Origin of the sequence: Cloacibacterium normanense (assembly GCF_002943105.1) — a bacterium.
GTDB lineage: Bacteria > Bacteroidota > Bacteroidia > Flavobacteriales > Weeksellaceae > Cloacibacterium.
Genome location: NZ_PTPZ01000006.1, coordinates 1 through 57671 on the forward strand (window position 1 = coordinate 1; position 57671 = coordinate 57671).

The window sequence follows — 57671 nt, forward strand, 5'->3', positions numbered from 1 at the left end:
AAAAATGAAAGGTATGATTCTATAAGAATCTTAGCGAGTAATCCTTTTTCATTCTTAGAAGGTGCATCATCAGGTTGGTTTATTCCTGAACAATATGGCATTACACCTTCAGAATTATTCTGTAAATCTGAATTTACAAGAGAGCATCTTTCTAATTTTGAAAATCTAACTACTGGAACTACTTTCTATCCTCCTGCACATTATCCTGCACATTTTATCAATGGAGCATACTACAATATTAAAGGAGATTTTTATCAAAGTTATGAAATGGATGAAGATGGTAATATAAAAGAAGTAGTTAGTAAAGATGTAATGAAAGTTGATTTCCCAATAAATAATAATGTAAAATCTTTAGGATTTAGTAATGCTAACACATTAGTGATAACTCTCCCTCAAGAAAGCGTTTGGGTAGAATTAGAATTAAATAGTTATTTACAAGATGGTGTAAGAATTGAGTGTAAAAAAATCATTTTAGATGATTTGTCGGGAAATATTTTACACGAAGAAGTAATAGCGCCTGATAAAACTTTATATACTAGGGCAGAAATTCTCAATAAAAAAATAGTTATAGAAAGTCCTAAAAATGCAAATGGAGAGTATGATTTAAGTAAAGCATTTTCTAAAATTGAGATTACCCCACAAAGTTCAAGTTTAACTACTATTGAACTTATAAAAGCAGAAATGAATCAAATTGTAGAACGTGCTAATCTTAATACAAATGGAGAAATCGCAGGAGCTGATTTAGATAGATATGAATTTTTAGATAATGAACTAAAAAAATTAAAAGATAAACTATGTGTTAATATTAATTCTGTAAATATAAACGTATCACAAGCAAAATTTGCATCTATACAAGGAATTAATACTTCTAATTGTACTGAATTAGAGTTTTCTGCATGGGGCTATGGTTATAAAGGTGGTGCTCAAACGTTAATTGGAAACCCAAGATTAATTAACACTCAGGCTGAGTTAAACCTTTTATATTCATCTTTTATAACTGAAAATGGAGACTCATATTTTACTCCTCAAATTGATTTTACAAATAGATCTGTCTTATTGTTAGATAGCGCAATGATATATCTTTATGATCCATCAGTAATTTCATCAAATCAAATCACAATTAATCTGAATAAGCTTATTAGAAGAGCTGATGGAGCTATAGATGTCTGTTACGATTATTCATATGATTATCTTTTAAATGAAATGCCTCTAGAAGGAATTCCTACTAGAATTTATGTCTTTGAAACTGAAAAAATAGAAGATGGATCATTGCTATTAAGAAATTATGATTGTAATTGTATAGGTAATTCAGATTCTTTGTGTAAGGAAATGATTCCTCAGCTTTTAGAGTATGGCAGAAATTCAAGCCAAAATGCAATTATTAAAATTATTAATTCAAAAGAAGAATATTATAGTGATTATGACATATATGGAAATTTACAGTATAATGTAAAATATTTTGACATTGATCCCGAAACTTTTTTTGATAATAATTCAATTATTTTGATTAATGATGTCTTATTAAGTGTTTTAGAAACTAATAAACCGAATTTTACCAAAGTAATTTTTAGTAGGGAATCCATTGACTCACTTAATGGTACATTAAATATTTGTTATGATAAAAATACTGACGGCAGTGAAGATGGATATTATCTTTTAGCGATTAATAAAATCAATATCCCTGTAAATTTTGTTTTAAATCAAAAGTGTAGTTGCAATGATAGCCCACCACCTACAGAAACCTGTAGAAACTTACCATTTAGAAATCTCATATTTAATTTAGATTGCAGACATGAAAATTATTTTGCTAAAGTAATTAATAATCAATCGGAGTTTAATTTAGAATATGGAGTGCCAGTAGCAGGCCCTACAATTGATTTCAGCAGTAAATCGGTTATTCTCATCAGTTTTGGTATTCATATATCAGGAGAGCCTAAATATTTTGTTAATAAAGTTGTAAAAACTGATGGTAAAGTTAATGTTTGTTATACAAATGTGAGAGATTGTAACTATGAATCAGAGCAAGTAGAAATGTTGAGCTACCCATATATTTTGCTTGAAACTGATAAATTACCAGATGATTTTCCTATTGAATTAAATACAAATTGTAATTGTTCTGACACCAATAACATAGTTTATAATATTTGTGATTTTGCCGATGTTATTCATGAAGAACTATTAAGTAATATTAATTACAATCTATCTTTTGATGATAACAGAGAACATTTTGATTATTTCATGTTAAGGATATCAGAATATGATGAATTGACTGATAATTTATATGTAATTATGGATAAATTTGATTGGTCTTCTCAATGGGATGATTCCTTCGGATCAACTCTTGAAACCGCATTATTCTCAATAAAAGGTTTTGTTAATGCACTTAAATCTTTAGGATGTTGTATTAAAGACGAATCTCAATATAGTTGTCACACATATTTGCAATATGTAAAATGGAAAACATTAGAAGATTACGAATATAATATAACCATACCTGGTATTGACGCTGTAAAAGAAGATAATATGCAAGCAATAGATGCGCAAACTAAAATTGTACAGCCAATATGGAGACCAAATACTAAGTATTATATTAGATTTAAAGTAAGAGATGAAGTGGATAATAGTAAAGATCCTAATTCTGGTATATTCAACTATTATTATGGATTTAGAACGGTAGGTCCAGTTGGACATTTTCATAAAAAACATAAAGAATATTTACTAGATGAAACCAAAAAAGATTTGAATATAAATGATCCTAATAGATATAAAAAACCGGAAGAATTTACGATTACTTCTTTAGCTCCATACATAGATTATAGAAGATCTTATCCTAATGCAGATGGTAATATTCTTAATGCAAAACCATTATTCTATGGAAATGAGCAATGTAAAATCAATATTTATTTTGACAGACCTTTTGCATATCATATGCTTAAAAAATGGGAAAAATATGGAGATTTACCTGAGTATAAAGGCGCAATGAATATTGTTATTAAAGATCCCGTATCCGAAGACATAATCCCTTATCCTTTACCAGTAGAGTTAATTAATTTGGGAGAAATACCTAGACCATTAGATGATGGGAATTGGAAAGATGATAATGATCCGAGAATGCCGCTTCAATTCAAAATTTTGAAAAAATTCATTGAATCTCAGGTTAAAAATAATCCAAATGTAAACTGCACTTTCCATACAGGAAATCCAATAGCACCTAAATCACCTAAAGCATATTCTTATGAAGTAAAACTTACAAATCTAAAACCAAGTAAGCTATATACCGCAATGGTATATAATGCATTTGATGATAATGCAGATAATGAATTTAACGCACAAGTAGATTCTAGCGGAAATATAATTTATGAAGAGAATCAATTAGTACATCAGTATGTTTTTGCCACATCTAGATATGCAAATTTTAGAAATCAAGTAATGAGTTACTGGTTAGAAAATAAAGATGAAAATGGTGTTGTAATTAGTAGAAAACAAGCGGTATTCAATATAGATTTAGATCTTACAGATAGTCAGGTTAATAACGCTTATACTTTGGTTTCTGGTAGTAGCAATACACAAACAGAAATTCTTGCTAAACAATATATTGATGAATTTGATAGAGTTTTAGAAGGAGTTTTAGGTATGAAACCACTAGATCCACCTACTTGTACAGACTTTGTTACCATTAGAAATAAAAATGGTGAAGCGATTGCAATATTAATAAGAAATCCTGAACCATTTAACGATCCTAAAATTTCTAGAGAAGATATTGCTAATACAATACAAGTAATGAGAAACGGTACAGAGAATATCAAGTTTAAAAAATTATTCTCCAAAGATTATTCTCAGGTACTTATAATGCATAAAACTAAAGTGATTGAGGAAAAATCTCTTGTATTTAAGTTCCTTTATAAAACTTGGAATCCAGAAAATAGAGAGTATGAAATAAATATAACTGATACAAATAGTACAGTGGTTACAGATTCTATTATTATCAACAATTAAAAAATTAAAAGGATGTCATTTATTAAAAGATATAACAAGTCTAGCAATTATAAATATCTTTATTCTTGCAAATTTTTTGAACTTCCTTCTTATCCTGGAGGAGATGGTGGTGAAAACAGAATTTTTTCAATAGGAAATATTTCTGGAAATGGTTTAATAACATGCTCAAATGAGAATGGAGATATATTGTGGGAGAAAAGTTATTCTATTCAGAACTTTGGAGGGTTAACATTCCATAAAATAATCCAAAAAATAGTTCCAAATTATATTGGTGACCAATATTACTATTTTGTTTTGGGTTCAGTTTCTGGCATGTCTTATTCAAATAAATATATATTTAGTATAAATCCTAATAACGGGAATATTATATGGTGTAAACAAATAGGTAGTATAGATACTACAGAACATGTTTTTATTTCTGCAAATAAAACAGATGTTGCTTCATTTTTCTTATGCACTTCTGATAAAAATCAACAAGACTTTAGACAAACTATTGTATCAGAAATTTCAGTAGACGGTAACATGATTAATCAAAAATTACTAAATGATAGTAGTTTGATTATAAATGATTTTCAAGCATATGATGAAGGAGTAGTTTTAGGAGGTAGAATATTATATCAAAATCAAGAATTTGATACTTCAGTTGGAATAATTATTAATCTTAATACTGCATTAAGTATTACTGACTCATTTATACTGAATCCAACACAGATGAGTATTAGTAATAGTACTATTCATTCTGTTAAGTTTAGGAATAATATGTATATTGCATCTGGATATTCTGGTAGTACAAATAACCTGTTTACATTTATATCCAATATAGGTGCCCAACAATATAAACTAAATACTTTAGCAAATTCTTCTGGTAGATCTTCACAAATAGAATATAATGAGTTAAATCAGCAAATATATCTTTTGTCTAAAACAAGTGATGAAAGTATTATATCTCTTATTGATGAAAATGGTGTAGGTAATATCTTATGGAATAAAAGAATAATCTTTAGTGACAATAGTTCAAAAATTTTATCATTAAGTTTTAATGATTATGAACAGTCTATTATGGCTGTTGGAGAAGATTATATCTCCAGCATAATTATAAACACATCTTCTGACTTTAATTCGTGTAAAACAGTAGAAATAAGTAATAATGATTTTTATGAAGATAGAATAGATGTTTTAGGTTATGGTTTAGATATACTAAATTCTTCAATGAACCTATCAAGTATATTAGCTAACACCACATCTATCTTGGATGAAACGCAGCAAGATCTTTGTGTAGGAAATACTTCAGAATGTCCTATTAATTTAGCATTAGTAATTGATGAATCAGGTTCTATTTCTTCTACGGAAGCAGCAGAAATTAAAAACGGATTATTAAGTTTTATAAATAACCAACTTAATGGAAATATAACACTCTCATTGATCGGAATGTCTAATTCTGATTCGGGAATTAGAACAGATCATATTTTGAGTAAAAACATTAAGGATTTTAAAATTAATTTTGAAAACTGGATTAATCAGTATAGAAATAGAAATGTAAATAGTGAATCAGATTATTGGAATTCAGGACTTGAAGAAGTAAAAAAATTACCAATACAAGATTTGGTTGTTATTATTACTGACGGGTGTCAAGTAAATCAAATAAGCACATTAAAAAGTAATTATCAATTTGTTAACTCTAATTCACATATTTTCGTATATGGCATTTCTCAACTAAATAATTCTTATTATTATAACGGCTCTGAATTTACATATAATTTAGGCGAAGCTTTACAAGTTTATCTTAGTAGAAATTCTATAATTAAGACAAACACTAACAATATATTATCATCAGATTATTTGCCACTACAAAACTTTCAAGATTTGGGAAGTGCATTAAATGAATTAGCAAATGAACTAAATATTGCACAAGTAGGTTGTATTGCAAATTTAGAAATAGTAGAGAATCATCTTACAATACCAACACTTTTTAATGGAATAACTATTAATGGAAATGCAGGAAGAATTTCAATTAAAAATAAAAGTAGAATTCCATATAAATTAGCTAAAAACAGTAAAATCCACAAATCTAACGAAATAGGAGGCCTTATTTTTACTATCGATAGTGATGTAGATATAAATATTTTACCTCAAGAAGTAAAGGAAATAAATATAAGGATAACAGGAACTCCTAATTATGCTAAATCATACTCAGAGTTAATTTATATTAATGATAGTATTAAAAATCCAAGTAGTTTTAAAATACAATTCGAAGTTAGACAGATAATTGACCCTAATGATCCAAAGACAAAACTCCAATCTCCAGAGTTTTTTATGCAGGCGGTAGGTTCTAATGGTGTAACTGAAACGAAAGGCGTGCATTTAAGATGGGAGTTTGGAGATGAATTTGGAGAAAATCATATTCCAAAAGGTAATTTAGCGACATCTACAAATTTTTATAATAGGCCAAATGATTTTGTAAACGTTTATAGGGCTCCATATAATAAAGTTCAGTATATAATTGATTTTAGTAAAACGCCAGATTTTGTAAACCCATTAAAATATTATTGGATTTATAAATATGCTGATAATAGGAGCGTTTATGTATATTTCAAAAATAAAACTTTATTCAGAAATGCTTTGTCGCAAGTTTCACCTCAAACAAATCCTCTAGGATTTATCCAAGCATATGGTGGTATAATTGAAGTTGAAAATAAAGTAGATTTATTTTTTGGTGCGGAACTTGAGATTTCTAATAAAAATGAGAATTCTAGTTTACAATTAGAAGGTCTTTCTTTAGCAAAAAGGGACACTTATAATAGTAAAGTTTTATCTTATAGAAAATTATATAAATCAACAGATTTAAATACAGTTCCTTCTTTACGAATTGAAAATGGTAGAAGTTTGAGATTTAGAGTGAAGGATTGTCAAGTAAGCAAAATCAGTTTTGAATATTATAAAGATTTTATTTCTAATTCTAATTCTATAGGATGGAGTAGAATAGGGAGCTATTCTCTTTCTTTAGATGATAATTTAGTTTTTTCAAGATTAGAACCTAATACTAGTGATAATCGTGTACATGGAAGATGGAAAAAATACAATGATGACCACTATGTAAATATCAATAATTATAAACATAAATGGAATGTAGATCCATCTGTAGAAGCTAATTCATGGGAAAGATCTATAAAGAAAACAGTTGAAAAATATATTGAGTTAAGTGAGATTAAACCTAAAGCAAAAGAAGTTTTCAATTTTAATCAAGTAGAACCAAATGCTCAAAATGATGACGAAGGTGGCTACCAATCATATCCTGATGAAAATAGTGAGGTTTCAAATTTAGATTTACTGAAGTTGGCAGCATTAGATTTTCATGTTGCTAGAATGTTAGGCATGGGAACTATGGATATTAATCCGAATATTTTTGATGGGCAATATGTTTATATTGCTGAATATGATAAAAAAGAAAACCTTGCTAGTGCCAAAATATCAGGAGATGAGCTTACGGTAAAACAGTTGTCTATGTCTCTTCCAGTTTCTGTAAGTGAAGAAAGAAAACCTCTGTCAGTAGATATTTCAGAAATAAAATTTGGGTTACCAGCAGAAAATCCAGAAAAGTCTGATTTGTATGATGAAAATGGCTATACAAAAGATGGTAAAAAAAGAGTGATAAGTATTTATGCAAAAGAATCGTTCAAGTATGAAGTATATCCTCCATTTTTTGATTCATTTAAAGAATTTGATGCCAGTAAATTTACAGTCCCAATTTATGCTGGGCTAGAACATAGACACTATGTAAATGCTCAAAATCCAATTATTTGGCAATCTCCAGAATTATCACATGATTCTGAGTATTTTATATATGGTAGTGAAACAATAGGTGAAACCTTACCAATACTTCTTGCCGAAGAAAATAAGGCTTTATATGTTCATTTTCATAATTTAAAAGGTAAATATTTTTATGCAAGTTATGGTATAGATTGGTTCTCTAGAGCTTCTGATGTACCTAACAATCCATCATCTGAACAGGTTAAAGTAGTAATAACTGATTTAAAGCCAGCAAACACACTTTTGCCTCCAACTGGTATAAATTGTCAATTAATAAAAGAGGAAAATCCTTTAATGTTTACATCTGTAAGTGAACAAGATAGATTGAAAACTATTCCTGAAAGCTCTGATAATACATTAGTTCGATTATTATTTGATTATAATGCAGAACAAGATATAAAAATATATAATGTAGATTCAGAAAATGAGCCCGTTTTTCCTGATAACGAAGAAGTATTTGCGGATCAAATAGAAATTTTTTATAGAAGTTCAACTCCTAAAAGTATTACAGCAAAAGTAACATCTTTAACTGATTTACCTAATAATTTATTACTGATGCAAGTTTCAACCAATAGTTATACTATGGCTAGTACAGGAGAGGTTTATGAGTCAAAATATCCTAGTGGTACTAGTGCTACAAATTTCGTTGGTGGAATTTTCTTGATGAATCAACAAGCATATGTAATTGATAGTATAGAAGCAGGAACTAAAAATCTTAAATTTAATATATACAAAAAAGAAGCAAGTGATTTATTGCTTTCTGGTAAATACTCTGATTTAAGTGCTACATCACTAAAAAATAAATTGCTTTTAGAAATTACTCAGTTTACTAATGCAAGTAATACAGTTATAAGTGACGGAATGTTTGTGGCAACAGAAAATATGCAAACTCCTTCAAATTGGGGAATTAAAAATCCGAATCAACTAAAAGTGAAGCTAGGAAATGCAGATTGGGTAGTAAATAAAGAATTAATAACAATAACTTCTGAAGATGGCAATACCCAAAAATTTATTGAGAAAACAAGAGGTTTTTGGAAAGAGGCTATAGTTACCGAATTTATGGAAGATCATGCATTAATAAATGATGAAGGTAAGTATATTGATGAGGATGGAGCTATTGTATCTAATCCTGTTGTTAAAAAAATTCACAAAGGAATTTATAAAATTGAATTCAATAATTTTAAACTTCCTCAACATGAGCAATTTAGCTCTAATGCTAAATCTGTAGAATGGTTTAATGGTTTTGTTAGATTATTCAAGATATCAGATATTAATAATGATGGTAAATATATAGCACCAAGAACTTCACTTAAAGTTTTCAAAACAGAGAATATTGGTGATTCTACTAAGGATCTTATATTGTATGTAATTGATGAGAACTTTAAATTTGACTATAAAACAGGAACTGTACTTAATCCAAATCTAAACAGAGAATTTTTATTAGGAAATAATGTGTTAATTAATTACTATCCTTCTTATAGAGTTTACCTATACAGTGATATAAGTAATGATTTAACGAAATCTAAAGTTTATGGAGATAAAGATGTGAATTATTCTATTTTTGGTTTGAGATCTATAGATACTTTATATAAGGATAATAACAATCTTTATTATGCATCTAGATTCTGTCCACCTTCTATTTTATTAGCGCAAAAAACCATTGTTCCACAAAGACCAAAACAGCCAAAAGGTGCATTGTACACTACGAGACCAGATTTTTATGGTAAGGCTACCTATACATTCCAAGTAGAGTTTGAGGATAATCCATTTGCAGTTCAATTCTATAGAGCAGATGATAATACCTTATTAAATGCTTTATATAATACAGAAACTATAGAATATATTAATCGTGAACTTGAAATGCGAGGCGGGAAAAATGAAATTGCTTTTGCAGAAAGATGGCAAGATTTTTTAAATTATTCTGAGGATAAAATGGAATATGAACCACTACCTCATTTAGGAAAATGGGGTTGGGCATTGCCTCAGCCAGATAACAAAGAACTATTTGATAATATTAATTATTTTATTAAACAACATAATAGTTTCTACAAATTAACAGAAAGCGATAATAGGCTTTTAACAGAAGAAGATTATGGTGTATTGCCTTTTGATTCTGAAATTATTAAAATTATTTCAGGAATATTGGATAAACCAATATTCTTTAGAGATTTTGTAAAAGAGTATTTATATAGTGCATTTTTGCCATTAACAGAAGTGCCAGTAGTTTATGATCAAATTTATGGGGGAGATTATGTTCCTACTAATAAAAAACAAAATTTAAGAGATAAAGATGGAGTATTATTAAAGCCAAACAGCACACAAAAAGATGCTAATGGTTTTGTTATAAAAGCTGCAGGTGATGAATTTGAAATGGCTCCAATGATGAAAGGAATTAGTGATAAAAAAGTGTCATTTACAGATTTTACTATAGACGCTACTACTGACAGTTTTTATTTTTATGTTGCAAGAGAGATTGGCTCTGCAATGAAGTTTGGTGAATTTAGTCCAGTTATAGGTCCAGTAAAAGTAGTAGATGCTAATGCTCCAGAAGCGCCCAAAATTAATTCTGCTTTACCAGTCTTGGGTAACAGTGTTTTAGGAATTACCCCAAAAATAAAAATTGAAATTCATGCATATCCTGACGTTCAAAAAATCAAGAGAGTTAATTTATATAGAACAACAGAGAGAATAAATGCACAAGCTATTATGCATATGGATTTAGTGAAAACAATTGATATTTCTAATTTTTCCTTAGAAGATTCTAATATTTGGACTATTTATGATGAATTTGATAGTTTTGACAAAGTACCTTATGGAGAAGCTATTTATTATAGAATAACAGTAGAAAAACGTATCGAATATGCAAAAGCCGACTATGTTTCTGGAGGCGAAAATCCTGAATTAGTTATTGATTATGTTCCTTCTCAACCATCTAAAATAATTTCTACCCTAATAGTTGAAAGCCAAAATCCAGAGTCTCCAACTCCTAAATTTGTTACAGATGAAGTTTTGGAAAATGCATCAAGTATTAATTATGGAGGATTAACATGGGGGCATACTTTATATAGAGGAAAATATCATGTGTACAAAATGTCTGCACAAGGAAATTGGAGTGAAATTGCTAAACTAGAAATTAACCCTAGTAATCCTAATCAATTTACTCTTTATAGATTAGAAAATGGAAACTGGAATAAAATAGAAGATTTACAAGCTAAAAGTAATGAAATATTTATTACATTAAGTCAATTAAATTTATTGCCATTAACAATTAAAGACTCTCAAGGTAATAGTATATATCACCACTTTAAAGTTATAGCAGAAAATAATTCTAATATGTTAAGTTCACAAGAAAATATACTTACAATATTTAATAATGATAATGCAATTCAATTAGACGGAATATCTTCTGACGGAATTGACGGAATGATAACAGATCAAACATTTATAATTAGATAATAAAAAAATAATAATATGGCACAAAGAAGTAAAACTGTTTTAAAAACATATTTTGAAACAGGCAAAAGACCAACACAAGCACAATTTGGTGATTTAATAGATAGTTTAGCTGCTGAAAGACCTTTTAGAAATTATGTAGCATTATTGAGTCAAACGAGTATTAATCATCCTACATCAAATATTTTAGAAAATAATACAGGAGAAGATTTCTTTTGGAGTAGAGAAAGTGCGGGAGTTTATAAAGTTTTGTTACCTACTAATATTTCAATCAATAATATTTTTATATCATTAAGTAACCAATTTAGGAACAATAATATTTTGGGTGCGTCAACTAAAATTGAATCTACGCCAAATGGTAACTATTTATACATTAAGGGTATAAATGATGGTGAATTGTTTAATACTTCAATAGAAATCAGATTTTATTATACTAGTTTAGTTGATTCTACATCATTAGATATTGCTTTAGCAAGATATACTCCATATTTCAAAAAGAATGAATTAAGAAGAGATGGGAATTTACTGTTATCTCCATATAAATTTTATAATTCGTATAATGGAGGTAATAGCAATATTTCAGGGATAAATAGTGCAGAACGAATTCTACTTTGGAAAAAAATGTCTGATGAATATATCATTTTACCTGAAATATTTGATGGTAAGAAAAACCCTCATGCCTATAATTTAAGAACTAGACAGTTTAGTTGTGCTTATTCATATAAAAATAGTACGCTAAACCCTATGTATAGTATTAATTATTTAAAAGATTGTGTTAAGCAAGCGAGAAGAAGTGGGGCTACAGAATGTGTTATTGATTTAGGAAGTGATCTATCTAAAATCAATGTTAATAAAATAACATTAAAACAAGTTCTAATTGATTTATTTGCTGATAGAGGAATGAATAGAGTGACTCTTATAGTTAATGGGCAAGTAAACCATTATACTATATCAGAATTAAGTGTTTAAAAAAAAAGATCATCGAATCCCTCAATTGAGTTCATCGACAATCCTAGGGTCTGTTTTGATTGCTCAAATAGACATGACAAATGTAAAACAAAAAAAATAAATATCCAAATAAAAAATGCAAATATTAAAATTTAAATCAAAAAATGCATCTGTTTATTTGTTAGAAGAGATTCTAAACAATATAGGATACAAAGTAATAATAAGTGACTATTTTGGGCTAGATACTCATAATGCAGTCATAGATTTTCAGAAAAAAAATAAACTTGTTGCAGATGGAATTGTTGGTGTGAAAACTTGGACAGTACTATTAAAAACAAATGAAGTAGTACTAAATCAAAAAACAAAATTTCTTTCAGAAAAAGATTTAATAGATTTCTCCAAAAAATTTAATCTTGAGCTAGCTGCAGTAAAAGCTGTAAACGAAATAGAAAGTTCAGGAAAAGGATTTTTACTAAATGGCGAGCCAAAAATTTTATTTGAAGGACACGTGTTTTGGAATGAATTATTGAAAAGAGGGATTGATCCAGAAGATTATAATAAAAATAATCCGGATATTTTATATCCAAAATGGACTAAAAAATACTATTTAGGAGGTGAAAAAGAATATAAAAGGCTCGCTAAAGCAATAGGACTATCTAATGATGATAATTTTAGAGAGGCAGCATTATGTTCTGCATCGTGGGGTAGTTTTCAAATTATGGGATATCATTTCTCCAAATTAGGTTATAAAACTATCGATGAGTTTGTCTCAAAAATGAAATTAAGTGAAGCTGAGCATCTTAATGCCTTTGGACTATTCTTAGAAAAGTATGATATTCTAAAATACCTTCGAACTAAAGAATGGGCAAAATTTGCAAAGAATTATAATGGAATTAGTTATTCTATTAATCAATATGATAAAAAATTAGAAAAGGCCTACAATAAATACAAAAAATTATTATGAAAAAATATTTAAGTATTTTAATTTTTCCAATTATTTTTTCCTGCAATAGTTTAAGAACTGCAACTTTTGATCAAACTGCCTATCAGAAAACAGTTGAAATAAAAGTAGAAGCAGACAAACTTATTGATATTTCTAAAGAAGATTATTCTTTACACGAAAAGGATATAGAAAATTTAAAAAATCAAGTAGCTTTCATTCTAGAGTATGAAAAAAATAGGCCTAATAATGAAATTAGTTATACAATGTGGGAACTAATGAATAATAAGGATAAAAGTTTATTGATGGGTTATTTTGAACTTTGGAAAAAGAATAAAACACTATCAAGCTCCTTTTCTGAAGAAGCCAAAAAACAAATAGATGAAGCTTTTTCAATTCTATTGAAATACGAATCATCTAAAACTAAAGAAAATGAAGCAAATCTTTTAGATATTATTAATATGAAAAAATAAAACTAATGAATATAGATGAAATTTTAAAACAAATTAAAAATGAACTCACCCAACTTTTTGCAGATAATTTTAAGAACTTATCTAACGAATCTAAAAAAGATTTGAATAAATTTTTAAGTGAGAGTGAAGAAAAATTGAAAAGATGGTCTGTTTTATTATTGGAAGGAAAAATAACAAAAGAAGAATTTGAGTGGTTGGTGAAAAGTCAAAAAGACATACTTTTTTTAACATCACTAAAAGAAGCTGGTATTTCAAAAATTAAATTATCAAATTTCAAAAATCAAGTAATAAGTACAATCATAAAAACTGTTTTAACCTCAATTATATAGTTTTTCATTAGCTTTTCAATTTAAAAATCATCTTAAAAAAAGTGTTCTTATCCATTTTTTAAGATGATTTTTAAATTTATTTCTTCTTTATATAAATTAAAAAAAGATTAAGATTGTAGAATTTAGGAAAACTTAAATAATATCATGATTAAGTTAGATGTTTTTTATTGTGAATTCAAAAATTGAAATTTAATAAACAGTAGGTATCTATCATTTATAACTAGTTTTAAATTTCTTTAGAGTAGTAATAAATATGCATGTGTGAAAATTTTAAAGAAAATAGCATAATTAAACCTGCACATAATAGATACATTCTATTTCTAAACCTATATAAAACATGCATAGGTACAACAAGAACTTGTGTGATTTTTGAATTTATTCATCATAAACCTGCGTAAAAATGTTATTGGAAACTTCATCAAAATTCACCCCACACAAAAAAGACACATTCTGCTCCTAAAACTGTATAAAATATATACAGATAAAACAAGAACCTGTGTAATTTTTACACATTTTCTACATATATCTGTGTCAAAAATTATAAGGCACTTCATCAAATTCTACCTGCGTAAAAAAGATACATTCTATTCCTAAAACTATATATATTTTATCATAAGTACAACAAGAACCTGCGTAACTTCTATACGTCTTATTTATATACCTGCATATAAAATACGCAGGCTCAAAAAACTTTTCTCATTATTTTTTTTTCAAAGCAATAAATTTCTAAAATATTTCATTATCAATATCATACAACCTTTTTCGGAGCTCTTAAAAAAATTACCTTTAGTTTGGCAAGATGTGTCTTTGTACCCACAAACTTTTCAAGTTTTGCGTCCAAAGACTCTCTTGCCTTTTTTGCAAAAAGGGGAAAAAACTGCGGAACCTTGTTTTTTGTTGAAATAGAACTAGATATAATAGAAAATAAAAAAAGGTATTTTTTTCGTTAATGACTAAAAAATAAACATCAATTAATTTTATAGTTAGAAACTACTAGGCCTAAAATAAAATCAACAAATTTTTGTTTGGCAGTTTCTCTATTGATGATTTTATTTTGGTATTTGTAAGAATTTAACACCTTTATTATTTCTTTGTAAGTAAGGAAAGTATCTCCTTTTAATTTTACTCGACCATTTCCTTTTTTGGTATTTATAATTTCATCATTTAAAGTTCTAACTTTGAATATAACAAAATCTGGAGACAGAGTTAAAGCCATAGATTTAGGATATCTTTCTACAATATTAACTTTGAAAAAATCAAATATAATGTTGTGAAAAATAATATTAGCACCAGCTCCTTGTTTGTTGAGTTCAAGTTTATAATTCATAAATTGAAATTTCCATTTTTAATAAAGATGAAATTTGAGTAAAAATAATAATTCTGCATAATTAAAAAAAAGAATGTAGAAAAAGCAATGTATGTGTTTCATTATGTTAAAAATATTTTTGCTTTTCTAAAATAGCAACTTCACTACTTTGAGAAAGTAAAAACAGAGATACTTTTGCCCTTTCTTATGAGAAGGGATAAAGTTTCGGAATTTTTTTATTTCGTTGAAATCGGATTTAATTTTCCAGATTAGTCCAAAATATTCTTTTTTAATCTTTAGAGAATCCAGATTAATCCAAACTATTCTTATTTAGCCCAAACCCTTTGAATACTATTGTTTTAAAGATTTTTAACGCTCAATTTTGCCTCAGAATTTTAATCAAAAAGAGATGAAAAAATCGAGCTATCTTTTATTCGTATTATCTACAACTTTCATTTACGGACAAGTCGGGATTAACACCCAAACTCCAGAGACTACTTTAGAAGTTGTAGGAAAGCCAAACGATATTAGTCATTATGATGGAATTATTCCACCACGTATTACAGGAAATCAATTAGCAGCCAAAACGTATTCATCTGCTAAACAAGGAGCAGTGGTTTATGCAACATCCACTCCTTCTAATTTGACAGGTCAGGTTAAAAATATTACCGAAGCAGCCCCTTATTATTTTGACGGAACCTTATGGCAGTCTTTTTCAAAAGAGATAGCTCCTATTGAATACTATATCTTATTAACATTAAATTCAAACAGCACAGCTGGACTAACAGCAACTTCGGTATGGTCTGCACCAGTGAACTATTGGGGAAATACCAATACATATCTGACTGCCTCAAAATCCTATACCATCGGAACCAAAAATTTCGGAGGATTAAAGGGAGCTATAACATTCAGAAAAATTCAAGGTATTGTCAATGTTCATTTTCAAATCTACAGATCCTCAGATTCTGCCCCCATCACTGGAGATGCTTTTATTAGCATTGCTAATATATACAGCGATATAGGCTATATTCCAAATCAGATTGCTCTACTGCATACCGAAAATTCTACGCAGTATTTTCCTGCCTTACTCGAAAATTATGCCATACAAATTCCGCAGACATCTTTAAATTCAATGTCCACCTCTTACTATACTTATGGAGAAGTTCAGGGATACTCCAACTGGAGAAAATCTTATTTGCCATAGAAAATAGCTACAGAGAGTTTGATAAAAAATGGAAAAAAGAGACTATATAAAAATTAGGATATCCATAACAAGAAAACAACACTGGAAAAGAATATGCAAAGAAAAAAACATCACCCTAACCAACTTAATCACGGCATCGGTTGAAAACAGAATTCTAGAAGATGAAAGGAAAAAGATATTGGAGTTCATTGAAAAACAAGACAACATCTTCATAAAAATTGAAACCAACATCAATCAGATTGCCAGAATTGCAAACGCTCAAAAATTTATCAGCAGTAAGGAATTAAATTATTTCCAAAGCCAACTGAAAGCCATCACTGAACTGAAAGAAAAGCAGAATGAAATTTTTCAAAAATCTACTCCTTAATTGCTGATGATAGTTAAGATTTTAGGCTCAGCAAGTTCCAATTTTCACGGAGTACAGTATAACGATAAAAAAGTAGAAAAAGGGACTGGCGAGTTGATGCTGATGAAAAATTTTCCTTCATTCATTAATGAAAAAAGCAGTCAGGAAGCAGTCAGAAATTACCTCAAATCTATTTCAAAAAATGAAAAAGTAAAGAAACCTCAATTCCACGCTGTGATTTCCACAAAATTTCAACAGCACAGCAAAGAAGAATTGACAAAAGTTGCAGAAGATTTTATGCAAGAAATGGGTTACGGAAATCAGCCATTTATTGTGGTTTTTCATAACGATACCGAAAACAATCATGTGCATATTGTTTCTACGAGAGTTAATAAATCGACTGGGAAAAAGCTCAATGACAGTTACGAAAAACTGAAAGCCCAAAAGGCGATGATTAATATAAAAGAAAGGATTTATGATAAAAGTAACGAAGAAATCATCAACAACCTTTTGAATTACAAAATGAGTTCGTTGAAGCAGCTAGAAATCTTGATGGAAAGAAACGGATTCAAGTTGGTAAAGAACAAAAATGATGAAAACGCTTTAGATATTCTGAAAAACGGAGTTCGAGAGAAAACGATTTATGGAAATCAACTCATTTTCAGCAATGTTAAAAATGACAATAGAGGAAAGCAAATCAAGGCTATATTGAATAAATATAAAGAGGTCTATTCTAACAAGGTTTTCAAAGCGGAAGACCGAAGACATTTAGAAAAAATGCTTCCTGAAGAAAAGCAAAAGGAAAATTGGAAGCCAAAGATTGAATTTGAAAGCGAGCTTCAGAAAAAGCTCAGAGAGGTGTTTGGAATCGATGTGGTTTTTCATCATAAAGACGAACTCCACCCTTTTGGTTATACTTTAATTGACCATAAAACTGGAACGATTTATAAAGGAAGCGAAATTCTGAAAATGAATAATTTGTTTGAATTTACTTCCGAAGTCATGGACAAGAAACTATTTGAAAGCTTAAAGGATTACAATTTATCAGATGAAATTTCTAAACAAGTATTGATAGAATATCTGAAACACCAGAATCTTGAAAATGTACCAAAAGACTTTATGCTTTTTGAGAACAAGAAAAGAAAAAACAAGGAAGTATTCAATATGGTGAAAAATGAGATAAGAAAGTATCTCAAAACACAAAACAATAATAGTGTTAAAATTATAAAATCGGAAGAAGGAATCTATTACGCAGTTCATACCAAGTTGCATTATATAGGAGAACTTCAATCATTAATTGGAGAAAAGGAATATCAAAAATTTCTAAATCCAAATCAAGCCAACGAAACCAGAATAGTAAACCAGACTGAAAGTAATGAAGCAAAAGAATTATCAAGAGCAATAAATGAAATGCTGATTGAATGGACAAAACATTCAGGAACATCAAAAGACCCTGCGGAAGAAGAACTCAGAAAAAGAAAAAAAAGAAAGAAATTATGATTATCACATTTGCCACACAAAAAGGAGGAACAGGAAAAACGACACTTGCCATTGCATTTGCTAATTACATTTCTGGGCTATCAGAAAGGAAAATTAAGGTCTATGATTTCGATTTTCAAAAATCCTTCTACTACAAATGGAAAGAAGACGAACAGTCAGACCTTCCAAAATTGTATGAGGTAGAAACCATTGGTGAAGATGAAGAGCAACCATTTTCTGACTTTGAAACCCTCATTAATCTAAAAGAAAGTGAAGAAATTAATCTTTTTGATTTGGCAGGAACACTCGATCAGAAATACAGTGACTTGCTGATTTACAGTGATTTTATCATCATTCCTTTTGAATACTCCGATGTATCGGTAAAATCGACTTTGGTATTCAAAAATCTGTTGTGTTTATTGGAAAGCGAAGCAGAACGAATATTTATCAGATCCAAATACGACAAAGGCTACAAATACCCTAACCAAAAGGAAATGGACGAAGAAATTTCAAAATATGGAACACTCATTGAAAATCCTGTATTCAAAAGAAACTGCCTTCAAACCATAGATACCAGAAAGCTAACCTACGAACAAAAGTACGCCGTAAAAAGGCCCTTTAATGAAATTATTGACCAAATAAACAGCATTTTAAAAATAACACTTTAAATAAAAATACAAATGTTAAAATACTCATTCATTCTATTAGCAGTCTATTTTCTGTATTATGCTGGAAACGTAGTTTACGACCTTTTTTTGAAAAAAGAGAAAACAGTACATACCGATGATACAGAAGAATTTTCACTTGCTGATTTTGCACAGTCAGAGAGCCTTCCTCCAAGTTCAGTCGGAATTGAAGATGTAGAAAATATTCGCACTCCAAAATCCTTTTTGAAAAGTGAAATCCCGACAGCTCAAGCTCAAAACACTTTTGAAGAAAATCCCGATTTGGAAGAATTAAGAAGAAGATTTGAATCCGAACAAGACTTGGATGGTTTTGATGACGTGGAAAAACCAATAAAAAATGTAACTGAAAATACAGAATCTATTCAATCAAAAAATAACGAAAATCATCAAAACCAGATTCAAGAAGAACAAGGTTTATCCATTCAAAAATCAAACAGAAACAAATGGTATCAATTGCTTAATCTGGCAGAAACCAGTGTGCAGATGATTTCCCATAATGACGGATATAAGATATATCATTCCATTATGTAATCCTTATCCATAAAAATATTTAAAACATTCAAAAACAACGCATTAAAAATCCGTTGCAGGATATTTTTTGCTTTAAACTTAAAAATTAATTCAATATTAACCTTTAAAAAACCTTATGTGTTATGAATCAAAAATTCAAAAAAAACCAAATGATGAAAAAAGTATTCACTGCTTTCATTTTACTTTTAGCCATTACTCCAGCCTTTGCACAAGGAGGTGCAACAGCCATCTCCAATGCAGCAAGTGATATCAAAGATTACTGGGACCCGATCAAGCTGATTTTGAAAGCAGTCGGCGGATTGGTAGGTTTCATTGGTGGTCTTCGAGTGTACAACAAGTGGACGAATGGAGACCAAGATGTCAACAAAGAAATCCTCGGTTATGGAGGCGCAATGATTTTCCTTATTGTAGTTCCAGAATTTGTCACTGCATTCTTTGCCTAAAATGGGATTTTACCTTTACAAGGGGCTTAAAAAACCCCTTGTATTTTTCGGACTCAAAGGGAAATACATTTTTTATGCAGTTGGTGTCATCGGAGGCGGTGTCATTGCGGCATTAGTATTATCCAAATTCGGTTTACTAGGTTCTTTATTAGGATTGGCAGTTACTGCAGGAGGTGTTTATCTCATCTTCAAAAGACAGGATAAGTATGGTTTGTACGACAAAACCAAAAATTTCAATCAGATATTCATTTTTCCCAAAAGGTTAAAACATAAAAAAATTTTACAACATGGCATCAACAAAAAAACAAGCATTTGATATTCCATTTATCGGCTACGATTATGGAAAAGATTTCAATTGGGATTTTGATGTTCTTTTCGGACAGTATGGAAACCCTATTATCGGGATTAAGATAAAAAATATGGTTAAGCAATATTCGGCAGATCCTGATAACTATCTCAATTTTCATACCATTTTGAATCAAGTTGTTTCGATTATTGGAGAAGGAAGAATTGTTCAGAAACTCGATATTTTTTCAAAAAAGAAATATACGGCTGAACCATCTAACCAGTTTCTTCAGCAAAAATATTCAGAGCATTTTGATGGACGACTTTTCAAAACCATTGAAACGGTATTGGTGTTTACCGATATTGTGGATGACAAACTGAAAAAGAAAAACAGGCAGTACCACCACTCGGAAAAAGGCTACAAAGAACTTCGAGATAAATGCCAGAAAGTTTTTATGCTTTTGAAACAAAGCGATTGCGAACCTCAATTTTTGTTGGAGAAAGATTTTGAATATTATATTTCTGGAGTTTTGTCGATGAATTTTTCAGAGGTACCAACTTTTGATAATATCAAAAGCACCAACGAATATCTGAAAATAGGCAAAAGATTTGTCAAAAATATATCTTATGTCGATGTAGAAAACATTGATTTGCCTTCTGAAATCGAGCCTTATTCTATTTTAGGAGGAAACGGAGCTGCATCAGAAACAGCCGTCGATAATTTTACCTTCATCAACGAACTGGAAGACTATGAAACGATTGTTTACAATCAGATTATTACGATTCCGCTACAAGCACCACAGCAAAGAGAATTAGACAAGAAAAAGAAAAAGCACGAAGGAGCAGCCAATAACTCTCCATCCAATGCCATCATTGCAGAAGAAATTCAAACCCTACTTCATAATATCGCTATAGATGGACAACTCGTTGTGAATGCCCATTTCTCTATTTTGTTTTCAACAAATACTTTGGAAGAAATGGAGGGGACACAGTCCCTGATTGAAAACAAGCTTTTTACCAAAGGAATTATTGTTTCCAAAAATGCTTACAACCAGTTGGAACTCTTTCGAGCAGCCATTCCAGGAAATGGAACAGAATTGAGGGAGTATGATTTATTTATGACGACAAGCGAAGCAGCCGTGTGTTTTTTTTTTAAAGAAAGTTACCCCATGAACGAAGAATCGAACTTCTATCTAAGATTTACCGATAGACAAGGTGTTCCACTAAAAGTAGATCCTTCGGATTTACCGATGAAAACAGGAAGAATCAACAACAGAAACAAGTTTGTTTTAGGACCCAGCGGGTCAGGCAAAAGTTTTTTAATGAATAATATCATAGAACAATATCTGACGTACAATTATGATGTAGTCATTGTGGATACAGGAGATTCCTATTCAGGAACCTGTAAATATAAGGGAGGAAGATATATTCAGTACACCGAAGAAAAACCCATTACCATGAATCCCTTTCTGATGAATAAAGAAGAGTTCAATATTGAAAAAATTGAGTTTTTAACCAATTTAATATTCTTGATTTGGCAAGGTCCCGATGCGATGATGTCATCCGCACAAAAATCCATATTGGACAATGTGTTGATGTCTTATTATCACCAGTATTTCAATTCGGGAACTCCGTGGTATGAGAATAAAACTTCAGAAGAGCTCATTCTCTATTTAAGCAAATATAATATTCACGAAGAAGATCTATTTACAGAATATGAGAATGAAGCTAAAGGAAAACGCAATTATTATGATATTCTAGGAATTGCATTCGATGCTAAGTCTGATGAGATCAAGGAAGCCTTCCGAAGATTGGCTATCGAATATCATCCCGATAAAAACCTGAACAATCCCGATTATGACAGCGAAAAATTTTACAAAGTCTATGAGGCTTATGAAACCTTAAATGACGAAGAAAAGCGAAAAATTTATAACGAAACACAATTGATTCTTATCAAATCTAATGAAATCATTAGACAACCTAAATCTGCAGAAGAATGGAACGAATCCTTTAGAAAAGCCATCATCAAAAAAATTAAGGAACTCGAAGAAAAGTTAGTAGCAAAAGAACTTTCTTTCAATGGATTCTATGAGTATTGCGACCGGTTCCTACCGGTTTACTTAAACAATAAAAAGCACAAAATCAACGAAAAAGAATTCAACCTGCGTACTTTTTTATTTGTTCTGAAAGACTTTTATAAAGGCGGAAGATATGGAAACACCTTAAATAATAAAGCAGACGAGAGTTTATTTGAAGAACCATTCATTGTTTTTGAAATCGATAATGTAAAAGATAATCCCAAATTGTTTCCTATTGTAACACTCATTATTATGGATACCTTCATTCAGAAAATGAGATTAAGAAAAGACCGCAGAAAAGCTTTAATCATAGAAGAAGCGTGGAAAGCCATTGCAAGTAAACTGATGGGAGGATATATTCTCTATCTCTACAAAACGGTTAGAAAATTTTGGGGAGAGGCTGTCGTGGTAACTCAAGAACTCGATGATATTATTGGAAATGCTGTAGTAAAAGACTCCATCATCAACAATTCTGATACGTTCATTTTGTTGGATCAAACCAAATTCAAGGACAATTTTGACCGTATTGCTGCTTTACTTTCACTCAATAAAGTGGAACAGAATAAGATTTTCACCATTAATAATTTGAACAACAAGTTTGGAAGAAGCCGCTTTAAGGAATTTTATCTGAAACGAGGAAACAAAGGAGAAGTTTACGGGAATGAAGTTTCAATAGAGCAGTACCTGACCTATACCACTGAAAAACCAGAAAAGTCGGCAGTAGAGTATTATGTACACAAATATGGAAGTTATGATGAAGCATTGCACCGTATTGTTAATGATTTAAAAAATTTCGGCGACGGTCTTGAAAATTTGGTATCACTGGTCAATCTCTACAGGAATCCTATGGATGAAAAAATTGTTTCCTATTACGGAATAATGAAGAAAATACTCAAAGGAAAGAATGTGTTCAAAATCATTTCTCAGGAAATGGAAGATCAAAATATTAGTTTTTCAGAATTAATCAATCAAAAACAAGAGTTATATGAAAAAGTTTAGTCTAAAAATAGTAATACTATTATTCTCTTTTTGGGGAATGTTGAGCTTTTCCCAAAATACTTACATCGACCCGACTGTAACGGCTGCTATGATTTTGTATTCAGAAAATTTGAAAGCCAAACAAAATGAAGTCATTGACGAAACCTCCAAATTGAAAGATGCACAAGCATGGGTAGGAACTCAAATGGTAGCAGCCAATGAAATTCAAAACAAAATACTGAAGGGGCTGAAAGAAGTTTCAGGAACATTACAAAACGGAATTCAGGTACAGCAGATTTATTCTGAGCTGAATAAATGCTACAATTATTCGTCAGAGGTTGTTCAGTTAGCCTCTGCGCATCCGCAGTATGCCATATTCGGAGTGAAAGCATCGCAGAAGACCTATGAGCAAAGCCTGAAAATCGTAACGGATGTGTCTGATGTTCTTGCCTCTGGAGAGCTCAATTTGGCAACCGCAGGAGACCGATATAAAATCCTGCATAATATTTCAGAGAATTTAAAAAATCTAAAACTGTGGCTTTTGGCAATCAAGTTAAGATTGGAAAAAGTCAATCGTTTGGGATTCTGGAATTTCATCAATCCATTTGCAGGCTACATCAATACCGATAAAGGCATTGTGGAAAACATAATGACCAAGTATAAGCGAAATTTTTAAGAAATCACAAGATGAAAAAGATTTTTCAAATTCTGTTAATTCCTACCATCTATCTTATTATTACTTCTTCCAGTGGTGGTTCTACGCCAGCTTGGCAAAAAGAAAATGTATCATTCCCTATGATGAATATCGAAATCAATGCCACCATGAAAGAGCATAACCGACAAATAGCCATGAGGCAAAAACAAACAGACAATGCTACCATAGAAACCGCCAATAGAACTCAATGGAACAACTTTAAAGATAAGGTAACCAAAGTTCAAGACAGATTGAGAATTGTGTCATTTGCTATTCAGGCAATTCCTACGGGAATAGCGATGAGTAGAGAAGTTAATAAAATCACTCAAAACCAGACAGACATTATTAACGAAATCAATACAGCGCCTTATTCCATTATTGCAGTATTGCCTTCCCAAGTACAGTTTGTGGACGATTTGCAAATGGTAACGAGGCTCATCATGGGGATTGTTATTTCTTATGGTGCTATCAACCAGATGGAAAAGTCGGAACGTAAAATTTTATTGGATTACTCTTTGGGAGAAGTCAAAACATTAAGCAGAAACTCTACACATATGCTCTTAAAGATTAGAGATATCAAAGCCAAAGTATTACGCAACAAAAGAGCTTTTCAATATTACGTGAATAGAGATAAACAAGTGGTAGAAAACATCATGAAAAATATTAAATCTTTTTAAAGATGAAATCGAAGATTATCTCCTTTCAGTCGATGAATACATTTCGCGAATACCTTAATAAGAAAATAATAAAGTAATGAGCAAAAAAATAGTAATTTTTGGATTATTGACATTTTTTGGAATTTTAATCAAAAGCCAACAGATTGTATTCAATGACAAGCTTTTTGCGCAAATGACGAAAGATCATGCGGTAAGAATGGGAAGCGAACAAACATTTTTAAATTCTTATGAAAAGCAAAAACAGTTGTATGACGATATTAAAAACAAAACTGCTCAAGTAATTGCCATTCAAGAATACATTTATCAGCAACTCAAAAATGTCAATTCAGCGCTTACTCAAAGCAAAAAACTCATGTATCTCTATCAGTATTTAGGGAAGGTTGTGACGAACTCCAACAGAATGTTGGATTTATCAGCACAACACCCTGAATATGCCGTGTTAGTTTCCAAATACTATGTAGAAATCGGAAATCAAACCATGAAGCTTAAACAGGAAGTTACTCAAGATATTCTCAATGAAAATAAAGATTTCTTAATGGATGCTAGTGATAGAGAAATGCTCATTGAAAAAGTCTTTACAAGAGTAAGAAACATCAATGGGAACATTCTATACATCATTTTAAGATTAGAGAACGCCAACAAAATCCCTTATCTGTATCAAGTTCCCAAGCTTCGGAACTACATCAATATTGACAGGGCGATTGTCGGAGATATTATCACAAAATATAAATACATCTTTAATTAAAAACAAATAGATAAACAGATGAAAAATATAGTTAAAAAAGGAAAATTTTTCCTCTTACTATTTATTGCGACTTCAGCATTTGGACAAAGTATAAAGAAATTGAACGATCCCTCCATTGTAGCCCAACACAAAAGAATGACTTTTGAAAGCTGGGGAGATTGGCGACCTTATCCGAAATATTTTTTAGGCATTCAGACCAATTTTGCCTATGCTACAGTTTGGGGAATGTGGGCACCGAGTATCAATAGAGCCTATAAGAATGGTGAAGATATTCGACCATTAAAACCAAACGGAGAACAAAATTTAAGATTAGCCCAGTTAAAACTTCAGGAAGAAGAAGCAAAAAAAATCAAAGCCGCTTCTGATACGATTTACAAAAGATGTGTTCAGGATTTTGCGCATTGGACTTCTGCCACCGTTGATGCCGATCCGCTATGGCTTTTATACTATAAGAGGATGCTGAAACCCATTACTGAATTTCCCAACACCCCTCAAAATTTTATAGAATGGAGACTGAAAGATCAGCAAACATATGAAACGCTCAATACCACAGGCACATTAAAAAGATGGCAGGAAGAATTGGATCTTATTAAAGAAAAATATGCCATGTCCCGAAGTATGGATATGCCCAGAGGAAAACGCTTCCTGATGTACCATGAAACACTCATCAAATGGAGAAATTTTGTTCAGGAATTAAAGAAGTACAATGACAGGACTACACTTCTATTAGATTATAAAAATATTTTTAAAAACCATTTATCTACTGCTTTACCCAACCAATGGACACCTGCTTCAGATAAACAAATTGTTCATAACACCATGCAACAATATAAACACCGATTTTAGAAATGAATAAAAAACTCACCTTATTATTTTGTCTTTTGGCAATAGTATTGCCAATTATGGGATTTTCCCAAACAGACAGCGATTACAGCAGTCTGCTCCAATTTTTAAAAGGCGACGGCGCTTTCGAAAAATGGTTTATGGAAATCTTTACCAAATTGGATAACAGTGTACAAGATAGTGCTCAAGGTTCTGCCTTGGTAGGAAAAGCCATTGGAGGATTAGGAGCCTTGATGTATCTCGGATATATGGGCTGGCAAATGGCGGCTGGAGACAGAGAATGGGAAATTACTCCCATGCTAAAACCAATTCTGATTGGATTTACGCTTGTTTATTGGTCAGGATTTGTCAATCTGATACAAGCCCCTTTTGAAGCCATAGCTCAACCAGGAATTGCCATCTTCAGTGACATTGAATCTGAAGTCAATGATTTACGAGTGCAAAGGTTCAAAAAGCAACAGCAACTATTAGATGCCGTCATCAAACTCAATGCGGAAGAAGATGCCAAACAGGAAGTCATCAACAACACCAGTCAAAACGCTGATGATTCTTGGTTTGATGTAAGTGAAGGATTAGACAAATTGATACAACCCATCAAAGAATGGCAGATTAGAATGCAGTTCCAAATGCAAAAATTAGTCGCTGAAGTCATTGAATTTGTCTGTCTTTCCATCTTGAGAATTTGTGTGTATCTTATTTTCTTCATCCAAAAAATTTGGGCATATATCCTTATTATTTTAGGACCTATTGCGGTTGGAATGGCACTAGTTCCAGGATTTGAAAATTCCTTGTACAGCTGGGTGTCTAAATTTATCAATATCAATCTCTACACTTTTGTGGCTTATACGATTATCAATATCGGACAGCAATTGATTGCTTCTGGCTATACCATGGAAATAGAACGATATGACACCCTTCTATCCAACGGAACCATCACCAACCTAGATGCTCTGATGATCTATGTAAGTAATTCGGGAATGATTTATAACCAATTGTTTACCTGCGTTGCCTATATCGTTACGGGAATTGGAGTTCTGATGACACCCACCATTGCCGATACCATTGTTACTGCAGGAGGAGCTGGAGCGATGACCAAGATGAAAAGTGCTGTAGGAAAAATGACGAGCAGTGCCAAAACAGCAATATTAACTGCAAAAACAGGAGGAGCTTCTATCGCATCATCCGCTGCAAAAAGTGCAGCAGCAGGTTCAGCATCAGGAAGAGTTCAAGAAGCCATGAAAAAAGGAAAGTAAATATAATCATCAAACCGACAACCGACAACCGATAACCGACAACTATCAACTATCAACAATCAACCAACAACCAACAACTAAAAAAAATGCTTATTAAAAATATAGAACAAAGAATTAAAATTAACAAGGTGGTTTCCATCTCTGCCATTGTGTTTGCGGTCTTCATCGTTATAGCAGGTTTCTTCTTTGCATACAGAATAATTGAAGATTCCAGAAAATCCATTTATATTTTAGATAATGGAGTTCCTGTACTGGCAAAGCAAACCGATGTTTTACTCAACAGACCTGTAGAATACAAAGCGCAGATTGAGCTTTTCCATCGATTGTTTTTTACGCTAGCTCCAGATGATGCTTATATCAAGGATAATATCCAAAAATCATTATATCTCATTGATGACAGTGGAAAAAAAGAATACACCAATCTGAAAGAAAAAGGCTTTTACAATCAAATTATTGCCTCTAGTTCAATGGTCAGTATTCACGCAGATTCTATTACAATTAATATGGAGCAGAAGAAGTTTGCTTTTTTCGGAAAGCAGATGATTACCAGAAAATCTTCCGTCATTACAAGAAAACTCATTACTGAAGGTTATTTTGATGACATTATCCGAAGTCCTAATAATCCTCATGGCGTAATGCTTAAAAACTGGCGAATCCTAGATAACGAAGAAATCTCTAACCAAACCAAAAATTCGTACTAAAAATGAATACTACACTAACACAAACTGGACAAAAATGGCTGAATTGGGCAAGTCAACAACCGAAAAAATTCTTCATCTATTCGATGGTATTTTTATCGGTTTCCTTTATTGGCTCTCTCATTCAAGGCATCTTTTTCCCTTCAGATAATGCTTTTAAAATAAAGCCTCCGATTTTGTATTCCAAAAGTAAAATGGAACAAAATACCACCATAAATAATGAAAAAGAAATGAGAAAAATAGTGGATGAACTTAAATCACTGAAAGTGAAAAGCGAACATAAAGAATTACAAAAAGAAGACAGCTTACGAATTGACTACTTGTTTAACCAATACCAAAAATTGCGAAATGGCCGGTAGCACCGGAGGCAATTTATCTAAAAATCAAAAATAAATGAAAAAAATTGACTTCAAACAGAGAAAATATGTTTTGCCACTTTTAGCATTGCCGTTTCTGCTGCTATTTGTATATGTAGGAGCACAGTTTACCAAAGAAGACACATCGGAAAAAGATCAACCTAAAGAATTGTCACTTTCACTCGGTGAAACACAGGATTCTATTATGACGAAGAATGATGCGTATGATGCATTTTTCAAAAAAGATGACAACAGAACCATGTTGGAAGGTTTGGACAAAGAAGAAGACAGCTTATACAACTATGATGACCAATTATCACTAGCTCAAAAAAGAAAAATCGATTCATTAAAAGCCGTTTCTTCAAGACAAAATCAATATCGTGAAAAAGGAAATCCATCTTCTTATTATAGCCCTAATTCATCTCAGAGAGAAGATAAAGATTACCAAAGGTCTTCTGAAATTATCAGGATGCTGAATGCCAAATCTTACGGAAAGCAAGAAAATGGATTTGATTCAGAAAGTCAGAAAGCTCCTTCCAAAAATGAGCCACAAGATCCCGTAAAATATCTGAAACAGCAAATGCTGGTGATGGATTCTTTAGAAAAAGCACGAGACCCAGAGTATCAAAGCAAACTAGCAGCTGAACAGAGACTCAAAACCAGTAAAGAAAAAATGGACGAGTTTCTTAATTCTACTTTCAATGTTAGCAAATCAGGTATTAATAACGATTTCAATGCTTTTTACAAAGAAAAAGAAAACAGCTTTATCAAAGCCGTGATTGATGAAAACAATAAAGGCTTTCTAGGAAGCAGGATTAGATTTCGACTGTTGGAGGACATCTTCATAAGCAACAGAAAAATAAGCAAAGGTTCCATTTTATATGGACAGATTTCGGGATTTTCAATGCAAAGAGTTGATCTTACAATTGTATCCGTATTTACGAAAGGAGAAATTTTTCCTGTCAATCTTTCAATCTATGATGTGGATGGAATGAAAGGATTGTATGTACCCCAAAGTGTTTTCAGAGATATGATAAGAGAAATGGGAAGCAATTCTGTACAAGGAACTCAAATGGATATGGGCGGACAAGGATTTTTTACCAGTCTTGGTTCTAAATTATTTACATCCACTTCCAAATCTCTTGCCAACCTGATTAAAACCAACAAAGCCAAATTGAAGTACAATTCTTACGTATTTCTGATTGACGAAAAACAACTCAAAGATTCACAAAACCAACAAAAAAATAAAAAATGAAAACGATATTATATAGTCTGTTACTATTTACAGCTCAATTTTTAACCGCACAAACGGCAACCAAAGAACAAATTATTTCGGATTTACCCGAAATAGAAATTACAGAAGGAATTAATTTACACATTATTTCACCTGAACCGATTCAGTACGTTGATTTATCTACTAAAAAACTTACGGGAGATTTACCGACCACCAATATTGCCAGAATTAAAATTACGGACAGTCCCGAATCTAATGAGACAGAAAAAATAAAAAAGCAGACAACTTTTACTAGTGGACAAAACATTGGAGTTATAAGTGTTGTTGGACAATCATTTATTGCTCAGTACAAAGCAGTTTACAGAAATTCCGAAAACTTAAATACGGTTACCAATATTCATATTCAGCCCGAAAATATGCAACCTATTGAGTTTGATAAAATGGTGTTTTCTAATCTTGAATTGAGAAAGTTTGCAATGGATATTATTCAGAAAAGCTCAGAAAAAAATCCAATCAGAGAAGAGAAAAATCTGAAACTCAATATTCAGTTGAACAATGTGTATGTAATGAGTGATTATATTTTTTTGGATATGACTTTTAAGAACAATTCAAATCTGAGTTATGATATTGAAGACTTGAAATTTTCCATAGAAGACAAAAAAATATATAAAGCCACCAACAATCAAAGTATTGAGATGACTCCCATTTTTCAACTGAATCCACAAAAACACTTCCGTAAAAATTTCAGAAATATTTATGTCTTCAAAAAATTCACCTTTCCAAACAGTAAAGTAATGATGGTACGATTAATTGAAGAACAACTTTCAGGAAGAACCATCGAAATGAAAGTGAACTATTCAGATATTCTTAAAGCTGATACATTCTAGAGGCAGTGTCTCTTCCAATTTTTTAATCTTTTATTCCCTTAATTTTTTAATTCAAGAAATGCAAGAGCAACAACATCAAATCAAGATTTACGGTTTCCTACAGAAGGCAGTGTATGCTGTCGTGGCATTAGATTGTGCATCGCTTTTTTATCTTCATGCCAATATTCCAGTTGTATCCTATTTATTGAAAAACTTCTCAAAGCTGAGTTTTATTTACCCTCCTATCAATGCCAAGTTTGCCACATTGATTTTGATAGGATTGGTAGCTGTTGGAACGAAAGCCAAAAAAAAGAAAGACTTAAATATTTCTACAGAGATTGTGGTTCCAATGGTATTAGGATTAATCATGATTTTTTCATCTCTGATTGTGCAGAATGAAGCTGGAAATGTAAAACTCCCCAAAATATTTCCAGGCTTTAATCTCTATCAGGTCATATATGCAATTCTTTCATTTTTGGGAGCAGTCATTCTTCAGATGGGAGCTGACAGCATTTCAAAATTGATGCAGCAAAAGATGGGAAAAGACCGATGGAACGTCGAGGAAGAATCTTTTGACCAAAATCAGGAACTGATAAAGTCAGACACTAATATCAACATTCCTTATTTATTTAGATACAAAGGAAAAAGCAATAAAGGTTGGATTAATCTGAATCCTTTTCGTGGAACAATGGTGATTGGAACACCTGGCTCTGGAAAATCTTTCGGCGTGATTAATCCAGCTATCCGACAGATGATTGCCAAAGGTTTTTGTCTTTGCATTTATGATTTTAAATTTCCCGATTTGGCACAGATTGCATACTACCATTACCTGCTGAAAAAAAGCAAAGATTCGGATTATAATTACAGCTTTCATGTAATTAACTTAAATGAAGTCGAAAAATCAAGGAGAGTCAATCCATTTCATAAAAAATACATCCAAACTTTGGCGGAAGCCCAGGAAATGGCAGAATCAATGGTTTCCTCATTGCAAAAAGGTGGTTCGAGTTCGGGAGGCGGTTCTGAAGCATTTTTCACTCAATCTGCTATTAATTTTCTGGCTTCCTGCATTTACTTTTTTGCAAAACTAGAGAACGGAAAATATTCAGACTTGCCTCATATTCTTTCTTTTATGAATAGAAGCTATAAGGAAATTTTTGACACATTATTTACAAATGAAGAAATTGGTTCCTTGCTTTCGCCTTTCAAAACGGCTTATGACAATAAAGCTTTTGACCAATTGGAAGGACAAGTCGGAACGCTCAAAATTTTCCTTTCCCGATTGACAACTAAAGAAAGCTTTTGGGTGTTTTCGGGGGATGAAGTGGAACTGAAAATAACAGACAGAGAAAATCCATCCATCATTATTCTGGCATCCGACCCAGGAACACAAGATATTAATTCGGCATTATATTCTGCTGTTCTGAATCGTACGTTACGCTTAGTCAATTCCAAACATAATATGCCTGGAGCAATTATCGCTGATGAGTTTCCTACTATATACATCCACAAAATTGATAATGTAGTTGCGACTGCAAGAAGCAATAGGGTTGCTGTTCTGCTAGGACTTCAGGAAATACCGCAATTACGTCAGTTCTATAAAAAAGAAGTGGCTGATACTATTTCAGCTATTGTGGGGAATATACTTTCTGGTTCGGCAAGAGATAAAAACACTTTGGAATGGCTTGAAAAACTATTTGGGAAAATCAAGCAGAAATCTTTTTCTCAATCTATTTCCCAACAAGGAACTACAACTAGCATCAACGAAAAGATGGATTTCATGATTCCTGCGGGAAAAATAGCAGCTTTAAGAACAGGAGAAATGGTAGGAATGATTGCGCAAGGAGAAGAGAACGATACCGATGAATACAAGACATCTGCAATTAACGGGAAAATCAATTTGGATATGAAAGCCATTAATCAAGAAGAACAAAACTACGTTCCGATGCCAATTTATTATTCTTTTATAGACAAAGCTGGAAACAATCGTAAAGAAGATGTTCTGATGACCAACTTTAGAAAAATTAATAAAGAGGTGGAACTTATAGTCAATGAAAATATAAAAACAACATAAATGATAACCATAAAAAAATATTTTATAGCAGTATTGATATTGTCTTTTCATATTCTAGTTTTAGGACAATTTAATACCCTGACATATACATTACCAAAGAAAATTGATAATCTAAAAGTAATAGAGCAAGTGAAAGAAACGGACAATCATAAGCCAAAAAAAAATAAAAAGTCGTTGAAAGAGATTTTTAACATGGTCAAAAAAACAAACCTGAAAAAAGAATTGGATTCTCTGAAAACATTACTTAAAGAAAAATCATCAACTCACAATAAAAAATGGAATACGCAAAAATTACAGGATTCCTTGATTCTAGTTGTTCAAAATAAAATGCTTGATCAAATTAAAAATAATAAAAATCAATTGTCTCAATACAGTTTTGCAAATGAAGCACGAGATATGAATTATTTAAAAATTGTAATGCCATTAAATAATGAAATCTCTGTCACATCACCTTATGGAATAAGGACTCATCCGATTTTTGGAGCATCTAAATTTCATAATGGAATTGACTTGATTGCGAATTATGAAAATGTCTATTCGGTTCTGGACGGGAAAGTCACTGAAACAGGTTGGGACAATAATGGTGGTGGAAATTACATCAAAATTAAACACTTTGACCGTTATGAGACTGCCTATCTCCATCTTTCAGAAATTTATTATAGTGTCGGAGAGTTTGTAAAAGCAGGTTTTATCATCGCTAAAAGCGGAAGTTCTGGAAATTCAACTGGACCGCATTTGCACTTTTCTGTAAAAGAATTCGGCAAAAACATCAATCCTACTCATTTTTTAAATGACCTTATAAAAGTAAACCAATTAATAACTACCAATTATGCAAAATGAAAATTTACCAACCGAAGAACTGAAAAAGTTCGGGATAATCAATGAAGACTTATCATTCTCAAAAAAACTAAAAGCAGATGATATTCAGAAATTCCTACAAGGTTATACTATTGTGGCTGACAACGAAAACAATAGGGCTACTTTTCAACTCACCGAAAATAACACTAAGCTAAAAGTTATTTTTTTGGAAAGAGATAAAAACCTATCAGAAATACTGGATAAGAGTAAAGAAAAAATTCAGTATTCTGAAACAAGATCACAATACTATGTTAATGATAATAGGCATTCTGCTCAATTGGGATTTTCAAAACAGGCATTTGTTTTTGACAAGGAAACAAATACCATAAAAGAAATGGATTTGATCAAGAATGCTCATGAACTTACAAAAATCGTTTCGGAAAGAAAAAATCAAGAAGAAATCAATCAATATAAGTTGGAGCTAGAAAAATTAAAAAGTTTTTTACAAGAAAAAATAGGGTTGTATCCAGAAATCGCTAAGAAAATTACAAACGATTTGAATATTGTTTCTCGAGAAATTGATACTGTAAACAGTATTACGCTAGATGAAAAACAAATTGCAAAAGAAAATAATTCTAAGGTTCAGCTGAATGTAAATGACAAAGATATGTATGAAGATTCCAACCGAAATCGTGAGGAACAAGAAGAGCTACAGTCGGAAGAACAAAAAAAATCACGAAAATTTAGAAGATAGATCAAAAATTTATCATTAGAATATTAATCAATAACATTTAAACCCCAAAAATTATGGAAACACAGAAAGAATTCGACCAAGTAGAGTATCTAAAAAATCAATTAAAATACCTTGGTTTTGGAGAAGGAGAGAAACTCCACAAAGATTTAGAAAAAGGTATCAAATCCAAAAATCAACAATTTGAAGTCAAGACGACTTCTGACAAAGCATTATCTGGAAATAAGGCAGATTTTACTTTGAAATTCAACAAAACAGATGGTGGAGGTATTTTTCTTAATTCGTACTGCGCAAAATTGACGAACGAAAAGAAGGAGGAGATTTCTCATAATTTCCCCGTGAACCGAGAAAATACCTTTACCGCAAAAGAAGCTATTAATCTTTTGGAAGGAAGAAGTGTGAAAATTGAGTTTCATAACCCTAAAAGTGAGCAGAAGGAAATTGCTTTTGTACAGTTAAATTTTGATGAGCCTAAAACAGAAAAAGGAAACTATCTATTTCAAAATTTTTATAAAAATTATGGTGTTGAGACCGACAAAATAGTAGAAAAATCCAACCTTATTTTTGATAAGCCTGAGTATAAAGAAAATACTATTAAATCTTTGGAAAAGGGAAATATTGTTAAGGTGAAATTTGAGCAGGATGATAAGGTTATTGAAGGAAAAGCCATCCTTAATCCTCAAAACAGAAATCTAAAGCTGTATGATTCTGATATGAATAGAATCAATACCAACAAACCTTTGGAAGGTATCGAACAAGACAATAAACACGAAAAAAGCAATGTGAAGGAGCAAAGTATTAAACGATAAATAATTCCTTAAACTAATTTAAAAGCGGTAGGTCTTCAGATTTGCCGTTTTTTTTAATCTATAAAAAATGAAAAAAAAATTAACATTCCCATTTTTTCTTCTGCTTTTTGTTTTGAATTCTTGTCACAAAGAAATAAAGGCAGAAAAAGGAGGTATCGACATCATTTCCAACGTTTATTTTGATGCTTCCAAAGGATTAAATAAAATGCAAACCTTCCATATTTCTAGACTCAACTATCAAAATGATTCACTTATAGAATTAGTTTCTGATAATGAATTTCCAGAAATAATAACAGACACTTATTTCATAAAAGATACTGTTTACTACAATTTGAATAATAATACTTCATCAGTTTTTTCGGAAATACAAAAACAGCAAAAACCAACTTCGGTATATGCCAAAACTGTAGGAGCTGTTTTTACAAAAACCACACTTCTCAATTACAGAAACCGCAGAAAATTGAGTGATACTATACTTTTCAAAAAGAATTACAAACGCTTTGAAATCAATTCGCCTTGGAATTATACCCGATATTATATTTATCCATCTGATACGATTTTGCCTTATTCAATATACAAAGAAGTTGGTAAAGATTATCATGGTAGAATTGAAAGGATCGATTCATATGATAAAAAGAACGACATCTTTGTATCCCTTCAATTAATTCCCAGAAAAAATTGGGATGATACAGCAAAAGAAATTTTTGAGTTTAACCAGTTTGTAAAAAACCGAAAAAGTGAGTGATAAAGAACTTTTGAATCCTTTTTTTGAGGATATTACCGTTGAACAAGGAACTAAAAACGAGTTGATTGTCTTTAAAAATCATAAAGACAAAGAATCATTTTTAGAACTTTTGAAGTTGAATAATCAAAGCAACAATAGAACTCTAGTAACGCTCAATGCCGATGAATATTCTAAAAGATTTATTAACCGATTTCAAAACTATGAAGGTAAAATATTTCTTTGTCTGGAGGGGGATAGAACAGGAAATATGCATACTCTCAACATTCTTACGGAATTTAAAAACAAAAATATTAAGGATATCAGAACATTGTATGGGATTTCTGAAAATGCCAATCTTAATTTGGAGGAATATTTAAAAAATAAACTTCAATCTAATGATATAAATGTTACTTTAGTCGAACCAAAAAAAACACTAAATGAAAGAGATTACAATAAATCAAAAGGAATTCCCAATACTCAGCACTTGGGATCCGAATCTATTGGAAGAGATATTGGAAAACTTAGCAAAAACAGCCAATCCGAACAAATTGGAAATCACCCAAGCGGACAAAGATTGGGCAGCAACGATGCTAGAAATGGACTTGCAGACACAATCTGGAAGCATTTGGTCGGATACAGAGAACGAGAACGAGAAAGAGAAAGAGGATACGATGGTGGTCCACAACAAAATGATGATGAAAAAAATGAAAGAAGAGAAAATTCCTTGGGAGGAATCATATCCAGGAGAACTGTATCCCATAGAACAGAAAAAACATTAAGTCCTAATTCTACAAATAATGAGGAATTAGACTTACTCATATCAAAATATAAAGGTCAGAAACTGACCAATGAACAAGTTGCAGAAGTAGTTTCTGTAGCTTGTTTTGTTTCTAATAATCAAAAAGTTTTTCTGAAAGAAAATCTCAAAATCACTGAGGATTTAAAAGAAATTTGTAACCAGTTCAAAAGTGGTGGAACTACAAAGGAAGGCAGAGGGATTTTAGACGAATATTACACCGACGATAAAATCGTAAATACAGTTCGAAATTTAATCAGAGATCAAATTATTAATCAAAAAGAAATTTCAGTTTTAGAACCAAGTGTTGGAACGGGTAATTTTCTTTATGCTACAAAAGATTTAGCACTAAAATCTATTATTACTGCTTTTGAAATCAACGAAACTACGGCTAAAATTGCAAAAATTCTGCATCCCGAAGCAGATATTAATCTTCGTTCATTTGAAACCGAATTTATTGATGAAAAAGGAATTAAAAAAGAAGAATATTTACTTTATGACTTAGTAATTGGAAACCCTCCTTATGGTGAACATCGCGGCTTATATAAAGGTTTGGGGGAAGAGTCCAAAATTTCAAAATACGAAGATTATTTTGTAAAACGTTCTTTAGATTCTTTAAGAGCAGATGGGATTTTGGCTATGGTGCTTCCTTCAGGTTGGCTGAATAGACAAAAGGATTTGCAAAATGCGAATATCGTAGAAGGTTTTCGTTTGCCAAACGGAGCTTTTGCAGGAACTCAAATAGGAACGGATATTATTATTCTCAAAAAAAGTATTCATAAAATTTCTACTGATATTTCGAACTATTTTGAAGTTAATCCTTCAAGGATTTTAGGAGAAATAAGGGAAAAAACTAATCGTTTCGGACGTTTAGAAAATTATGTTCATGGAAGTTTAGAAGAGGCTTTATCAAAAATTCAAAATTTTAAAAACAAAAAGGAAACCGCAAGAATTGGAAATCTTTTCGAAGATTTATTTTTAGAAAATACCGAACAAAAAATTGATGAAAAATTTGAAACAAAAATTGAAACTAAAACAGAGAATGAAAAGCAATCCATCGAAAAAGAGTTTGATTTAGCTCAAGTTAAAATTGAAACGGTACTTTCTCAACTCAATAATATCAAATTTAAATCGCCTACAATTGTTTCAGAGATAAGAAAATATGAAAGATTTCTCGAAGACTTAATAGCAAAACCGACTTTGTTTTCAGAAGAAAATTTAAAAGAGATTATTGAAAAAAGTGATAGAATAATTTCTATTCACAATAACAAAAAGGAGAATGAGTATAAAATTCAAACCAAACCTGAACTCAAGAAAGGAATTTTAAAATATCAGTTTTCCAAACGAGATGAAATCGTCAATACTTCTTTACAAAATAGTTCTGATATTACCAAAGAACAAATTGAAGCTTTCAGAGATACCTCTTATGAAGGAACACTCAATAATCATGAAAAACATTCTCGATTTGCAAATTATATTGATGGTAAATGGGTTCATGATTTTTATTATGCTGAAGGGAATATCTATAAAAAATTAGAACAACTTGAAAAAGATTTTTCGGTTAAAAATGCCAATGGAGAAATGATAAATCAATATGTAAAACAAAAATCTTTATTAGAAAGTGTACTCCCTAAAACAAAATCTTTAGACGAAATTTTCATCAGTCCTAATCATGAGTTTGTACATAAATTTGATTTAGGGATAATAGATAAAGATCGATGGAATCCGAATACAAGACAAATGGAATCCATTACAGAAAATTACAATCTTGCGGAAAAATTCAAAGATTTTGTTGGGACTTTATCCAGTGAGGCTTTTGCGGGTTCATCGGCTTGGGAAGTGCGAAGTTTTGTAAATAATGAAACAGTCACTGGAAGTGATAAAGAAAGAAATGCTTTGGTCAGAGAAAGAAGAAAAGCTGCTGCGAATGATTTGTTTTACAAATTTGTTCGGGAAGAATTAAACGATGATATCAGAAATCGTTTCGTGAAAGAATTTAATAGAAATTACAACAATATACATGTTCCGGATTATTCTAAATTTCCACTATTCTCAAAAATTCATCAAAATTTCAAAGGAAAAGAATTAAAACTAACCGAAGTTCAAAAAGCTGGAATTGGACGACAAACCACCAAAGGAGTAGGGCTTTTGGCGCACGAGGTTGGCTTTGGGAAAACATTGTCTGGTATTCTTTCAATGCATGAAGCTATGGAAAGAGGAAATGCTAAAAGACCAATCATTATTGTGCCCAATGATAGTATATTGAAACAATGGGTGGAAACGATTTTTGAAACAATTCCGAATGCAAAAGTGAATGTTCTTGGCAATCTTGGTAAGGATTACGACCTGTCAAAATTTCATAATAATGACGGGGAAATTACCATTGTTACTTACGAAGGGTTTAATAATATTGGCTTTTCAGAAAATATTACTCAAAATCTTGCTTCAAAGTTTTCCTATATTTCTGAAAACGAATTAAAAAGTCTAAATTCCATTAGTGAAAGAGATTTTCAAAAGGAACTTGAAAAAGTGAAAGAAACAGAGGGAAAAATGAAGCGTGGGAAAATCTATGATTGGGAAGATTTCGGTTTTGATCATCTCACTTATGATGAAGTTCACAACGCAAATCATATTGTTGGAAAAGTTAAAATCGAAGACCGCAGATTTGCATCAGACTTCAGAAGCCAAAATCAACAAACTTCAAAATTGGGAATCAATACTTGGATGGCTGCACAATACATTCAAGATAAAAACGATGGCAGAAATGTTACTCTTCTTTCAGCAACGCCTTTTACCAATAAACCTTTAGAATATTACTCAATCCTTTCATTAATTGCCAATAAACGTTTGGAAGAATCGGGATATTTCAATGTGAATACTTTCTTTGAAACCTTTATGGAGGCAGACAATGATATGGAGATTGATGCAAAAGGTGATGTGAAATTTAAAGCCAATGTCCGAAGGTTTAAGAATAATTCTTTGTTTCAACAACTTCTATCTGAATTTATTGACATTAAAGGAGAAGAAGACAATCCAGAATTAAAACGCCCCAATAAAATCAATAAAGAATATAAAATTGAACAAAATGACTTAACGAAAGAGCAATACGAAATACTCAATGAAAGTTTTAATGAAACTCAGAAAGGAGCAATTCTTACCCATATTCTTAATGCACGACTAATTGCTATTTCTCCATATCTATCACCTTGTTATGATGGTCAAAATCCTTCCTTAAAAGAGTTTGTTGAAAATTCTCCGAAACTGAAGCAAATGATGGATTTAATCCAACAGAACAAAAAAGACATTCCTGAATCTGGACAAATTATTTATTCTGAATTGGCAGTAGCGGAATTTCCAAAACTCAAAGAATATCTTATTCAAGAAATTGGTTACAAACCAGAAGAAATCGGAATTATCACAGGAGCAACAAATAAAAATCAAAGAATAGCGATTCAAAATGACTTTAACGATGGAAAAATAAAAATAGTTATTGGAAGTGAGGCTATTCAGGAAGGGATGAATCTTCAGGAAAATACGACGGATATTTATATGCTTTCATTACCTTACAATTTCACATCATTACGACAAGTGGAGGGGCGAGCGTGGCGACAAGGAAATAAAAATGAAAATGTGCGGATCAATTTTATGCTTACTAACGATAGTATTGATGTTTTTATGCTTCAAAAGTTACAATCAAAACAAGCAAGATATTTAGAAGCCATGAAGAAAGGAGCCGATGTTTTGGATGTTTCTGATATCAGTACTCAAGAATTAAAAACCGCAATTATCACTAATCCTGAAACTAGAGCGAATATTGAAATTGAATTAATGAAAAAGAGAATCGAAAATGAGAAAAATAAGCATCTCGCCGACATTGCTTTTGTTTTGAGAAAGCATCAAGATTTTTTAAAAGTACAAGAAGATGTTACCAAAGCTCAGAATAATTATAATAGGATCCTTGGCTATTCAAAAGAAGAAGGTGATAATGCTGAATATTGGAAAAACCAGTTACCGTTTTATCAAAAGACAATAAATTTAGCTAAAGAAAAAGTAAAAGAGGAAGTTGAGCATTTATTGCAAAAAGGAATCAATGTTACTGAAATTGAAAACAAGAAATTAGTAACCGAAAATAAAATTGAAGAATTGGATAAGAAGTTGCAGGATTTGTCCAATTTAAGAGAGGATTTGCTTTCTAAATACAGATTTGAAAAGGAGGAGCAATTAAAAAATAGAGAGAGTGAGGACTATGTAGGAGAGAGAAAGGCAGAAAACTCTGAATTATTTAATGCTTCACAATTAGGAATGATTGAAAAACAAAGCAATGCAATTTCTTTTGAAGATAAACAAAAATCTAATGTAATGAGAAGGTAATTATTTATATTTCTCTAAAGAAATTAGTAATACTGAAATTATAGATTGTATCATTATTTATCCTACTCTTAATAAAGATATTGAGCTAAAATTTTCTGAAATAAAATCTTATCAGAATATCTATAAAATGGGTATTTGTTTACCAATAAAAAACAGCGTTTAATTTAAATGCAATAATTAGCAAGCTCTATAAATCTACAAAATGGGTTTGCTAATTTAATTTGTTCGGGTGATTTACAATCAGGTTCAAATATCCTTGGATTTCCTACTATAATAAACATTGCCTTAGCTCTTGAAACAGCTACATTCAACCTATTCGGACTATATAAAAATTCCATTCCTCGCGGAGCATCTTCAGGTGATGAGCTTGCTATACTATAAATAACTACGGGTGCTTCTTGTCCTTGGAATTTATCTACAGTACCCATCTGAATATGTGGTAATCGCTTTTGCATTTCAAAAACATTACTGTTGTAAGGTGTGATTATTTTTATATCACTAGCAACTAAAACTTTTTTTTTGTTTTTTTCATCATACCAAAAAACATCACCCTTTGTAAGTTCTTGAACAATTTTTTCAATTGCATTAATTTCTTCTAATGACATATTGCTATTACCTTCATGGGCAACTGATTTATAAAATAACCCAGAACCAATAAATTGTGTATTTCCTTCAATCCTTTGATTTTCTCTTCCTTTCTCTGAATGTAATCTCGATTCATAAAACATTTCAGAATCAAATAAACAAATATTAGGATGCATTCTCCAGGTACTAGATAAAAATATTCCCTTATCAATAGGGATGGTTTTCTTCCCCTCTAACAAATGTTCCAAAGCAGATACTTCAGTCCCTTCAGGATGAACACCTTTAATAGGTTGTTTCAATTGTTGATGATCACCAAGTAAAATAACATTTTTACTTGCATGTGAAACTACTAGAGTGTCAATCAAAGCAAATTGACCTGCTTCATCTATAAATAAATAATCTAAAGTATCTTTCAACTTTTCACTACACCACATAAAACTAGTTCCAGCTACTATATGGTAATTTTGAAGATTAGCTACAATTGTATCTACGTTTTTGGCAATATCCCATGGATAATCTCCTTCATCTGTTGAAGAACCTTTATAAATTATCTTCAAATCAAAGGTTTCTTTGTCTGCTAGATGTTTTATTTTTTCAAGTAAATTGATAATTACTTTATGGCTAAGTGCTGTAATTCCAATACGTTTGCCTTTCTTAATCAAATCAAAAATCATATGACTTCCAGTATAGCTTTTTCCTGCTCCTGGTGGTCCTTGTATTGGTAAGTAACTAGAATCTAATTTAGTAGCCCAATCAATACTCTTTTCCAATAAAATGTCTGTATCAATTAGTGGTTGTGTAAGTTGAGGCAACTTATTTAATAATAAATCTCTTGTAACTTTGTAGCTAGGTAATTCATTTTCAAAACCATTAGCAACAATCCATTCGGCAAAACGAATTAAATTTTCCTCTTTATCTTTGGTACTGAACTGCTCAAACTTGATTATGGTAAATGGATGGTTATCTTTGATGCTTGGTCCTTTCTTAAGCTTAAGAATTCCATTTAATTCATCAATTTCATTAATTTCTCCTGCATTTCCTCCATTCTCATTCTTTATTTGATTTCCCGGTTTTAGTTCACTTTCTTGACTAGGAAATCTATAAGTATCGACAAAACTTCTCTTGACAGGAACGCTTTCACCTGTAAATTGTAAGTAAGTTATAGCGGTTTTTTCATCTAATAACTCATCAGGTTCTAATTCCATAATTCTGTAATACTCCCACCAAAATGATTTTTGTTCTCTTCTATACCAATCCAACATATTAGCCAAAATAAATCTTGCTTGTTGTTCTTTGGTTCGTTCAGTTACATCGAGTGGAATTTCATGCATCAAAGCCTCATAAATAGGCGTGATGCGTTCCAAATGAGCAGTAACATGTTCAGGTTCTTCAATATCATTTGATATTGGCCTTGGTATATCACTTCCCTTTGATATCAATAATGCTCTTTCTTTTTCTAACCATTGATGCAAATGCAATGTAGAAAAGCAATCATCTTGATTATAAAGCTGAATAGCTTGTTTCATCTCTTCTGTAATCAATTCAAATTTTTTACTTTCCAATAAAAATTCAAAATCAGCTTTAAATTTAGATAGAGTTCTTAATTCCATTTCTCTTACGAATCCATGATACTTTTCTAAATCTTTTAATGAATATCTTTCAACTCCAGCTCTAATGGATTGTTTTAAAATTCTATGTAAATCAATAAAACAATTGGTTCGTAATAAAATATCAATTTCATTTTCCTTTGTAGCATATTTACCCATCATTCGTTTCAAGGCTATAGTTTCATAAGGAGCAAAATGATAAACATGTAAACCTGAATATTCACTTTTTTTATCAAAAACAAAATCAATAAACTGCTCCAGTGCTATTTTTTCTTCTTCCATATTGGAAACCCAAATGCAATGATATTTTCCTTGAAATACCCAGCCAAATAAATACTCTAGTCCTGATGGTTCCACTAATGGGTCACCTTCAAAATCTAAATAAATATCTCCATCAGTTGGTTCAGCTAAATTGTAAAATCCAGTAGTTTCCTTTAATTCTATAACTTCATAAATTGGTTTTTGTAAACTTCTAGTTTCATTTTGAATCCTAGCTTGTTCTCTTAATTTTGTAAATGTTTCTTTTGAACCTTTATTTGGTTTAAAAGGAATAGGTAATGGCATTTCTGACATAGCTTGTAATGTAGTCACTCCATGAAGTTTTACCTCTTTAATCTGAGAAGTACCCATTCCTGCAATGAAACTCAAATGGTCATCTTTTCTTCTAATGCTATTACAATATTCCCACCAATTACAAATATCACAATGAGAACAAGGTTCTGGATAAGTTTCCACTGGTGTTGCAATAGCAGTTTCTAATCGTTTTTTAATTAACCGTAAATAAGAAATGTAATCATTTACACGATATACAATTTCACTTTCAGGTGTTCTCACACGCATATTTTCAGGCAGAACTCCTTGAATTTCTTCTATCATTTCAGAATAAAGAGCAATTTGTAATATGGTTCCTGCTCTTGTTTCTGTTGAAAGTTTTGTATCAATTACTTCATAAGACCAATCACCTAAATTACTAGATTTATTTACTTTTACTAGAAAATCAGCCCATCCTTGCCATTTTTCATTACTTAATCTTGCTTGGTAGATGTAATCAGCTCCTTGATGCATAGCTTCAATAGTCTTTTGCCTAGCATTTTCTACTTCTTGATCTATTTTGACAATTGAGAAACCTTTAGATTCTAATTCATTTAAAAAAGAATTTTCAAAATCAATTCCTCTTTCTCTTAAAACATCTAAAACTTTATTATTACTAATTGGCTTTTCCTTTAAACCTTCAACAACATCATAATTAAGATTAGTTAAGTGCTTACAATGAATATGATTAGATAAATCAGAAGCAGAAAAAATGATTTGAATATGTGCTTTTCTCACTGCAAAAAAGATTAAATGATTAGAATAAACAAAAACTATAATTTTAAATTAAGTCATTTCTCAAATGTAAGAATTTAAAGCAAATAAAAGTAATTTGTTTTGAAAGTAAATTGTTAAATTTTAAAATACCACGACACAAACTGTTAGCGAAAATTAAATAGAGTTTTGTGTGTTTGTACTCCTATTAATTTTTCGTACATTTGTAATACAATAATATTAATTATTGCAACATAATTTATTTAAATACCAGTATTATGTTATTTATTTCTTCTTCAAAAGCGCAAAAAAAAATAGCTGAAAATGTACGTGAAAGAAGATTACAAATGGATCTTACACAAGAAGGTTTAGCGGAGAGATCAGGTGTGCCTTTGTCCACATTGAGGAAATTTGAACAAAAAGGAAATATTTCTTTAGAATCATTTTTAAAATTACTTTCTGTAATAGGCGGTTTAGAGGAAGTAATAAACGCTTTAAAGCCTAACATACCAAATTTTAAATCCATTGATGATGTTCTAAAAACAGAGGCAGAAATCATTAAAAAAAGGGGCAGAAAAAAATGAAAACAGCTATCAAAGAAATAAAAGTAGGATTAGATTTTGGCTCTGGAATTCAACCTGTTGGGAGATTGGCAATACGAAATGGTATTATCTATTTTGAGTACGACAATGATTTTTTGCAGACAGAATTAGAAATATCACCCATCAAACTTCCTTTGCAGCGAGGTGTGATAGGGCTTCCAAGAGATCCATTTGAAGGTTTAGCAGGCGTTTTCAATGATAGTTTGCCCGATGGTTGGGGGAGATTGCTTTTTGATCGTATGCTTCGTTACGAAGGTATTTTACCATCAGAAGTTACTCTCCTTGATCGTTTGGCTCACGTAGGTTTACATGGATTGGGCGCTTTGGTTTATGAGCCAGATGAAAGCCCAAATTTTGATGATGAAATAATTGATTTAGATGTATTAGCTTCACAAACAAAAGAAGTTTTAGAAGGAGGATCTGATGAAGTTATTGCAGAACTTTTAGCATTGAATGGTTCTTCTGCGGGAGCAATGCCAAAAGCTTTAATTGGCGTAGATAAAGAAAGAAAAAACATCTCGTATGGAGCTCATCATTTAAGCGATGGTTTTGAACCTTGGATGGTGAAATTCCCGAACTCACAAGATGGCAATGATTCTGGTGCGATTGAATATGTATATGCTTTAATGGCTACAGAAGCAGGAATTGCAATGCCAAATGTTCATTTATTTTCTTCACAAAAAGGAAATGGTTACTTTGCAGTCAAACGTTTTGACAGAGAAGGAAATGAACGCCTTCATATGCATACCGTGAGCGGATTGATTCACAGTAATTTTAGATTTCCATCTCTTGATTATGAAGATTTATTGTCTTTGACAAGTTATTTAACCAAAGATATTCGAGAGGTGGAAAAAATGTTTCGATTAGCTGTTTTCAATGTCATGGCACATAATCAGGATGACCATGCAAAGAATTTTTCGTTTTTGATGAATGAATTGGGCGAATGGAAATTATCTCCAGCTTATGACCTTACCTTTTCAAACGGACCTGGTGGCGAACAAAGTACTATGGTATTGGGTGAGGGTAGAAATATAACCCTACAACATCTTTTAAAATTAGGTACAGAAGCTCAACTTTCAAAAAATTTCATAGAGAGTGTTATTGATCAAACACGTTCTGCAATTGGTAAATGGACGGATTTAGCTAAATATTATGGTGTTAGCGATTCAAATATCAATTTTATTAATCGTAGTATTTCAAAATGGTGAAAATTTCAAAAAACCATTTTATAAATGTACCCTTTTGTACACCTCAATACACTTGAAAATGCCATCAATAAAAGAAAGTTAAGATTGTGTATTGGGGCACTTGGTTTATTTTCCAAATTGCAAGTGAAAGAACTTTTGGAATCTCTGGTTTAAGAGCAAGTAAATCTGAATTAGAAAGACATCATTTATTTCCAAAAGCTTGGTTGATGCGTAATGGAGTTACCGAACAAAGAAATTATAATCAAATTGCCAATTTTGCTTTAGTAAAATGGAATGATAATATTGTAATTAGCTATAAATAACCCAAAGTTTACTTGCCAATTTATGCAAAAAGACTCGATGATAACGAATTAAAAAAGATGCGTTTTTGGTATGCTTTACCTGAGAATTGGCAAGAAATGAATTATCGTGATTTTCTTCCTGAAAGGAGAAAGTTAATTTCTAAAGTTGTTGAAGAGGCCTATAAAAAATTATAAAACATCTAAGATGGATAACAATATTAAAATTTCTCGAAAAGAACTTTATGATAAGGTTTGGGCTACTCCAATGACTCAATTAGCTAAAGAGTTTAACTTATCAGATAATGGTCTGCGAAAAATTTGTATTAAATATGTTATTCCTTTACCGCCAGTTGGTTACTGGCAAAAACTTCAATACGGTAAAAAAGTTGTTAAACCAGACCTGCCTGAAGTAGAGGAAGAAAATGAGATTAATATTCACGTTGATTCTCTAAAAGAAAATATTTATTCTGAGAATTCAATTAGAAGAATTGTTACCGCAGAAATAAGAAGTAATTCAGCTCTGATTTTGAAAGTAAATGATAGGTTAAGTAATTCTGATGATATTGTAATTAAAACACAATCTAACCTTGAAAAGAAAAAATTATCAGAATCCTATGAAAGAGTAAAAGGAACAATTAGTACAGATCGAGGATTACCTAGCATTGTAGTTTCTCCAAAAAATGTATCGCGTTCATTGAGAATTTTGAATAATCTTATTAAGAATTTTAAAGTTTTAGGTTATAAAATTTTCTTGAATGATGAGGGCTTAAATATTGTTGCTTATGATGACGATAAAATGCTAATCTACATTCGGGAAAAAAGCAAAGTTTTGTTAACTCCAAATCGATGGGGAGGAAACGACAGAGATTTAATTGCTAATGGTAAATTAGCAGTAAAAGTTGGACGGTTTGGTACTTTTGAGTTTGTTGATACAGATAAGAATCTAATAGAAGACCAAATCGAAAAAATCCTTATCAAAGTTGAAACTGAGTTTCGCGAAATGGATGAAAGAAGAAAACTTTGGAAGGCTGAGCATGAGAGACAAGAAAAGTGTAGAAAGATAGAGGAAGCCAAACAAGAGTTGAAAGATAATGAGCTTAAAAAATTCATTGGATTTTTTAATGATGCTCATCGTTGGAAGAAGTTTACCGTTCTTAAAGAGTATTTTGAGCATGTGAAGAATATAAATCCTGACGATTTGGAGTGGATCCAATGGGCAGAAAAGAAATTAGATTGGTATAATCCCGCTAAAAATGAATTTGATGATTTGTTAGATCATGTGGATAAGGATACTTTAGAGGATACTTCTAAGAAGAAATGGAAATGGTAATTATCCATACTCACTAAATTTGGTGCAAATTTAGTGAGTATGGAGTGAAAATACAAATGATGAGTGTTTTGTCGCAAATATTTACTAAATTTGCGACAAAATAAATAAACATATTGAATGGAAAGTATTGACAGTAAAATACTTGAAAAAATAAAAAAAGCGAAGAGGGGTTCGCTTTTTTATACTGAAGATTTCTTATCATTTGGTAATTATAAAGCAGTATCTAAAGCATTAGAACGTTTGGTGAATACCAATGAAATTTCAAGAGTTTCCAGAGGAATTTTTGCGGTTTTGGAAAAAGATCCAATTATTGGTGAAGTGTATCCTAGTACAGAAGAAATAGCAGAATCTATTCGAAAAAGAGATAAAGCAAGGTTAATTCCTACAGGAGTTTTAGCACTTAATGCTTTAGGTCTTTCCACTCAGATTCCCATGAATTTAGTTTATTTAACAGATGGTTCAGCAAGAACAATTAAATTAGGAAAACGAAGTGTTGTATTTAAAAAGGCGAGTCCAAAAAATTTAGCTGTTATTGGGAGCATCAGCGGTCTTGCTATACAGGCACTTAAGGAAATAGGAAAGGATAACATAACAGAACAAGAGTTAGAAATCATTATTAAACATCTTAAAAAAGAAGAGCCTTATCGTTTAGAGCACGACATAAAATTGGCTCCAGAATGGATACGAATTATCATGAGAAAAGCATTGCCTAAGAAAAATGAAAAATAAATTTCTAGAACTTCCAAAAGAAACCCGAATTAACATCTTCAACAGAGTTGCTGATCAATTGGGTATTACTCCTTTTGCAGCCGAAAAAGATTGGTGGGTTACAAGAACCTTATCGATCATTTTTGAAATGGAAAATGTTGCCCCTCACTTAGTATTTAAAGGAGGTACATCATTAAGTAAGGCTTGGAATTTAATAGAGAGATTTTCAGAAGATGTTGATTTGGCTATTGATAGGGCATATTTAGGATTTGATGAAATCCCGAAACGAAAAACCAATTTGCGTAAAAAATCTGGAAAATTCATTTCAGAAGAGTTCTTTCCCGATTTAAAAGAACGATTTTTATCAAAGGGGATAGGAGAAAATGTGAATTTTACATTAGAACCAGCTCAATCATCCGATCAGGATCCAAGGATTATCAATATATTTTATCCCAATATTATTGAGCTTACAGGATATATGAATCCTAGAGTTCAGATCGAAATTGGTTGTAGATCTTTGATTGAACCGTATTCTGATAGATTAATTTCCTCATTGGTAGATACTCAATTTAGAGAAGTTGATTTTATTGAAAAACCATTTTTTGTTCCTTCAGTAAATCCAGAACGAACATTTTTAGAAAAAATATTTCTTTTGCATGAAGAATTTCAAAAATCTCAGGAGAAAATTAGAGTAGATCGTTTGAGCAGACATTTATATGACTTGTATATGCTTTACAATTCTGAATTTAAAGATAAAGCCCTAAATGATGAAGCCTTGTACCGTGAAATAGTACAACATAGGTTAGAATTTAATAGAGTTGCAGATGTTGATTATTCATTACACAGTTCTCAAACCATAAATCCAATTCCACCAGACACAATAATTAAAAAGTGGGAACAAGATTATGAAACCATGAGATTGGAAATGCTTTACAGCGAAAATCGACCTACTTTTTCTGAAATTATCGAGACATTACAAAAATTAAAATCAGAAATCAATAATTTAAATTGGACAATTGAAGTTTAAAATGTACTACTTTTGTACACCTAATAACCTTTAATATGCTTTAAATAAAGGCTTTTTTAGATTCTGTATCGGAAAGTAATAAAATTACTCATCAGAAGCATAATAAAAATCATCAATAGAATAAAAATTATTTTTTTATTTTAGCATGACTTTAACTAATAACCTTATCTGAATGAAAAAAAGTTTATTTTTTCTCTTATTAAGTACATTACTTTATTCTCAAAACATAAATTTTACTTGGATTCAAGGTACAAATCAAACTGAACAAACTGCAGAAATTGGTTTATATGGACTAGACTCTGATGAAAACTGGCCAGGTATTCAAAGAGATATGTCTTATGTAGTAGACAAAGAGGGATTATTTTGGATGTTTGGCGGATACAGTGAGGGTAGCTATAGCAGTATATTATGGAGCTACAATAAGCAAAACAATAATTTTACGTTTAAAAAAGGCAGACCTTATAATGATTCTAACGGTTTTGATAAAGGAATCAACGTAGAGAGTTATCGCAATATGCCTTCTGGAGTTTCACTATCTTCATTTTGGACTTCAAATAATAATTTATATAAATTTGGAGGGATTACTAGCTCTTTAACAGCGAGCAATGATTTCTGGAAATTTAATATTGCAACCAATAATTGGATTAAAATATCTGAACCTACTAATGATGGAGCTGGGCATTTTGGAACGAAAGGCGTAGAAGACATTGCAAATATACCTCCTGCTTTAATTAATACAACAACTTGGACCGATGAACAAGGGAACCTATATCTTTTTGGAGGAAGAACAGGCCTTAGTAATAGATCTAATACTGTAGAATATGATACATTATGGAAATATAATATTTCTACGAAGATGTGGAGTTGGATTGGAGGAAGTGATCAACCTAATGCTACTGGTAATTATAATACATTAGGTCAGGAGCATTCATTAAACTCACCAGGTGCAAGGTATGGTTCATGTTCATTTAAAGATTCTCAAGGTAACATATATATTTATGGAGGTTTTTTTAATGGTAAATCTCAATATTATTTATTAAATGATCTTTGGAAGCTTAATATGAATACTGGACAATGGACTTGGTTAAAAGGTAGTCTAACTAGTAAAGAAAGTATTGTAAGTGACATTGGAGTAGAAGATCCAAATAATTTACCCAATACATTAGACTGGAGTTTGGACAATCCAAAACCTAATCATTGGGTAGATAATAGCGGTGATTTTTGGATATTTGTAAATCAATACATGTGGAGATACAGAATATCTACAAATTCATGGGCTGTAATGAAACAAAAAAAAATTATTACCGATGATGATAAAAAACCAATTTATGGAACAATAAATGTAGAAGATCCAAAAAACTTTCCAGGAACTATTAATGGATCAGCTTGTTGGATTGGAAATGACGGGAACTTGTATCAGTTTAAAGGTAGTAAAAACATTGATGCTATATGGAAGTACAATATCCAAACCAACAATTGGGTTTGGATTAAAGGTGTAGATAGTAACATTAATTCTGTTAATAAAAATACGTATCAAAAGCTTGCAGGACTATTAGAAAGTGAAAATACACCAGGCGGAACCTTAGATTTTGGCGCTAAATGGACTGATGAAGATGGAAATCTTTGGCTTTATGGGGTTCTAGGTTCATTCCATAAAGGATTTTCCCTATATGTGTATCGATCAGATGATTTATGGAAGTTTGATATTTCTCAAAAAAAATGGCAATGGATTAAAGGAAACTATTTTTCTTTCTACAATTTTTCTAATTATAATTCTTTAGATTATGGGGTGTTAAATGTTGAAGACAAGAGAAATTCTCCAGGATCTCGTAATGAAGCGTTTTCATGGATAGATAAAAATGGAAATCTATGGCTTTTTGGCGGCAATTATGGCAGCTTTGATAATCAATTGCATCAGGACTTATGGATGTATAACAGAAAAACTAATAATTGGGTATGGAAAGGGGGCAAACAAAAAAATGATGAACCATTTGCTAATTATGGAACGTTAGGCGTTTCTTCTATTACTAATATTCCTGGAGCTAGAAGAGATGGCAAGAGTTGGGTAGACCAAGAAGGAAATTTTTATCTCTATGGCGGCTATGGCTTTGATGAGAAGTCTTCTCAAAGAGGTTATCTAAATGATGTATGGAAATATGATATAACACTTAATCAATGGGTTTGGTTAAGTGGAGATAAAATAATCAACAGCACCAACAGTAAAGATTATCCTATTGCCAAGGAAGAAAGTGGCATAGGATGGCAAGATGAAAATAAAAATTTTTGGTATTATTTTTCTGGTATTATGTGGAAATATCAAACCAATAATAATACATGGACGAAAGTAAGGAGTTCAATACCTTTTACGGCTCTTAATTATGGAAATATTGGAGTAGAAAACGACACTAATTTTCCGGGAAACAGAGCCAATGCATTTACATGGACTGGAAAAAATGGTGACTTATGGTTTTTGGGAGGAAAGGACAGCTATTCTAAACTAGATTTATGGAGATATAATATTAATACAAATAATTGGACTTGGATGTATGGTCCTAAATCTTCATTACCAAAAAATTATGGTCAAATAAATGTTTCTTCGCCCACAAATCTTCCTCCTCATAGGTATAATTCTGCAACTTGGAATGATCAGTTAGGAAACTTATATTTCTTCGGAGGTGATTTATATAATGATGTTTGGCGAATAAATTTTAATAATTACGCACCTAATTTATTTACTGTTACTGCACAAGATGAAACTTGTGATACCAAAAATAATGGAGCAATATTAATTACTTCTAAAGAAAATTATACTTACAGCTATTCATTAAATGGAAGTAATTGGGTGTCTTTTAATTCATCTGTCACGCTCAATAACCTGAATGGCGGCACATATAATCTATGCATTAAATTATCAAATGATACGCAGTATTGTTATGTAGTAAATATCGGAAAACCTGAAAATTTAAAGGGAAAAATTGAACTATCTGGAAGGCTTGCTAAAGTTCAGATACAGTCAGGTACAGCACCTTTTACCATTACTTATGGAAAAAAAAATATTACGGTTTACAGTAAAGGAAGCTATGATTTAATTCTAGATAATTTTGCAGATAATATTGTATTAGAATCGTCCAAATCATGTGAAGGGAAAATTATTAAAGAATTAATTACTACCCAAAATGATATCGTAATATTTCCAAATCCTACGAGTGATTTGATAAATATTGTTAACCATTTAAATGAAAAGGTACACCTAGCTCTATACTCACAAAATGGTCAACTGATTATGGAAGATGATATCAAAGAAAATCACTCCAAAACTATTTCTATCAAAAAACAACCTTCAGGGACATACCTTCTAGTGTTGGAATCCGAAAATAGAAAAATGATTAAAAAAATTATTAAGCAATGAAAAACAATACTTCTATAATTATTATTTTTTTTTGTCTTTTTTTCTTAATAGCTTGTAGCGATAATAGAGAAGAAAATACTCCCAAAAAATTAGTAACAGCTACCACTTTACTGCTACCATCTGATAAACAAATCTGTATGGAAATGCCTATTACATTCTCTTGGAAAAGCGTAACAAATGCAACCAGTTACAACTTAACCGTAAATAAAGTAGAGAACGGTAAAGAAACTACTGTTTTTACAGAATCTACGTCAAATACAAACTATTCATTTAATAATCTTGAAAAAGGAATATTGTATAAATGGAAAGTGGAAACTATAGGCCCTCAAAATTCTATGATGAGCAGTACTTTTCAGTTTCAAACAGAATCTTTAGCCATAACAAATCATACCCCATTTGCTCCAGAACTTATAAGTCCTACACTTGGAAGTACTATAGTTGATAATTCTGTGAGTTGGAAGTGTGAAGATTTAGACAATGATCCTCTTACTTATGATCTCTATTTAGGTACAGATATTAACAATTTAAGGTTAACAGAATCAAATCTTACATCAACTAATTATAAGTTTAAAGAATTAGTAGCCAACACAAAATATTATTGGAAAATTATAGCAAAAGATAATCACTCTAATGTGTCCGTTGGTCAAGTATGGAGTTTTATAACCTCTTAAATAGCATTGAAAATAAAACAAATATTGTTTTTTCAAATCTGCAAAATATGAAATAGGTTATATAGTTATGAAGTGATGATTTGAAAATTTGCTTTTTTTCGTTTTAATAAAATGAAATGTCAAAGATTGCAAATCCTCGACATCTGACATCTTAGACCAAATATCATATTCTAATTAAATAACAAATACGAATATAAAAATGATAGACTTTATTTTTGACTTTTTTCGGATTATTTATCAGACTTACTTTTGTGTATAAGTTTGATTTAAAAAAAATGAATGCAAATAACTCTCCTGAAGAAAGTCATATAAACACAATAGCAGGATTACTTTTGATACCTATCGTAATTATTATAGGAGTTATCCTGTTTTTTATAGAAAAATAAAGAATAGCTCTCTGAATATTTAACATCATTTGAGATAAATAAAAAGCCATTTTTAAACAGTCCCAAAAATTTAAAATTTTTTTTTAATATTTTCATGCTATATTTTTAGTGGTTTTAAAATTCATTTTGAATAAATTTATAGAAAATCATAGTGTTTTTTGATATTATATTTAATCTATTTGTTTTAAATTTTACTTCAGAAAATTTTGTTAAAATAGCATTACAATCATTAATCTATAATTTTAAGTAGATATAAAGTTTTTTTCTGTTAACATTTTTATATTCTATTTCTTGGTAAAGCTCAATTTTTACTTTTCTTTTAATTAAAATTGTTTTGATTACCGTTTTAAAAAAATCTTTTTTTTGATTTTTTATTACTGATAGTCAGTCATTTAATTTTTAAATTATAATTGTATAGTAAATGTATATATAGCTAAATTTTATCTATATCTTATTTAAATATTAAATTTAGGATAAGAAAAATTGAAGAAAATTTTTCAGTTCAGATTATAGGTAAGATAAGCTATTTACTATGAAAAAAATTGCATTAGTTTTTATTTGTTTGATGACTCAACTCTTGTATTCCCAAAGTGCGAATGTAAAAATTGAAAATCAAGCGGATGGTCAAAAACTTTTAGTTGACGGAAAACCATTGATGATTAATGGTATGAATTGGGATTATTATCCTATAGGAACCAACTATAACTATTCGCTGTGGAATCAAAAAGATGATTTCATTAAAACAGCACTCGACAGTCAAATGTCACTTCTCAAAAACATGGGTGTAAATGCCATCAGAGTTTACACTGGCATTCCAGCCAAATGGATTACCTACATTTATGAAAATTACGGAATCTACACCATGCTTAATCATTCTTTTGGCAGATATGGACTTACCGTAAATGGAACTTGGATTCCGAATACAGATTACGCCAATCCCGCAACCAGAGCGTTACTCCTCAAAGAAGTAAAACAACTTAGTCAACAATACAAAAACACACCAGGATTGCTTCTTTATCTTTTAGGAAATGAGAATAACTATGGTTTGTTTTGGGATGGTGCAGAAACAGAAAATATTCCTGTAGCCGAAAGAAAATCTACGCATAGAGCAGAAGCCATGTATAAACTCTTTAACGAAGCTGCTCTAGAAATGAAATCAGTAGACCAAAACCATCCTATAGCCATGTGTAATGGTGATTTATTATTTCTAGACATTATTGCTAAAGAATGTAAAGATATAGACATCTATGGAACCAATATGTACAGAGGCGTTTCTTTCGGAGATGCGTTTTTACGTGTTAAAAATGAATTCGGAAAACCATTACTATTTACAGAATTTGGAGCCGATGCTTTCAATGAACTTACGGGTAAAGAAGATCAAGATGCCCAAACTTATTATTTACTAGGAAACTGGCAAGAAATTTATGAAAATGCAGCAGGAATGGGAAAAGCTGGTAACAGTATTGGTGGTTTTACTTTTCAGTTCAGTGATGGATGGTGGAAATACAAACAAAATGAAAATTTAGAAGTTCATGATGCTAATGCTTCTTGGAGTAACGGTGGTTACATAAAAGATTATGCAAAAGGCGAGAATAACATGAACGAAGAATGGTTTGGCATCAGTGCAAAAGGAACTCCAGATGCTAATGGATTGTATCAAGAATTTCCACGTTCTGCATATTACGCTTTGAAACAAGCTCATCAATTTAATCCTTATGACAGCTCATCATTGGTGAATTCTAACACCGTTAAAAACCATTTTAACCAAATTAATATTGCAGACGCTCAACTTAGAGCTAGAGGCGACCAAGCTGCCTTAAAAGCAGAAAGCAGTGACAAACTAAAAATAAGCAATTTAAGAGCTGATTTTAACACGTATAATACTGGTGGTAGCCTTATCACTACTCCAAAAGATAAAACTGATGGATATAATTCTTACCCAAATCAACAAGGATTTGATCATACCCAATCGTATTACATTGGTGTAGAAGCGAATCCTACTTCTAATATGAGAGCCAATGTGAATGTAAATATTTTAGGAAATGTAGCCGAAAATCCTATTGACCAAATCTTTTATGAAAACAGAGGTAGAAGCGTAGAAGTTCTAAATGCAGATGGTACCACTACCCAAATGAAAGATCTGAACCGCGTACAAATATATAGCGCGAGTTATCATTGGAATCATAAATGGTTTGACTTAGACGGATTCTACAGAACAGGTCATTATCATTGGGGTTACGAAGGTGATATTTTTGGATTGTATCCAGAAGCCAATTACGGTCCTAATATTGATATTTATAATGGTGAAGCACCTTTCGGATTTGAATTTGCAGGTAAAAAAGCCATCAATGGATTAAAAATCGCTTTCGGTCCAGAATTATGGTGGGGCGCAAACCCAGCTGTTTTGGTTAAATATTCCAAAAAAGTAGGAAAATTTGATCTAACGGGAGTTTTCCATGAAGATTTAGACCAAAGAGGCACTACTCAGAGTTCATTTGCCATTCCGCAACCACAAACGAGAAGAGCTACACTTGCTGTTCAAAGAAAATTTGGAAAATTGGGCATTGATTTAGGCGGAATTTGGGCTGGTCAACCTTTAAACGGTAGAACCTTCCAAGTTTACAGAGATGGAAACGTTTATCAAGACCAAATTAACGACCAAGACAATTGGGGAGGAAAAGTAAAATTTACTTATGCAGGCGGAAGATTTAATTGGTATGCACAAGGTGCAGCAATGGGATTGGTTGCTAATGGTGGAGCAGATAATACTCAAACGTTCACCGGTTGGAGATTAAAAGACAGTGGAAGTGGTAACCAATATAATTTCTTGACTGGTTTTACTTTCAATATCGGAAATTTACAGATTGCGCCTAATTTCTTATGGCAAAAACCAATCGAAGGACCCGTTCCTTTTGGCGCTCCTGCTCCAGGAAGACCTAGAAATATTTTAGAAGATCCATTTGTAGTAAGAGCCAACAGAGAACAAACTGCAGGAGAAATTTTATTCACGTATGATCCTACACCCGCTACTTGGATGTACAGTTGGGACAGTGACAAAACCGAAGATGCTAAGTTTGCCATCAGTGCAGGATTTGTTTACAGACATTTACCAACTACACAAGACGCTGCCATCGGAATTTTACCAGACGGCAGAACCACTTTTGCTTTCCCTGGTGCTGCTCCAGCAAAAGATCTTTGGGAAGTGAACACGAGAATCGTTTCTAAACTCACTAATGATTTTGGAATTATTGCCAATATTTATGGAGGAACCGCTCAAGCCAATGGTAGCGATACTAGAACTGTAGAAAGAGTAGGACTAGACCTAAGAACGATTTATAAAAAAGTGAAATTTATTTCTGCTGTTAAATTCAATGATTGGGGACCTTACGATTATCATAGAGATTACAACTTAACTTTCCCAATGCAATTAATCGGTGATTTATCTTTTGAAATCGGCAAACCAGAATGGTGGATTTTGCCGGGAACTAGAATTGGTATTCGTGGAACTTATAGAACTTTAGACCAATATTCTCCTAGATATGCACCTACTTATACCATAGATGCCGCTGGAAATTGGGTAGCAG

The 57671-nt window shown here is 31.3% G+C and carries 40 protein-coding genes (1 of these 40 running past the window's edge); 38 read left to right on the plus strand and 2 right to left on the minus strand.

Annotation, left to right across the window (positions count from 1 at the left end; genetic code table 11):
- From C3729_RS13235 to C3729_RS09870, 6 genes are all read left to right on the plus strand, one after another.
- Positions 1–3996: hypothetical protein (locus C3729_RS13235; protein WP_165785759.1), on the plus strand; the 3996-nt coding region annotated here is incomplete at its 5' end.
- Between the two features lie 12 nt (positions 3997–4008).
- Complete coding sequence (locus C3729_RS09850; protein WP_104793985.1) at positions 4009–11259, plus strand: hypothetical protein; 7251 nt, start codon at positions 4009–4011, stop codon at positions 11257–11259.
- A 15-nt stretch (positions 11260–11274) separates the two neighbouring features.
- Positions 11275–12225 (plus strand): hypothetical protein, encoded by a 951-nt coding sequence (locus C3729_RS09855; RefSeq protein WP_104793986.1) that lies wholly within the window; start codon positions 11275–11277, stop codon positions 12223–12225.
- 115 nt (positions 12226–12340) lie between these two features.
- Positions 12341–13168 (plus strand): N-acetylmuramidase domain-containing protein, encoded by an 828-nt coding sequence (locus C3729_RS09860; protein ID WP_104793987.1) that lies wholly within the window; start codon positions 12341–12343, stop codon positions 13166–13168.
- The gene (locus tag C3729_RS09865; protein WP_104793988.1) at positions 13165–13617 is read left to right on the plus strand and encodes a hypothetical protein; all 453 of its coding nucleotides are present in this window, start codon (positions 13165–13167) and stop codon (positions 13615–13617) included. The genes C3729_RS09860 and C3729_RS09865 overlap by 4 nt, the downstream gene beginning before the upstream one ends.
- Positions 13618–13622: 5 nt before the next feature.
- Positions 13623–13946, plus strand: coding sequence for a hypothetical protein (locus tag C3729_RS09870; RefSeq protein WP_104793989.1), 324 nt, complete (start codon positions 13623–13625; stop codon positions 13944–13946).
- Between the two features lie 967 nt (positions 13947–14913).
- Here the strand turns inward: C3729_RS09870 and C3729_RS09875 are convergent.
- The gene (locus tag C3729_RS09875; RefSeq protein ID WP_104793990.1) at positions 14914–15273 is read right to left on the minus strand and encodes a prevent-host-death protein; all 360 of its coding nucleotides are present in this window, start codon (positions 15271–15273) and stop codon (positions 14914–14916) included.
- Positions 15274–15661: 388 nt separating this feature from the next.
- On the opposite strand from C3729_RS09875, the gene C3729_RS09880 reads away from it, so the two are divergent.
- The 23 genes from C3729_RS09880 (at position 15662) to C3729_RS09990 (ending at position 40968) form a co-directional block, all read left to right on the plus strand.
- On the plus strand, positions 15662–16456 hold the full coding sequence (locus C3729_RS09880; protein WP_133159968.1) for a hypothetical protein: 795 nt from the start codon (positions 15662–15664) through the stop codon (positions 16454–16456).
- 28 nt (positions 16457–16484) lie between these two features.
- Positions 16485–16823 (plus strand): hypothetical protein, encoded by a 339-nt coding sequence (locus C3729_RS09885; protein ID WP_104793992.1) that lies wholly within the window; start codon positions 16485–16487, stop codon positions 16821–16823.
- A gap of 6 nt (positions 16824–16829) precedes the next feature.
- The gene (locus tag C3729_RS09890) at positions 16830–18302 is read left to right on the plus strand and encodes a relaxase/mobilization nuclease domain-containing protein (RefSeq protein ID WP_104793993.1); all 1473 of its coding nucleotides are present in this window, start codon (positions 16830–16832) and stop codon (positions 18300–18302) included.
- Positions 18299–18949 carry a ParA family protein gene (locus tag C3729_RS09895; protein WP_104794099.1) on the plus strand — a complete coding sequence of 217 codons (651 nt, stop codon included), beginning with the start codon at positions 18299–18301 and terminating at the stop codon, positions 18947–18949. The genes C3729_RS09890 and C3729_RS09895 overlap by 4 nt, the downstream gene beginning before the upstream one ends.
- A gap of 12 nt (positions 18950–18961) precedes the next feature.
- Positions 18962–19498: a hypothetical protein gene (locus C3729_RS09900; RefSeq protein WP_104793994.1), complete on the plus strand. Its 537-nt coding sequence runs from the start codon at positions 18962–18964 to the stop codon at positions 19496–19498.
- A gap of 149 nt (positions 19499–19647) precedes the next feature.
- Positions 19648–19941, plus strand: a complete 294-nt coding sequence (locus C3729_RS09905; RefSeq protein WP_317615415.1) for a DUF4134 domain-containing protein — start codon at positions 19648–19650, stop codon at positions 19939–19941.
- A gap of 1 nt (position 19942) precedes the next feature.
- On the plus strand, positions 19943–20257 hold the full coding sequence (locus C3729_RS09910) for a DUF4133 domain-containing protein (protein ID WP_104793996.1): 315 nt from the start codon (positions 19943–19945) through the stop codon (positions 20255–20257).
- On the plus strand, positions 20229–23303 hold the full coding sequence (locus tag C3729_RS09915; protein WP_104793997.1) for a TraG family conjugative transposon ATPase: 3075 nt from the start codon (positions 20229–20231) through the stop codon (positions 23301–23303). The genes C3729_RS09910 and C3729_RS09915 overlap by 29 nt, the downstream gene beginning before the upstream one ends.
- Positions 23290–23958 carry a hypothetical protein gene (locus C3729_RS09920; RefSeq protein ID WP_104793998.1) on the plus strand — a complete coding sequence of 223 codons (669 nt, stop codon included), beginning with the start codon at positions 23290–23292 and terminating at the stop codon, positions 23956–23958. The genes C3729_RS09915 and C3729_RS09920 overlap by 14 nt, the downstream gene beginning before the upstream one ends.
- Positions 23959–23969: 11 nt before the next feature.
- The gene (locus C3729_RS09925) at positions 23970–24653 is read left to right on the plus strand and encodes a hypothetical protein (RefSeq protein ID WP_104793999.1); all 684 of its coding nucleotides are present in this window, start codon (positions 23970–23972) and stop codon (positions 24651–24653) included.
- Positions 24654–24729: 76 nt separating this feature from the next.
- Positions 24730–25398 (plus strand): hypothetical protein, encoded by a 669-nt coding sequence (locus tag C3729_RS09930; protein ID WP_104794000.1) that lies wholly within the window; start codon positions 24730–24732, stop codon positions 25396–25398.
- Positions 25399–25416: 18 nt separating this feature from the next.
- Positions 25417–26244 (plus strand): hypothetical protein, encoded by an 828-nt coding sequence (locus C3729_RS09935; RefSeq protein WP_104794001.1) that lies wholly within the window; start codon positions 25417–25419, stop codon positions 26242–26244.
- 2 nt (positions 26245–26246) lie between these two features.
- Positions 26247–27494 carry a hypothetical protein gene (locus C3729_RS09940; protein ID WP_104794002.1) on the plus strand — a complete coding sequence of 416 codons (1248 nt, stop codon included), beginning with the start codon at positions 26247–26249 and terminating at the stop codon, positions 27492–27494.
- 86 nt (positions 27495–27580) lie between these two features.
- Positions 27581–28195, plus strand: coding sequence for a conjugative transposon protein TraK (gene traK, locus C3729_RS09945; RefSeq protein ID WP_104794003.1), 615 nt, complete (start codon positions 27581–27583; stop codon positions 28193–28195).
- A 2-nt stretch (positions 28196–28197) separates the two neighbouring features.
- Positions 28198–28551: a hypothetical protein gene (locus C3729_RS09950; RefSeq protein WP_104794004.1), complete on the plus strand. Its 354-nt coding sequence runs from the start codon at positions 28198–28200 to the stop codon at positions 28549–28551.
- 34 nt (positions 28552–28585) lie between these two features.
- The gene (traM, locus tag C3729_RS09955; RefSeq protein WP_104794005.1) at positions 28586–29803 is read left to right on the plus strand and encodes a conjugative transposon protein TraM; all 1218 of its coding nucleotides are present in this window, start codon (positions 28586–28588) and stop codon (positions 29801–29803) included.
- Positions 29800–30669 carry a conjugative transposon protein TraN gene (traN, locus tag C3729_RS09960; protein ID WP_104794006.1) on the plus strand — a complete coding sequence of 290 codons (870 nt, stop codon included), beginning with the start codon at positions 29800–29802 and terminating at the stop codon, positions 30667–30669. Before traM ends, traN begins: the two co-directional genes overlap by 4 nt.
- Positions 30670–30727: 58 nt before the next feature.
- A complete protein-coding gene (locus tag C3729_RS09965; protein WP_104794007.1) occupies positions 30728–32719 on the plus strand; it encodes a type IV secretion system DNA-binding domain-containing protein in 1992 nt (663 codons plus the stop codon).
- Positions 32720–33559, plus strand: coding sequence for a M23 family metallopeptidase (locus C3729_RS09970; protein WP_104794008.1), 840 nt, complete (start codon positions 32720–32722; stop codon positions 33557–33559).
- The gene (locus C3729_RS09975; RefSeq protein WP_104794009.1) at positions 33549–34271 is read left to right on the plus strand and encodes a hypothetical protein; all 723 of its coding nucleotides are present in this window, start codon (positions 33549–33551) and stop codon (positions 34269–34271) included. The genes C3729_RS09970 and C3729_RS09975 overlap by 11 nt, the downstream gene beginning before the upstream one ends.
- A gap of 53 nt (positions 34272–34324) precedes the next feature.
- Positions 34325–35077, plus strand: coding sequence for a DUF6449 domain-containing protein (locus tag C3729_RS09980; protein ID WP_185117740.1), 753 nt, complete (start codon positions 34325–34327; stop codon positions 35075–35077).
- A gap of 67 nt (positions 35078–35144) precedes the next feature.
- Positions 35145–35822 carry a hypothetical protein gene (locus C3729_RS09985; RefSeq protein ID WP_104794010.1) on the plus strand — a complete coding sequence of 226 codons (678 nt, stop codon included), beginning with the start codon at positions 35145–35147 and terminating at the stop codon, positions 35820–35822.
- On the plus strand, positions 35815–40968 hold the full coding sequence (locus C3729_RS09990; RefSeq protein ID WP_104794011.1) for a helicase-related protein: 5154 nt from the start codon (positions 35815–35817) through the stop codon (positions 40966–40968). Before C3729_RS09985 ends, C3729_RS09990 begins: the two co-directional genes overlap by 8 nt.
- Before the next feature lie 164 nt (positions 40969–41132).
- On the opposite strand, the gene C3729_RS09995 is transcribed toward C3729_RS09990, so the two are convergent.
- Entirely contained in the window at positions 41133–44489 is a 3357-nt protein-coding gene (locus C3729_RS09995; protein ID WP_104794012.1) for a TM0106 family RecB-like putative nuclease, read from the minus strand.
- Between the two features lie 254 nt (positions 44490–44743).
- On the opposite strand from C3729_RS09995, the gene C3729_RS10000 reads away from it, so the two are divergent.
- The 9 genes from C3729_RS10000 to C3729_RS10040 all read left to right on the plus strand — a co-directional run.
- Complete coding sequence (locus tag C3729_RS10000) at positions 44744–45049, plus strand: helix-turn-helix domain-containing protein (RefSeq protein WP_104794013.1); 306 nt, start codon at positions 44744–44746, stop codon at positions 45047–45049.
- Positions 45046–46275: a type II toxin-antitoxin system HipA family toxin gene (locus C3729_RS10005; RefSeq protein WP_104794014.1), complete on the plus strand. Its 1230-nt coding sequence runs from the start codon at positions 45046–45048 to the stop codon at positions 46273–46275. The genes C3729_RS10000 and C3729_RS10005 overlap by 4 nt, the downstream gene beginning before the upstream one ends.
- A gap of 86 nt (positions 46276–46361) precedes the next feature.
- Complete coding sequence (locus tag C3729_RS10010; protein WP_104794015.1) at positions 46362–46577, plus strand: hypothetical protein; 216 nt, start codon at positions 46362–46364, stop codon at positions 46575–46577.
- A 184-nt stretch (positions 46578–46761) separates the two neighbouring features.
- Positions 46762–47886 carry a hypothetical protein gene (locus tag C3729_RS10015; protein ID WP_133159969.1) on the plus strand — a complete coding sequence of 375 codons (1125 nt, stop codon included), beginning with the start codon at positions 46762–46764 and terminating at the stop codon, positions 47884–47886.
- A gap of 117 nt (positions 47887–48003) precedes the next feature.
- Complete coding sequence (locus tag C3729_RS10020; protein ID WP_104794017.1) at positions 48004–48615, plus strand: DUF6088 family protein; 612 nt, start codon at positions 48004–48006, stop codon at positions 48613–48615.
- Entirely contained in the window at positions 48605–49621 is a 1017-nt protein-coding gene (locus C3729_RS10025) for a nucleotidyl transferase AbiEii/AbiGii toxin family protein (protein ID WP_104794018.1), read from the plus strand. The genes C3729_RS10020 and C3729_RS10025 overlap by 11 nt, the downstream gene beginning before the upstream one ends.
- A gap of 172 nt (positions 49622–49793) precedes the next feature.
- The gene (locus C3729_RS10030) at positions 49794–53030 is read left to right on the plus strand and encodes a kelch repeat-containing protein (protein WP_104794019.1); all 3237 of its coding nucleotides are present in this window, start codon (positions 49794–49796) and stop codon (positions 53028–53030) included.
- Entirely contained in the window at positions 53027–53701 is a 675-nt protein-coding gene (locus tag C3729_RS10035) for a hypothetical protein (RefSeq protein ID WP_104794020.1), read from the plus strand. The genes C3729_RS10030 and C3729_RS10035 overlap by 4 nt, the downstream gene beginning before the upstream one ends.
- A gap of 918 nt (positions 53702–54619) precedes the next feature.
- On the plus strand, positions 54620–57671 hold the 5' portion of the coding sequence (locus C3729_RS10040) for a glycoside hydrolase family 2 TIM barrel-domain containing protein (protein WP_104794021.1). The gene runs 77 nt beyond the window's last position; 3052 of the gene's 3129 nt are visible here — the first part of the coding sequence; it begins with the start codon at positions 54620–54622; the stop codon falls past the right edge of the window.

Bases quoted from the DNA above. Each gene is read 5' to 3' on its own strand.
- C3729_RS09930 (WP_104794000.1), top strand. From the start codon at position 24,730: ATGAGCAAAAAAATAGTAATTTTTGGATTATTGACATTTTTTGGAATT.
- C3729_RS09860 (WP_104793987.1), top strand. From the start codon at position 12,341: ATGCAAATATTAAAATTTAAATCAAAAAATGCATCTGTTTATTTGTTA.
- traM (WP_104794005.1), top strand. From the start codon at position 28,586: ATGAAAAAAATTGACTTCAAACAGAGAAAATATGTTTTGCCACTTTTA.
- C3729_RS10035 (WP_104794020.1), top strand. From the start codon at position 53,027: ATGAAAAACAATACTTCTATAATTATTATTTTTTTTTGTCTTTTTTTC.
- C3729_RS09870 (WP_104793989.1), top strand. From the start codon at position 13,623: ATGAATATAGATGAAATTTTAAAACAAATTAAAAATGAACTCACCCAA.
- C3729_RS09925 (WP_104793999.1), top strand. From the start codon at position 23,970: ATGAAAAAGATTTTTCAAATTCTGTTAATTCCTACCATCTATCTTATT.
- C3729_RS09975 (WP_104794009.1), top strand. From the start codon at position 33,549: ATGCAAAATGAAAATTTACCAACCGAAGAACTGAAAAAGTTCGGGATA.
- C3729_RS10030 (WP_104794019.1), top strand. From the start codon at position 49,794: ATGAAAAAAAGTTTATTTTTTCTCTTATTAAGTACATTACTTTATTCT.
- C3729_RS09905 (WP_317615415.1), top strand. From the start codon at position 19,648: ATGATGAAAAAAGTATTCACTGCTTTCATTTTACTTTTAGCCATTACT.
- C3729_RS09985 (WP_104794010.1), top strand. From the start codon at position 35,145: ATGAAAAAAAAATTAACATTCCCATTTTTTCTTCTGCTTTTTGTTTTG.
- C3729_RS09935 (WP_104794001.1), top strand. From the start codon at position 25,417: ATGAAAAATATAGTTAAAAAAGGAAAATTTTTCCTCTTACTATTTATT.
- C3729_RS09920 (WP_104793998.1), top strand. From the start codon at position 23,290: ATGAAAAAGTTTAGTCTAAAAATAGTAATACTATTATTCTCTTTTTGG.
- C3729_RS09965 (WP_104794007.1), top strand. From the start codon at position 30,728: ATGCAAGAGCAACAACATCAAATCAAGATTTACGGTTTCCTACAGAAG.
- C3729_RS09875 (WP_104793990.1), bottom strand. From the start codon at position 15,273: ATGAATTATAAACTTGAACTCAACAAACAAGGAGCTGGTGCTAATATT.
- C3729_RS10020 (WP_104794017.1), top strand. From the start codon at position 48,004: ATGGAAAGTATTGACAGTAAAATACTTGAAAAAATAAAAAAAGCGAAG.
- traN (WP_104794006.1), top strand. From the start codon at position 29,800: ATGAAAACGATATTATATAGTCTGTTACTATTTACAGCTCAATTTTTA.
- C3729_RS10000 (WP_104794013.1), top strand. From the start codon at position 44,744: ATGTTATTTATTTCTTCTTCAAAAGCGCAAAAAAAAATAGCTGAAAAT.
- C3729_RS09850 (WP_104793985.1), top strand. From the start codon at position 4,009: ATGTCATTTATTAAAAGATATAACAAGTCTAGCAATTATAAATATCTT.
- C3729_RS09980 (WP_185117740.1), top strand. From the start codon at position 34,325: ATGGAAACACAGAAAGAATTCGACCAAGTAGAGTATCTAAAAAATCAA.
- C3729_RS09855 (WP_104793986.1), top strand. From the start codon at position 11,275: ATGGCACAAAGAAGTAAAACTGTTTTAAAAACATATTTTGAAACAGGC.
- C3729_RS09950 (WP_104794004.1), top strand. From the start codon at position 28,198: ATGAATACTACACTAACACAAACTGGACAAAAATGGCTGAATTGGGCA.
- C3729_RS09970 (WP_104794008.1), top strand. From the start codon at position 32,720: ATGATAACCATAAAAAAATATTTTATAGCAGTATTGATATTGTCTTTT.
- traK (WP_104794003.1), top strand. From the start codon at position 27,581: ATGCTTATTAAAAATATAGAACAAAGAATTAAAATTAACAAGGTGGTT.
- C3729_RS09900 (WP_104793994.1), top strand. From the start codon at position 18,962: ATGTTAAAATACTCATTCATTCTATTAGCAGTCTATTTTCTGTATTAT.
- C3729_RS09895 (WP_104794099.1), top strand. From the start codon at position 18,299: ATGATTATCACATTTGCCACACAAAAAGGAGGAACAGGAAAAACGACA.
- C3729_RS09885 (WP_104793992.1), top strand. From the start codon at position 16,485: ATGGAAAAAAGAGACTATATAAAAATTAGGATATCCATAACAAGAAAA.
- C3729_RS09915 (WP_104793997.1), top strand. From the start codon at position 20,229: ATGGCATCAACAAAAAAACAAGCATTTGATATTCCATTTATCGGCTAC.
- C3729_RS09910 (WP_104793996.1), top strand. From the start codon at position 19,943: ATGGGATTTTACCTTTACAAGGGGCTTAAAAAACCCCTTGTATTTTTC.
- C3729_RS09865 (WP_104793988.1), top strand. From the start codon at position 13,165: ATGAAAAAATATTTAAGTATTTTAATTTTTCCAATTATTTTTTCCTGC.
- C3729_RS09940 (WP_104794002.1), top strand. From the start codon at position 26,247: ATGAATAAAAAACTCACCTTATTATTTTGTCTTTTGGCAATAGTATTG.
- C3729_RS09890 (WP_104793993.1), top strand. From the start codon at position 16,830: ATGATAGTTAAGATTTTAGGCTCAGCAAGTTCCAATTTTCACGGAGTA.
- C3729_RS09880 (WP_133159968.1), top strand. From the start codon at position 15,662: ATGAAAAAATCGAGCTATCTTTTATTCGTATTATCTACAACTTTCATT.
- C3729_RS10005 (WP_104794014.1), top strand. From the start codon at position 45,046: ATGAAAACAGCTATCAAAGAAATAAAAGTAGGATTAGATTTTGGCTCT.
- C3729_RS10015 (WP_133159969.1), top strand. From the start codon at position 46,762: ATGGATAACAATATTAAAATTTCTCGAAAAGAACTTTATGATAAGGTT.
- C3729_RS10025 (WP_104794018.1), top strand. From the start codon at position 48,605: ATGAAAAATAAATTTCTAGAACTTCCAAAAGAAACCCGAATTAACATC.